The following is a 57,671-nucleotide window of genomic DNA, read 5'->3' on the forward strand; positions in this document are numbered from 1 at the left end:
CTGCCCAAGGGGCAAGCACCGGGCCTGCGGTGACCGGCAACGAACCAGCTGAAGAGGACCCTGAAGCAGCGGACCAACCATTGGCCGTCTCCTTCCAAGAGCACGTTCAGGAGCCAGCCCAACAGCCTGCTGAGCCATCAGCCGCGCCGCTCCAGCAGGGCGGTTTGATCGACTCGGTGCCATGGCGCAGCGGTTCTTCCAATGCGTCCTCCGTCTCGACGCCTCCTTCCTTTAGCTCGCCGTCCAATCCCGCGCCGTCCAATCCACCGTTCAATGCGCCGTTCAGTGGGCAGCCGAACATACCCGCGTCCAACAACCGGTCCGAGCAGCCGCTCCTGGTGGTAGCGCCCGTCCTGCCGCTGGTGGATGACAGCGACCATGACGGTCAGACCATCATGAAAAGTGATCTGGCCGGGATGGCAGCAGCCGGCCAGGCTTCCGTCCCCGGCAACGGTGACGCGAACGGTGACCGGACAGGGCCCAGGGTCCTCGCCCGTGTTTGCCCGCAAAACCACGCAAATCCTCCTACTCATTCCGAGTGCTCCACATGCCACCAGCCTCTTCCCGATGATGCAGTCCAGGTCCCGAGGCCTGCGCTGGGCCGGATGCGGGTGTCCACTGGCGAGCTGATAGATCTGGACCAGTCGATGATTGTGGGGCGGCAGCCTTCTGTTTCCCGTGTTCAGGGCGGTGTCATGCCCAGGCTCGTCCAGGTGGCCAGCCCGAGCGGAGACATTTCACGTTCCCACGTGGAGGTGAGGCTCGAGGGCTGGCACGTTATGTTATGCGATCTGAAGGCCACGAACGGCACAGTCCTGGTCCGCGAGGGGCAATCTCCACGGCGGTTGGCTCAAGGTGAGATGGCCATTCTCCTGGACGGGGACATCGCCCAACTCGCTGATGACATTTCCTTACGGTTTGAGGAGATCCGTTGAGTTCCAAACGTCCCCCCGCTCCACCGCCCCGCATTGCCGGCTTCACCTACGTCAGCCTCCTTGGCTCAGGCGGTTTTTCGGATGTGTACCTCTATGAACAGGACAGGCCCCGCCGCAAGGTGGCCGTCAAAGTTCTGCTCTCGGGCCTGAAAACTGATGGTGCCCGACGACGGTTCGAGTCTGAGGCCAACCTCATGGCTCAGCTGTCCTCGCACCCGTATATCGTCACCATCTTCGAAGCCGAAGTGACTGACGACGGGCATTCTTACCTGGCAATGGAGTACTGTTCCAGGCCAAGCCTGGACATCAGGTACCGTCGGCAGCGTTTCAGCGTGGACGAAGTCCTTGCTGTGGGCATCCAGGTGGCCTCCGCCGTCGAAACCGCCCACCGAGCCGGCATCGCCCACCGGGACATCAAGCCCGCCAACATCCTGGTCACCGACTACAACAGGCCTGCCCTGACTGACTTCGGGATTTCAGGGACCCTGGGAAGCGATGCCGATGAGGACGCCGGGATGTCCATTCCCTGGTCCCCGCCGGAGCAGTTCCGCGACGGTCCGGTGGATGGCATCATGGTGGACGTTTGGGCGCTGGGAGCCACGCTGTACACCCTCCTGGCCGGGCGCTCTCCCTTTGTCATGCCGGGTGCTGACAATTCCCAGCGTGAGCTGATTTCGCGTATCTCCAATATGCCGGTTCCACGGCTGGGCCGCGCCGACGTCCCTCAGTCCCTTGAGCTGGCGTTGTCGACGGCGATGGCCAAGTCCCCGACTTCCCGGTACTCCTCCGCCCACGCCTTTGCTCTTGCACTCCAGCGCATCCAGGCTGAACTGAACCTGTCTGTGACGCCCTTTGAGGTTTTGGAAGAGCCGCAGCACGACGACGGCCACCCGGATGACGGCTTCGAAGAGACCCGGGTTCGGAGCGTCGCTTCGATTGACCCCGAGCTGACCGGCAGCGCTCCCACGTTCCCCGGACGGACCCGCCCCCTCGCCGGTGAACCGACCCGCCAACCAGCCTGGCAACCAGCCGCTCAACCGGCCGGTCAACCGGCCGGGCCGAAGGCTCAGACGCCTACTCCCGTGGTGACTCCGCCACCCGCTTCCCAGGTACCGGGGCAGTTGTTCGCGCCCAAACCCGAGGATCGTACGGAGTCTGGACGGCAGGGTCCCGGCACGGCGTACGCAGCGGGGAACACCACCGGCTACGCTGCGGGGAACAACACCGAACAGGACGATTCGGTCCAGGCAACCATGCTGCGCGGACCAAGGGCGGTAGCTCCGGCCCGGCCAGCCGGCGGCCCTGGCCCACAGGCTGCCCTTGGACAGTACGCAGCAAATGAAGACGTCCGGGATAATGACCTGGCCGCCACGGTCAACCGTCCCCGGGGAATGGGTGAGGCAGATGCCAAGGAAGTTCCCGAGGACACCGGGAAACGGAACCTCTGGCTGGCAATCGCCGGTGGAACCATTCTGGTTGTGGCGATCATCCTCGGGATAACGCTGTCCCAGACGAGGCCTGAACCGCATGTAGTCGCCACTGAACAGTTCAGCCAGCCACCCGCTGATCCCTTGGACGATGGCGTTGTTCCTGACATCGAGAATTTGAAGGCAGTCGATGGAGCACCGGGCAAGGTGATTTTCACGTGGACCAACCCCAGTCCGAAACCGGGCGATGTCTATAAGTGGAATCTTGACGGAGGACCTGTCGAGTCAACCACCGAGCCAAGAGCTGAGATTGTTGCAAACCCGCCGGGGGAGTTCACCTGCATGACGGTGATCCTTGTCCGCAGCGATGGCACTGCTTCCGAGGGAAAGTCGCTGGACGCACGCGAATGCCATTGACTGTAATCGCACGTACCAGCTCATGGAACGCATCCGGTATTGCCCTACGAGGAGGCACGGAAATATGGGGGATCTAGCAATAGATTTCTGTGGCGAGTGGCACGAGCCGTCAGACGAGGACGTTTTCAGCATCGGCCGCGAGGGTGACCTTGAGGTGGACGACAACCCCTACCTGCACCGGAGATTCCTCCAGATCGCCCAATATGACGGGATCTGGTGGCTCAGCAACGTCGGCAGCATGCTCTCTGCCACCGTCGCGGACGGTTCGGGGGGAATGCAGGCCTGGCTTTCGCCGGGGGCGCGGATCCCGCTCGTCTTCAGGCACACCAACGTGATCTTTACGGCTGGTCCGACTACCTACGAGTTTGCCGTGCACCTGAAGACCCCGTCTTTCCGGCAGGAGATCCGGGACGACGAGAGCGGAGGGGATACAACCATCGGGCCCGTGGTCTTTACAGACTCCCAAAAGGCGCTGATCGTCGCGCTGGCTGAACCAATGCTCCGCCGTGAAGGAACAGGCTTCAGCGCCATTCCATCCTCGGCCGCGGCAGCAAAAAAACTTGGCTGGGCCCTGACCAGATTCAACCGAAAGCTGGACAACGTGTGCGACAAACTGGACCGGGTCGGTGTTGCCGGACTGCGCGGCGGAGGCGGGAAGCTGGCTACCAACAGGCGCGCCCGTCTCGTAGAACATGCCGTGACATCCCATTTGGTAACTGTCGATGACCTGTATTTGATCGAAAAGATGAGGGGAGTCGAAGAAGGGTGAGAATCCGACTGACGCTGCGCCGGGCCCCGGCCGAAGCTAAGGATCTGGCCGTTACCGTGGACGGCCTGGCCACGGTGGCGGACATCGCCGTCGAGCTCTGGACTGCAGATCCGGAACGGCGAGGCACGCCGGCACCCCCCAACCTCACCCTGAGCATCGATGAAGCCTTTGTGGCCGGCGGCATGACGGGCAACGTCCTCAACAGGACGGACAATCTTTTAGAGTCGGGGCTCCGGCCGGGTTCCGTTGTTTCGCTGACGCAGGTCAGTGAGCAGTTCGCCGTCCCGGGGGCCAACCGGGGTCCGGCCGCGGCAACGCTCCGGATCCTGACTGGTCCCGACGTCGGCCAGGAATTTTCATTGCCCACCGGAACCAGCTACATCGGCCGGGGCCGGGACGTGGACATCAGGCTGTCGGACCCCATGACGTCGAAGCGGCACGCCCGGATTACGGTGGGAGAGACGGTGGAGATCGTGGACACGAACTCCGCCAACGGGCTCATCATGGATGGATTACCCGTCACCCGGGCTACGCTGAACTCTTCAGACACCCTGATGCTTGGAGATACCACCGTGGCCGTGGTGTCCCTGTCACGCAACCAGGCGGCAGCACCGACGTCGCCCCTCGTCGATTTCAACCGTTCCCCCAGGGTGGTGCCGCGCTTCGAAACTCCCAAGCGCGTGCTGCCGGCCGGGCCGAAACGCCCGGATAACCACCCCTTTCCGTTCATCATGCTCATCGCCCCGTTGATGATGGGCACGGTTCTGTGGATCGTGACCCAGAACGCCATGTCGGCGATGTTTATGGCCATGATGCCGCTGTTCATCGTCGGGCACTATGTGGACCAAAGGATGCGCAGTAAGCGGGAGCGGAAGGAACAACTGAAGCAGTTCCGTGAATCGATGGCAGCGTTCCGGCGTGACATCACTGAACTCCAGCACGTTGAGCGCTCAGTACGCCTCCAGGAGGCCCCGTCGGTCAGCGACACAGTGGACTCCATCTACAAACTCGGCCCGCTCCTCTGGACCCACCGGCCCGAACACGCTGGCTTCCTGGGGATCCGTTTTGGCCTGGGTACTGTTCCGTCCAGAGTTCCCCTTGAAGAACCGGGCAGCAACGACACCGAGCCGGAGTTCATGCAGGAGCTCCAGGACTGCCTGAAGCAGTTCCAGATCATCGAAGGCGTGCCGGTGGTGTCCCAGCTCCGTTCAGCAGGCTCGTTCGGGCTGGCCGGAGCCCGGGGTCTCGTCGACGACGTCGCGCGGGGAATAGTCCTTCAGGCTGTGGGTTTGCATTCGCCCGCGGAGGTGGTGGTCACTGCCATCACCTCGGCTGAGTCAAAAGACCGGTGGGGCTGGCTGCAATGGCTGCCGCACGTCGGATCAGGGCATAGCCCGCTGAACGGGGACCACCTCGCGGCCGGCTCGGCGAGCGGATCCACCCTCCTGGCCCGCCTTGAAGACCTGATCGAGCAGCGCGAGGCGGCGGCCAAGACCCAGGGTTCCCAGTCGCGGCCGGCCATCGAGGCGGACAAAGAGGAACTTCCCGGCCCGGTGTTGCCCTCGGTCCTGGTCATTGTCGAGGATGACGCTCCAGTGGACCGTGGACGGCTCACCCGGCTCGTGGAGCGTGGACCGGATTCAGGCGTGCACGTGATGTGGGTTGCTTCGAGCGTTCAGTCCCTGCCGGCAGCCTGCCGGGACTTTATGGTGGTCGACGGCGATCACGGTACCACTACCGGCCAGGTCCGGCTCGGGCGCCACACCTACCCTGTCAGCTGCGAGAGCCTGGACGCCGAGCTCGCCCAGCAGCTTGCACGGATGCTCTCGCCCGTCGTCGACGTCGGTAAACCTGTCGACGACGAATCGGACCTTCCCCGGGCAGTGTCCTATGCGACGCTGATCGGGAAGGACTTCATGGACAACCCGCAGGCTGTGGCGGACCGCTGGAAGGAAAACAATTCCGTCCGGGCCACCGCCGTCCCCAACCGCAAGGACAACGGCACACTGCGCGCCCTGGTTGGCTCGAAGGGCGTAGAGCCGCTGTACCTGGACCTGAAAAACGAAGGTCCGCACGCTCTGGTGGGCGGAACCACAGGGGCCGGCAAATCGGAGTTCCTGCAGTCCTGGGTGATGGGCATGGCCGCCGCCTACAGTCCCGACCGGGTCAGTTTCCTGTTTGTCGACTATAAGGGCGGCGCGGCCTTCGCTGACTGCCTCCACCTCCCTCACACCGTTGGACTCGTGACCGACCTGTCACCGCACCTGGTGCGCCGTGCACTGACGTCCCTGCGGGCCGAGCTGCACTACCGGGAACACCTGCTGAACCGGAAGAAGGCCAAGGATCTGCTGGGTCTTCAACGGGAAGCTGACCCTGAAGCGCCGCCGTATCTGATCATCATCGTGGACGAGTTCGCGGCCCTCGCCACAGAGGTTCCGGAATTCGTGGACGGCGTAGTCGACGTCGCGGCCAGGGGCAGGTCCCTGGGACTCCACCTGATCCTCGCCACACAACGGCCGGCAGGCGTCATCAAGGAAAGCCTCCGCGCCAACACCAACCTCCGTGTGGCCCTGCGAATGGCGGATGAGGACGACGCCACAGACATCCTTGGCGTTCCCACTGCCGCCTACTTCGACCCATCCATTCCCGGGCGTGGTGCTGCCAAGACCGGTCCAGGCCGCATCCAGGGCTTCCAGACCGGGTATGCGGGTGGCTGGACCACGGAAAAGCCCCAGCGTCCCCAGATCGACATTGTGGAAATGGCCTTCGGGTCGGGGGCAAGCTGGGAGCCTCCTGCACCGGAAAACCCCGTCAAGGAAGAGCCGGCCGGGCCCAATGATATTGCCCGTATGACGGCGAATATCATCAAGGCCGCTGAAGTGCTTGCCATTGAATCCCCGCGAAAGCCGTGGCTGAACGAGCTCGCCACCACCTACGATTTTTCCAAGCTTCCCAATCCCCGGACCGATGAGCGGCTCCTGCTGGGGGTGGCCGACGATCCCGCGCACCAGGACCAACCGACAGTCTTCTATGAGCCGGACCGGGACGGCAACATGGCGATCTACGGAACCGGCGGTTCCGGGAAGTCGGCGGCCCTGAGGGGAATCGCCATCGCCGCGGCAGTGACACCCCGGGGTGGACCGGTTCATGTTTACGGCATTGACTGCGGTTCCTCGGGACTGAAAATGCTCGATGAACTCCCGCACGTCGGCGAGGTCATCAGCGGCGACGACGTCGAGCGCGTAGGGCGCCTGTTGCGCTGGTTGCGGGACATGGCCGATGACCGATCAGCTCGTTTCGCCGAAGTGCGGGCATCCACCATTGTGGAGTATCGCAAACTCTCAGGCAGGCCTGACGAAAAGCGGATCTTCGTGCTTGTGGACGGTATGTCGGCCTTCCGCGAGACGTATGAGTTCAGCAGGCTGTCTGCGCTCTGGGACATCTTCCTGCAGCTCGCCACTGACGGCCGGCCCCTCGGTATCCACCTTGTGGTGTCCGGAGACCGCCCCAACTCGGTACCGGCGTCGCTGTTGGCATCCATCCAACGGCGGCTTGTCCTGCGGTTGTCTTCTGAGGACGACTACATGTCCGTCGATGTGGCCAAGGACGTTCTGAGCAAAACGTCTCCGCCAGGGCGCGGGCTCCTGGGGAACAACGAAGTTCAGCTGGCCGTGCTCGGCGGGAACTCCAACCTGGCTCTCCAGGCCAGAGAGGTGCACAAGCTCGCCCAGGCGATGCTTCGGCAAGGAGTCGAGAAGGCACCGCAGATCGAACGTCTGCCGGACCAGGTGGACCTGGATATCCTTCCGGCGGGACGTCCGGACGCGCCTGTGATCGGCGTGGACGACGAAACGCTGCAACCCGCCGAAATTCTCGCGAAGGGACCGCTGCTGTTGGCAGGTCCCCCTGGTGCCGGCAGGACTGTGGCCCTGGTAACCATGGCCTATGCCCTCCGCCGCTCCAATCCCAACACGGAGCTCATCTATATCGGATCCCGCCGCTCAGCAGTGGCTTCTCTGCGCGTCTGGAACCGCTCGTTCGTGGGAGTGGACGATGTCCAGGAGGCCCTGGAGGATCTTACGGAATCCTCCACGGGCAATCCGGGGAGCCTCGCCATCTTTATCGAGGGCCTCACTGAATTCACGGACACCATAGCGGAATCCGGCATCGGGCGCCTGGTGACGGCGTCGATTAAGGCGGACCAATGGGTGGTGGGCGAATCCGAAACGTCCACCTGGTCCTCGGCCTGGTCCCTGGCGCAGCCGTTCAAGTCCGGGCGCCGGGGCCTGCTCATCAACCCGGGAGATATTGAGGGGGACAGCCTGCTCAATACATCATTGGGCCGGATCAGCACCGACTTCATTCCCGGACGAGGCTACATTGTGGGGAGGGGCAAGGTGCGCAAACTCCAGGTGGCGCTGCCCCCGGAGGACCGTGCCTACGGGGAGTCAGCCCTCAGCGGGGTGGGTGCGGCCGGCGTCTAACGCAGATCCGGCGGTCGGAGTCCGCTGACAGGAAGGCACGGGAAGTGCTCCGCAGGTTCAAGCGGCGGTCCGGGCCTTCCTGTTTACGGCCTCTAATTACTGCTTTCTGGCGGTCGGACATTGTCAGCCCATTAAGGCAAGATAGGTCTGTGAGCACAGCACCGGGAAATGAAGCACTGGCAGACGACGCAGCACCGGCAGAAAAGGCAGCACCGGTTCAAACTTCCGCCGGCGCGGTACCACCCGAGGACCTGCGGGAAGAGTATGAGGCCCTTGCCGATCAGGTCCGCAAACACCGCTTCGCCTACTACCAGCAGGACGCACCGCTTATTTCGGATGCGGAGTTCGACGAGCTTTACCGTCGGCTTGAAGCACTGGAGGCCCTGCATCCGGAACTTGTGTCCAACGATTCCCCCACACAGGAGGTCGGCGGAGAAGTTTCCGCTGCCTTTGCCGCCGTCGAGCATCTGCAGCGGATGTACAGCCTGGAGGACGTCTTTTCCCTCGAAGAGCTGAAGGCGTGGATCACCAAGGCAGAGGCCTCCGTGGCAAAGCTGGGTGGCAATAACAACGGACGGCCTAAATGGCTGACTGAGCTCAAAATCGACGGCCTCGCCGTCAACCTCCTTTACAGGGACGGGAAGCTCGTGCGGGCCGCCACGCGTGGAGACGGCACCACCGGTGAGGACATCACCCACAATGTCCTGACCATCAAGGAGATCCCCCAGGAGCTCAAGGGCAGCGGCTTTCCCGCAGAAATGGAAGTGCGGGGAGAAGTCTTCATTCCTTCCGACGCCTTCGCGGAGTTCAATGCAGCCCTGATCGAGGCTGGAAAAGCCCCGCTGGCGAATCCGCGAAACGCGGCCGCCGGCTCCCTGCGGCAAAAGGACCCCGCCGAAACCGCTAAACGGCCGCTCCGGATGTTCGTGCACGGAATCGGCGCCCGCGAAGGCCTGGACACCGGGAGCCAATCGGAAACATACCGCCAGCTCGAGAGCTGGGGGCTGCCGGTCAGCCCTTATTTCGAGGTGCTCGACGGGCTTGAGGACATTCTTGAGTTCATTGCCCGTTACGGCGAAAAGCGCCACAAGCTGATGCATGAAATCGACGGCATCGTGGTCAAAGTCGATAACTTCGGCACGCAGCGCGCCCTCGGCTACACCACGCGCGTGCCACGCTGGGCGGTCGCGTACAAGTACCCGCCGGAGGAAGTCCACACGAAGCTGCTGGACATCGCTGTCAACGTCGGCAGGACAGGCCGGGTGACTCCGTTCGGCGTGATGGAGCCAGTCAAAGTCGCCGGATCAACCGTGGAAATGGCAACGCTTCACAACCAGGATGTTGTCAGGGCCAAGGGCGTGAAAATAGGTGACATCGTGGTCCTCCGGAAGGCGGGCGACGTCATCCCGGAAATCGTGGGGCCGGTCCTGGCCTTGCGCGATCTCCAGGATCCTCCGGTCCGGGACTTCGTGATGCCCACCGAATGCCCGTCGTGCGGAACTCCGCTGGCGCCGGCCAAAGAGGGCGATGTGGACATCCGTTGTCCAAATGCGCGTTCGTGCCCCGCCCAGCTTCGTGAGCGTGTTTTCCACCTGGCGGGACGCGGTGCCTTTGACATCGAGGCGCTTGGTTGGGAGGCTGCGATCGCCCTTACCCAACCTGCCGAGCCGGAGACCCCGCCCCTCACCACGGAAGCCTCGCTTTTCGATCTCAAGCCCGAGGACCTGGCGAATGTGCGCATCCGGCGTGAGAAGCGCTCGAAGGGTGTGGGCACCGGAGAATATGAACTGGTGCCGTATTTCTTCTCTAAGCCCACGGCCAAGTCACCCTCGAAACCCACGGCCAATACGGAGAAGCTCTTCAAGGAACTCGAGAAAGCCAAGTCCCAACCGCTGTGGCGGGTTCTCGTGGCGCTGTCCATCCGCCATGTTGGCCCCCGTGCTTCGCGTGCGTTGGCCACTGAATTCGGCAGCATGGACGCCATCCGCCGGGCTTCCGAGGACCAGCTTGCCCATGTCGACGGAGTCGGACCAACCATCGCGGCAGCCGTGACGGAGTGGTTCGCTGAAGACTGGCACCGGGAAATCGTCGATGCCTGGGGTGCGGCCGGAGTGCGGATGGAGGACGAACGGGACGAATCAACGCCACGGACGCTGGAGGGGCTGACCATTGTTGTCACCGGAAGTCTTGAACATTTCAGCCGGGATGAAGCAAAAGAAGCCATCCTGATCCGTGGTGGGAAAGCGTCAGGTTCGGTCTCGAAGAACACGAGCTATCTGGTCGCCGGTGAAAGCGCCGGAACCAAGCTGGACAAGGCGGAGCAACTGGGCGTTCCCGTGTTGGATGAGGAGGGCTTCCGGGAATTGCTGGCGAACGGACCGGCAAAAGCGATGGGCGTGGAACCTGATTCCGCCGCACATGACGCTGGCGCAGCCCCTGCCGGCAGTCCCGGCGGGGACACTGAGCCCGCCGAGGACAACGACGAGATGCAACTCCACGAGGCGGGAGGCGCTCAATGAGTACCGACCATACGCAACTGCTGGAACTGGCCAAGGAAGCCGCTGCCGCTGGTGCCGCTGTCCTGGCCCGCCGGAATGCCGCCGAGCTGAAGGCGAGCAACAAAGGCGCTGCCGGCGACTGGGTGACGGCCTTCGACGTCGCTGCCGAAAACGCGGTCCGTGATGTCCTCGTTCAGGCCCGGCCCAACGACGCCATCACCGGAGAGGAATACGGCACGAACATGCCTGCGTCGCCCAGCGGTTACCGCTGGTCCATCGATCCCTTGGATGGAACCACCAACTTCATCCGCAACATCGTTTACTACGGAACATCCGTGGCGGTCGCGGATCCCGACGGCGTCTGGCTGGCCGGGGTGGTCAACGCCCCTGCCCTGGGCAAGTTGTTTTACGCGTCCAGGGGTCAGGGCGCCTGGCTGGAGGAGGGAGGCCGCGTCACCCGGCTGAACGGCCCCGATCCCGGTCGCCCCGGGCAGATCCTGGCTTCGGGATTCAGTTACGACCCCGAGGTGCGGGCCGAGCAGGCAAACGCCCTGGCCGGCTTTATGGAGGGCTTCGCGGACCTGAGGAGGCTCGGCTCGGCTGCCTTGGATCTTTGCCTTGTGGCTGACGGTACACATGACGCCTACGGCGAGCGGGGGCTCAACGAGCACGATTTCGCGGCGGGTGCGCTGATCGCCGAGGAGGCTGGTTGCTGGGTGCGCCGACCCCGTCTTACCAGCCCGCTCGATGGCGGTCCCTCCCTTGAGGAGCGCTTGTCCGCGTGGACATGTGCGGGCACGCTGGAAATGTCAGGCAAGTTCCCGCTTTGAGCCTTTGAGCCTTTGAGCCTTGTGCCGGCGCCGGGAGTGATAGTTCAGTCACGGAAATGATGTATTCGCAGTAGTAACGGGGAACGCACGATTACCATTGCCACGTGCCTTCGCAGATTCTCATACGCCCGGCTGTCCCCGCAGACTACGATTCCGTAGCCCGCATCACACGGGACTCCTATCTCGCTGCCGGCTACTTTGAAACCGCCGAGCACCCGTATATGCGGCAGATTCAACAAGTAGATGCCCGGGCGGCGGAAGCTACGGTGTGGGTGGCTGAGCGTGCGGGGAAAGTGATTGGCTCGGTGACGTTGGCCGTGGCCGGCGAGCCCTTCGCGGACATTGCCCTGGAGGACGAACTGGAGTTCCGCATGCTGGTGGTGGATCCGGCGGTACAGCGAAGCGGGGCGGGCAAAGCCATGGTGGAGGCCATTTTTGACTACGCAGGCTCCCTGGACGGGATCAAGGGAGTGTCGCTGACCACCGGCATGACCTGGGAAAGCGCCCATGGGCTGTATAAGAAGACCGGATTCCAGCGGGTGCCTGAACGTGACTGGCTGGTCCCGGGCACCGACATAAAGCTGCTCGTTTACCGGCGGGACCTCCCGGCGACCTAAAGTAGTGCCGACTCCATGACCCTGCTGCATCCGGAGACGGCAAACAGCCGTCTGCCGGGATGCAGCACTGCGAAAGGCACAGATGCGCAAGACGTTTGGCTCCGGCTCCGCCTGGGAAAAGATCCTTGGTTATTCACGTGCCGTACAGGTGGACAACACGCTCTACATCTCGGCTACCGCTGCCAGTGGCGAGGACGGGATTGTGGGCGAGGACTTCTACATTCAGACCAAATTCATCCTCGAGAAGCTGGGCGTGGTACTGGCCGATGCCGGGTTTGAATTCTCTGACGTGGTCCAGTCCAAGCTCTACCTGACGGACATCAGCCAATGGGAAGAGGCAGGCCGCGCCCACGGCGAAGTCTTCGGGGAAATCCGCCCCACCCTGTCACTGGTTCACGTGCTGCCGTTCCTTGACCCGAAAATGCTGGTGGAAATCGAGCTTGTGGCCCAGAAGGGCGCCAGCTAGCTTCGCGCAGGCGGCAGTCCGTACCGGTGTTCGGGCCGGCCGGTGGTGCCGTAGCGAAGCTGGATATCGACCGAGCCGTCATCCGCCAGGGAAGAAAGGTAGCGCTGTGCAGTAGCTCGTGAGACGCCCACCCGCGCTGCTACCTCCGCGGCCGAATACTGTTCCCCAGGGACCAGGGACTCCAGAACAGCTGCTTCCGTTGCCGACCGGGGCCGCGCAGACGGGCTGACCTCACCGGGAACCAGCGCGCGTTTGGCTCGCTCGACAGTCTCCTGATCGACGTTTCCTGGCTGGGCGAGGATACGGCGGTAACGGGCATAGGAGCGCAGCTGCTGGGACAGGGACTCCGAAGTGAAAGGCTTGAGCAGGTACGCGAGGGCCCCACGGCGGAAGGCAAGCCGCAGCGATCCGGTGTCCGAGGCGGCGCTCAACATCATGGTGTCGACGTCGAGCTGCCGGAGCAGATCGAGCCCCGATGCGTCCGGCAGGTACACGTCCAGCAGCACCAGATCCGGGCGCAGGCTGTGGATGGCCTTGAGTGCCTGGGAGGCAGAACCTACGGGAGCCAACGCCAGGAATCCCGGCACAGAATCCACATAGGCAGCATGGAGTTTGGCCACGTGGAAATCGTCATCCACAATCAGCACCCTGAAATCCTCAGACACCGTTGTCCCTTCCTGATGAAACCGTCATGCCGGTGTCCGTTGTACCCGGGAGGGTAGCCATGAACACCGCTCCCGGTCCTCCGGCTGTACCCTTCTCAAGAACCGTGACGTCCCCGCCCCGCCGCCGGGCCAGCTGGCGGGCGAGGGCGAGGCCCAGTCCCTGGCCCCCGGCCGGGCGAGCCGGCGTCGTCGAACTTCCTGCAGTGGTAAACCCCTCCGAAAACACATCGTCAACGTGTCCGGGGTCCAGTCCGTCCCCGGAATCGGCCACCACAATATGCAGGGTCCCCCCATCCTCGCCCGGGGCATCCAGAGCTTCCACCTCAACCCAGCGATCGGCAGCCGCACCGGCGACGGCCGCATTTACGGCATTGTCGATGAGGTTGCCAAGCACAGTAGTGACGTCCTGGGGATCTGTGACATGTCCGCGCACCAGTGTTTCCGGGCCGATGCGCAATGCCACGCCCCGCTCATGCGCTTCCACACCTTTGGCTCCCACAAAGGCCTGAAGATATGGATCCTGCAGCAACTCAGCCTGGTCCACCGGAAATTTCAAAGGGCCCGTCGCCACCAGTTGCCCCAGATACTCCTGTGCCTGCCGGAACTGTCCGATGCTCATGAATCCGGCAAGGGTGTGCATCTGATTCGCGAATTCGTGGCGTTGGGCCCTCAACGCCGTGGACATGGTCCCAACAGCATCGAGTTGGCGCGTCAGATGCTGCAACTCCGTGCGGTCCCGCAGCATGATGACCCAGCCGAGGTCCTCTTTCCGGTGCAGGGCTTTCCGTGCGCTTGCGACGACCACCCGGGCGCCGACAACAAGTTCGATTGCATCCCTCTCCTGTGCGTCGGGCTCCGTCAGTGCTTTCAGCTGGGCGGGAAGCGGGGCCTGGGTCCAAGGAGTCCCGGTCAGATCGTCAAGGTCAAGAAGCCGCTGGGCTGCTGCGTTGAAGACACTGATCCTGCCGTCGCCGGAGATGCCGATAACGCCCTCGTCCACACCCTGAAGGACAGCAACCTGGTCGTGGACAAGGGTGCTGATTTCTTCCGGTTCCAGCCCCAGCGTGAGCCGCTGCAGACGCCGTCGCAAAAGGAACGATGCCAACACGCCGGCCAGGAGGGCTCCGGCCGCGGTCACTCCAATGGGCACAATATCCCGGGCAAGGCTCCGGGAGATGCTCTCCGTGGAATATCCCACGCTCACTTCGCCGACTACAGCCGAGGAGTCAGGGGCAAAAACGGGCACCTTCGCCCCGGCGGAAGGACCTAGCGTGCCTGTGTTCCGAGTGGTCACTTCCTTGCCCGAAAGCGCATCGGAAGGATCTGTGCTTACCTTTTCCCCCAGGCGGTCGGCATCAGGGTGGGCCAGGCGGAGTCCAGTCTCGTCAGTGATCACCACAAAAAGTGCCCCGGTGCGGTTGCGGGCACCTTCCGCCGCAGCCATAAGCGGACCCTTAATCAGCACTGATGCCGGGGGAGTGCCCTCCTTCCGGCTTATGGACTGCACCTCGGCACGGACCGAAGGATCCGAAGCTACGGTTCGGGCCAAGGTGAGCGCCTGGTTTTCCGCCTCGCGGCCTAAACGGTCAAAGGTGAGCCAGGCGTGCATTGCAGCGCTGAGCAGGACTACGAGCAATACGACGCCAAGCTGCAGGAACAGGGTTTGTGTCGAAAACCGCAGGGGAAGACGGGAGGTGGAGCGCTTCATGATCCTCCTGTCGATCCCCTCAATCCAACTGGCCCTTGCCGAACCGGTGCTGAATGCGTCTGCCGCATGGCTGTGAGCTAAATGAGCAAAATGCTCCCAATAAGCAGTATGCCAATCAATTGAGCCAAAGGCACAGCCGTGATCGAGGCCACTATAACGTCTGTATCGCGCATCACACTGTTGTGTTGCTGTTCACAGGAAAAGGAGCCGGCCGTGCTGGTATTACTTGGATTCGCCATGATCGCAGTATTCATGGTGCTGATCATGACGAAGAAGTTGACGCCAGTCCTGGCGCTGATCATTGTTCCCACTGTATTCGGATTGTTTGCAGGCGCTGGCCTGGGCATCGGCGACATGGTCATGGACTCAATGAAGTCCATGACCTCCACCGCAGCGCTGCTGATGTTCGCCATCATCTACTTCGGCCTGATGATCGACGTCGGGCTGTTCGATCCGCTGGTCCGGTTCATCCTGCGCAAGCTCGGCAACGACCCTGCCAAGGTTGTCCTGGGCACGGCGATTCTGGCGGCGGCAGTATCCCTCGACGGCGACGGTTCCACCACATTCATCCTCACCACGGCTGCCATGCTGCCGATCTACCTCCGGCTGAAGATGAGCCCCGTGGTCCTGACCTGCGTGGCAGGCCTGGCCAACGGCACCATGAACATCCTTCCCTGGGGAGGCCCCACGGCACGTGCCGCCTCCGCGCTGAAGATCGACGTCAACGACGTCTTCGTTCCGATGATCCCGTCCCTGATCGCAGGCCTGGTTGTAGTCTTCGTCTTCGCCTGGCTGCTGGGCCTTCAGGAGCGCAACCGGCTTCGGGCAACGGCTCCCGGGATCTGGGGCGATCTTTTGGATCCGGCAGACGCGTTCGGCGGCGGCACCACCCCGGCCCTCGGCGGTTCGGGTTCGACGGGTACATCCGGTGGCGGCCGCAGCGGAGGCAAGGGTGACGCACCTGCCGGCGGAAGCCCCGCCGTCGAGGGCTCAGCAGTTGCTGTCCTGGACCATCCTGAATTGCTGGTTGATGACAGGGATTCAGCCATGGCGGACACCGCACTGGACCCCAACCGCAAGACCTTGCGCCCTAAGCTCCAGTGGTTCAACCTTGGCCTGACCGTGGCCGTCATGGGCATGCTCATCGCTGACCTCGTGCCCCTGCCGTACGTCTTTATGGTGGGCTCGGCCATCGCCCTGCTGGTGAACTTCCCCAGGGTCAAGGACCAGGCCACCCAGCTCATCGCCCACGCGCCGTCCATTGTTGCCGTGGTCAGCATGGTCATGGCCGCCGCTGTACTGACCGGTGTGCTCACCGGAACCGGCATGGTCGAGGCCATGTCTGCCTGGCTGGTGAACATCATCCCGTCCCAGATGGGTCCGTTCATGGCCGTGATCACCGGGATCCTGAGCATTCCGATGACGTTCTTCATGAGCAACGACGCCTTCTACTTCGGCGTGCTGCCCGTTCTGGCCGAGACGGCCAGCCACTACGGCATCAGCGCTGCGGACATGGCACGCGCCTCCATCACCGGCCAGCCCTTCCACCTGCAGAGCCCGTTGGTTCCCGCCATCCTGCTGCTCGTCTCCCTTGCCAAGGTCGACCTCGGCGACCACCACAAGAAGGTGCTATGGCGCACGGCCGTTATTTCCCTCGTGATGCTCGGTGTGGGAGTCCTTACAGGAGCCATCGGAATCGGCTAACCTGAGATTGCCGGCGGCTTGCCGTCTGGCCAGTTGTGCCCGTCTCACGCCCGCTGGGGGTCGTCAGGCGGGCACACTGTTGCCACGTAGACTATGGGGGAAACCAACTACCTTGCAGGGGAGATCCATGGCTGCGATCAACCGTGACGACGTCGCGCATCTTGCGCGGCTGGCGCACATCGAGATGAGTCCTGACGAGCTGGACAGAATGGCAGGCGAACTCGCCGTCATCGTTGACGCCGTGAAGTCGGTGAGTGAAGCCGCCGGCGACGACGTCCCGGCCACGTCCCACCCCATCCCGCTCACCAATATTTTTCGTGAGGACATCGTGGGGCACACGTTCACCGCAGAAGAGGCATTGTCCGGCGCGCCGGATGCCCATGAGAACCGGTTCAAGGTTCCGGCAATCCTGGACGAGGACTGAGACATGACTGAATACAACGCTACCGGTACAAGTGCCACCGAGCTCATCCGCAACTCCGCCGCGCAGCTGGCTGAGAAGCTGGCGGCCCGTGAGGTCTCCGCCGTCGAGGTCACCCAGGCGCACCTGGACCGCATCGCCGCAGTAGACGGCGGCGACAGGGGAGTCCACGCCTTCCTGCACGTCAACACCGAAGAAGCGCTGGCCGTTGCCGCCGAGGTGGACAACATCCGCGCCGCCGGCGGAGCCGCGGCCGAGGAGCTCCACGCCCTCGCCGGCGTGCCCATCGCCGTCAAGGACCTCATCGTCACCGTCGGCCAGCCCACCACGGCGGGCTCCAAAATCCTCGAAGGCTGGCACAGCCCGTACGACGCCACAGTCGTGAAGAAGCTGCGCGCTGCGATGATGCCCATCCTGGGCAAGACCAACCTCGACGAGTTCGCGATGGGTTCCTCCACAGAGCACTCCGCCTTCGGGCCCACCCGCAACCCTTGGGACCTGGACCGCATCCCCGGCGGTTCGGGCGGTGGCTCCGCGGCCGCCGTCGCGGCCTTCGAAGCCCCCCTTGCCCTCGGCACGGACACCGGTGGCTCCATCCGCCAGCCCGGCGCCGTGACCGGAACCGTCGGCGTCAAGCCCACGTACGGTGGCGTTTCCCGCTACGGCGCCATCGCCATGGCCTCTTCCCTGGACCAGATCGGCCCGGTGTCACGCACGGTACTGGACTCGGCCTTGCTGCACCAGGTGATCGGCGGGCACGATCCCTTCGACTCCACCTCGCTGCCGGATCCCCTCGCTGACCTTGTTGCCGCTGCACGCATCGGCAACATCGAGGGCATGAAAATCGGCATCATCAAGGAACTTCACGGCGAGGGCTACCAGGCCGGCGTCGAGAACCGATTCAACGAATCCCTTGAGTTGCTGAAGCAGGCCGGAGCCGAAATCGTTGAGGTCTCATGCCCCAACTTCAAGTACGCGCTGGGTGCCTACTACCTGATCATGCCCTCAGAGGCCTCCTCCAACCTGGCCAAGTTCGACGGCGTCCGGTACGGCCTGCGGGTCCTCCCCGAAGACGCGCCGATGACCATTGAACGCGTGATGGGAGCCACCCGCGCTGCCGGCTTCGGAAACGAAGTCAAGCGGCGCATCATCCTTGGCACGTACGCCCTGAGCGCCGGCTACTACGACGCCTACTATGGGTCTGCGCAGAAGGTCCGCACCCTGATCCAGCGTGACTTCGAGGCCGCCTTCACCAAAGCTGACGTCCTGGTTTCGCCCACTGCACCCACCACCGCTTTCAAGCTCGGTGAGAAGCTGGACGATCCCCTGGCCATGTACCTCAACGACGTCGCCACCATCCCAGCGAACATGGCGGGCGTACCAGGCCTGTCCCTCCCCGGCGGACTCGCCGACGAGGACGGGCTCCCGGTGGGCATCCAGCTCCTCGCCCCGGCCCGTGAAGACGCCCGGCTGTACCGCGTTGGTGCAGTCCTTGAATCATTGCTCGAGGCGAAGTGGGGCGGTCCCATCCTGGCAAGCGCGCCCTCGCTCACGGAGCTTGTCACGACACCCGGAGGTTCACGCTGATGTCCGACGCAATCCTGACCTTCGACGAGGCCATGGAGAAGTACGATCCCGTTCTGGGGTTCGAGGTCCACGTGGAGCTCAACACCAAGACCAAGATGTTCTCCTCAGCGCCCAACGTGTTCGGTGACGAGCCCAACACCAACGTGAACGAGGTGGACCTTGGCATGCCCGGCGTCCTGCCCGTGCTTAACAAGACGGCCGTGGAATCATCCATCAAGATCGGCCTCGCGCTCAACTGCAAGATCGCTGAGTACTGCCGTTTTGCCCGGAAGAACTATTTCTACCCGGACACTCCGAAGAACTTCCAGACTTCGCAGTATGACGAACCCATTGCGTATGACGGCTACCTGGACATCGAGCTCTCCGACGGAACGGTGTTCCGCGTCGAAATCGAACGGGCCCATATGGAGGAAGACGCCGGCAAGCTGACCCATATGGGCGGAGCCGCCGGCCGCATCCAGGGTGCCGATTACTCCCTGGTGGACTACAACCGTGCCGGTGTTCCACTGGTCGAGATTGTCACCAAGCCTATCCAGGGTGCCGGCTCGCGGGCTCCGGAACTGGCCAAGGCGTATGTGGCAGCGGTCCGTGAAATCGTGAAAAACCTCGGTGTTTCGGATGCCAGAATGGAACGCGGCAACGTCCGTTGCGACGCCAACGTTTCGCTCCGCCCGCACGGCCGCGAACGCTTCGGCATCCGGTCCGAGACCAAGAACGTAAACTCGTTGCGCGCCGTCGAACACGCCGTCCGCTACGAGATCCAGCGGCACGCCGCGGTTCTGGACTCGGGCGAGCCTGTGGTTCAGGAAACCCGCCACTGGCACGAGGACACCCGCACCACCACCTCCGGCCGTGCAAAGTCTGACGCCGACGACTACCGCTACTTCCCGGAGCCTGACCTGGTTCCTGTCGTGGCTTCCCGCGAATGGGTTGAAGAACTGCGGGCGACTCTGCCCGAGCCCCCTGCCGAGCGGCGGAGGCGGCTGCAGGCCGACTGGGGCTATTCAGACCTGGAGTTCCGCGACGTCGTCAACGCCGGTGTGATGGACGAAATCGAGGAAACCATTGCCGCTGGCGCCACTGCATCGGTGGCCCGTAAGTGGTGGATGGGCGAGATCGTCGGGCGCGCCAAGAACGCCGACGTCGACCCCGGCCAGCTGGGTGTTGCGCCTGCCACCATCGTTGAGCTGAACAAAATGGTTGAAGACGGCAAGATCAACAACAAGATGGCCACGGAAGTACTCGACGGCGTGCTCGCCGGCGAAGGTACTCCGGCGGAGATCGTGGAGAAGCGCGGCCTCGCCGTGGTGTCCGACGACGGACCCCTCCTTGAAGCAATAGACGCAGCCCTCGCCGCGCAGCCCGACGTCGCTAACAAGATCCGCGGCGGCAAGGTCCAGGCCATCGGAGCAATCGTTGGCGGAGTCATGAAGGCAACGCGCGGACAAGCCGATGCGGGCCGGGTGCGCGAACTGATCCTGGAAAAACTGGGAGTAGAAGGCTAGTCGAAGCTGGAGTCGAAGCCTAACGTTCTTTCCTTCCCAACTGGGTCGCAGTTAACGTTGTTTTGAGCCGTCAAAACAGCAACAACTGCGACCCAGTTGGCTTTGGGACCGGGGAAGTTTGTAGCAGATTGCCGGCTCTGAACTTGCGGCAATCTTGTGTATTCGCCGCTGCTTCCGGTCGTAAACTGCTCACAAGGCGCCGGTGTCCATCCGGCGCGGCGGGAGGAAGTGCCATGGCTACCCAGGAGCCCAGGAACATACGTAAAGCTGCCCTCGTGGGCACCATTGCAGTCGCGCTCACTGGAACGGGAGCTGCTGTCGCATGGTCGGCGGGTGATCCGCCCAACAATGGCCAGTCCCAGTCAGCCTCCCCGCCGGGCCAATCCCAGGACAAGGGACAGAAGAACAGGCCGGACAAAGCCCAGCGAGGCCAGGCCCTGCATAGCGAGACCGTGGTCAAGAACAGCGACGGTTCCTTCCAGACCGAGGTTTCCCAGCGTGGAACGGTGGAATCAGTCAGCGAGAACTCCGTCACCGTCAAGAGCGAGGACGGGTTCAGCCAGACCTACGTCATTCGCGCTGAAACACGGATAGTCAAACTTCCGCCACTGGCAGAGGACGGCTCACCACCCACTGACGAGTCCGGGAAGCGGCTCAAGCCCACCGATGTCACCGCAGCGGACCTTAAGGCCGGCGACACGGTCCGCGCCAAGGGCATCAGGGACGGCGACTCGGTTGCAGCGGAAAAGATCGTTGCAGGGGTAGCCCCGGACGGACCCGGGAACGGTATGGGCTTCGGCAGGGATCATCGGCCCGGCAAGGATCATGCCAAAGGAAACGGCAAGGCCCTGGGCAAAAATCAGGCACCGGGCAATGCACCATAGGTGGAGCGCCTGAGCCACCAGAGCCGCTCGGGACGCGCAAACGGTCGGAGGACACCCAAATTTAGGTGTCCTCCGACCGTTTCGGCGTCCTGATGCCCTTTGCGTGTCCTAAACCGGAGACCCGTCCGCGTCAACGAGTCCGTCCATGATCTTTTGGAGCGCATGGCACACCATCATGACCGACGTCCGTTTCAGGTTTTCGGGGCGTGCCAGGATGTCGATCCTCCTTCTGGTGCTGATGCCCTCCAACGGGCGCAGCACGATACCCGGATTCAGTGCCGGCCTGGCTGTGTAGCGCGGTAGCAGGCCAATGACACTGCCGGCGGCCACCAGTGCCGCGACAGTGGAGTAATCGTTGATGCGGTGCACGATGTTGAGCTCGCGGCTTGATGAGGCGGCGACGGCGGTCAGGACGTCCGCGGGGGAGTAGCCGGCGCGGCTGGTCACCCAGGGTTCGCCGGCGACGTCGTCCGTTGTCAGTGAGCGCAACCGGGCCAGCGGATGATTGGCCGGCAGGGCGACGTCGAGAGGTTCCCGCGCGAGCGGAATCACGGCCACCCTCTCCTCAGGCCATCGCGGGCTGTGGTCCATCCGGTGCGCCAGCACCAGGTCGTACCGCGCGGTCAGCGCCGGAAAATCCTGCTGGGCCACGTCCTCGTCGGAGAGCAGCACCTTCGGAGTATCAGGAGCGTCCAGGAGCCGGGCCAGGGGAGCAAACAGAACCTGGCCGGCACTGTGGAAACCGCTCACCGTCACCGGCGAGACCGGAGATGCGTGGTAGGCGCCTATCGCGCGCCGGGCTTCGGCCATGGCGCTGACGACGGCGGCTCCCGCATCGGCCAGTACCTGCCCGGCGTCGGTGAGGACCAGGTTCCGCCCTTCCTTCCGGGTAAGCGGCACATCCAGGCTCTTCTGCAGAGACGCCAATTGTTGGGACACGGCGGAAGGTGTTACCAGGAGCGTTTCTGCCACGGCTTTGACACTGCCAAGGGCACCGAGTTCGCGCAGCATCTCCAGCTGGTGAATTTCCATAAGCATGATTGTATTCCTAAGCAAAAGCTAAATCGTCGATTGAGAAATTCCCGGTTGTGCTAATGCGTTTTTGAGGCTCTAATGAAGGAAGTTCATGGCCTCCGAGACAGGGGCCAGCAAGAGTGGAGGAAGCCAATGAAGGCTCTGTATAAGTCCGGTGCCCATTCCGGGTTCGAACTGGCAGACCGGCCAGAGCCCGAAGCCGGGCCTGGCGATGTCAAGATCCGGGTAATGACCACGGGCATCTGTGGCACCGACCTCCACATCCAGTCCTGGGATGCCTGGGCGCAAAGCATCATCGAAGCCCCGCTCATCCCAGGCCATGAGTTCTACGGCGAAGTGGTGGAAACAGGGGAGGGCGTCAGGGACGTCAAGGTGGGCGACAGGGTTTCCGGGGAGGGACACGTAGTCTGCGGGATCTGCCGTAACTGCCGTGCCGGCCGCAAGCAGATGTGCATCCACACCGTCAGCGTCGGTGTCCAGCGCGACGGCGCTTTCGCTGAGTACGTGGTCATCCCCGAAACGAACGTCTGGGTCCATCAGGATCCCTCCGTGACCCCGGAGCTGGGCGCCATCTTCGATCCCTTCGGCAATGCTGTCCACACCGCCCTCAGCTTCCCGCTCGTCGGTGAAGATGTCCTTATCACCGGGGCCGGTCCCATCGGCTTGATGGCCATCGCCGTGGCCCGGCATGCGGGGGCGCGGAAGATCGCCATTACGGACGTCTCGGCTCCACGGCTTGAACTGGCCCGGAAGCTGGGCGTTGACCTGGCCATTGACGTTTCCAAAATGAGGATCAAGGACGCGCAGCAGGAGCTTGGTATGCGCGAGGGCTTTGACATCGGCATGGAAATGTCCGGCCACCCCACCGCGCTGCCCGAAATGATAGACAACATGAACCACGGCGGCCGCATCGCCATGCTTGGCCTTCCCAGCCAATCCATTGATATCGACTGGGGCAAGGTGGTTACCCATATGCTGACCCTCAAAGGCATCTACGGCCGTGAGATGTTCGAGACCTGGTATGCCATGAGCGCCATGCTGTCCTCCAACCCTGCTTTGCACGCCGGCATTTCGGCCGTAGTCACCGACACCCTCCCGGCCGCCGACTGGGAAAAAGGCTTTGAAATCGCCCGCGCAGGCATCGGCGGCAAAGTCGTCCTCAACTGGACTGAAATCTAAGGAGCACCATGTATTCAGGCATCAAGGACCAGCTGCAGGGCGAGCTGGACGAGATCCGCACCGCAGGGCTTTTCAAGACCGAACGGCACATTGATTCCCCGCAGGGCAACCACATCCGGGCAGGCCAAATCGGTGAGGCAGGAGCAGACGTCCTTAACTTCTGCGCCAACAACTACCTCGGCCTCGCTGATCATCCGGAGATCATTGCAGCGGCGAAGTCCGCCCTGGACGAGCGGGGCTTCGGCATGGCCAGCGTCCGTTTCATCTGCGGCACCCAGGATGTTCACCTGGCCTTGGAGGAGCGGGTTTCCAGATTCCTGGGCACCGAGGCCACCATCCTGTTCTCCAGTTGCTTCGATGCCAACGGCGGCGTTTTCGAATCACTTTTCGGCGCCGAGGATGCCATCATCTCCGATGCCCTCAACCACGCGTCCATCATCGACGGCATCCGCCTGTGCAAAGCACAGCGTTTCCGCTATGCCAACAGGGACATGGCAGACCTCGAGGCGAAACTGATTGAGGCGACGCAGGGTGAGAAACCGGCACGAAGGACCATCATCGTCACGGACGGTGTGTTCTCGATGGACGGTTACCTTGCCCCGCTGGAGGCCATCTGCGATCTTGCCGAGCAGTATGACGCCCTGGTTATGGTGGACGACTCCCACGCCGTGGGCTTTATGGGAGGCACAGGGGCGGGCACCCCTGAGCACGCCGGAGTATCCTCCCGCGTGGACATCTACACGGGAACGTTCGGCAAAGCCCTGGGAGGCGCATCCGGCGGCTACGTCTCGGGACGCAGCGAAATTGTGGCGATGCTCCGCCAAAAGGCGCGCCCCTACCTGTTTTCCAATTCGCTGGCCCCTTCCATCGTTGCAGCCACCCTCAAGGCCCTTGACCTGGTGGAGAATTCCGCTGAGCTGCGGAGCAAGCTCTTCGCCAATGCCCAATTGTTCCGGAACAGAATGACTGAAGAAGGTTTTGAACTTCTAGAGGGCGAACACGCGATCGTTCCGGTGATGTTCGGTGACGCAGTGGCGGCTGCCAAGGTGGCAGTCCGGATGCTGCAGCACGGAGTCTTCGTGACGGCCTTCAGCTACCCCGTGGTACCCAAGGGTGCAGCACGGATCCGGGTACAACTTTCGGCTGCGCACAGCACTGACGACGTCGAAGCTTGCGTGAGGGCGTTCGTGGAAAGCCGCGAGGCTCTCGCCGCCTGAGCCCGGCCCCGGCGGAATGCCGCCTGAGCCCCGCCCCGGCGGAATCGCCGCCTGAGCTGATACTGCACTGCGCCAACCGCCACCGTCTGCAAGGATGGAGCAATGTCAGCAAATTATGATGTGGTGATTGTAGGCGGCGGCATCGCCGGGCTCTCACTGGCCTCGGCCCTTGCGGGAAAATGTACGGTCGCCCTGGTCGAAGCCGAGCAGACTCTTGCCTATCACACCTCATCGCGCTCGGCCCGGCAGCTGATTCCGAGCTACGGCCCGGCCGTGGTGCAGCAGCTGACTGTCCGTACCCTTGAGCTGATCGCTGCAGAGGATGAGGCCAGGCCCGTCAAAGTCCTCACACCACGCAGCTTCATGCTGATCGGGGATGAGGATACCGTCCGGGCAGAAGCCAGCGGCTCCATGCGCCGGATCAGTCACACGGAGGCCCTGGCGCTTTGCCCGGTTCTTGAACCGGACTCGTTCAGCGCCGCAGGCCTGGATACAGAAGCCTTCGGCTGCAATGCCCCGGTGCTTTTGGAGCATCACCGGCAGGTGGCGGGGAGCGCGGGCGTCGATATCATCACGGGAGCGGGGGTTCATTCGGCCCAGCATCTCGGCTCGGGCTGGCAGATCGGGGCCGGACAGGAGGCGCTGCAGGCCGGTGTCCTGGTCAACGCCGCAGGCGCGTGGGCCGATGAGCTTGCTGTCATCAGCGGGGTGGAAAAGCTTGGCCTGCAGCCGTACCGGCGGACGGCGGCGATTGTCGCCGTCGAACATTCACTTCCGGAGAATTGCCCCATGGTGGCGGCAGCCGACGAATCCTTCTACTTCCGCCGGGAGGGGGCCGACGTCCTGGTTTCCCCTTCGGAAGCGGTGCCCAGCGGTCCAGAAGACGCGAAGCCGCACCCCGGAGACGTGGAGACGCTGATCGCGCGGCTGAACTCGGTGACCACTCTGGGGATCAGCGGCGTCAGGACCGCTTGGACGGGTTTGCGGACCCAAGCGGCCGACGGCCTTCCCGTCGTGGGGTTCGACGCCGAGGCGCCCGGATTCTTTTGGCTCGCCGGACAGGGCGGTTACGGCTTCCAGACCTCCTCGGCGATTGCTGAACTGGCAGCGGAGCAGATCCTCGCCGGGCAGGAACAAGCCGGGCACCAATTAACCGGGGAAGGCAAGCGTCCGGTATCCCGTACAGCTGAAGCCCTGGCCGCCACCCGCTGGTCCATCCGGCGCTGAAGAATTGATCCATGAGCACCCTCGTTACCAATATCGCCGAACTGATGACCCAGGACCTGGAGCACCGCGTCCTCAAGAATGCCGCTGTGGTGATCGAAGGGGAACGTATTTCATGGATCGGCATGGCGGCAGAGGCCCCTGCGGCCGACGATGTGGTGGACGCCGGCGGCCGTGCCGTGCTGCCAGGCTGGGTGGACTCCCACACCCACCTGATCTTCGCCGGGGACAGGACTGCCGAGTTTGAGGCCCGCATGGCTGGCGAAAGCTACAGCGCGGGGGGCATAGCGGTGACCACCGGCGCTACCCGGAACACCAGCGACTACGACCTGACCAGGCTGGCGCTTGGCCGGGTGGCGGAGGCCGTCTCCCAGGGGACCACGTACCTGGAAACCAAAACGGGCTACGGACTGGATGTGGAAAACGAGGCCCGGAGTGCCCGCATCGCCGCCACCGCCGTCGACGAAGTGACCTTTCTCGGAGCGCACCTGGTGCCGGACGGAATGGACGCGGAGGAATACACGGACCTCGTTTGCGGCCCGATGCTGACGGCAGTCCGGCCCTACGTCCGCTGGGCAGACGTCTTCTGTGAGCGCGGCGCCTTCACCGAAGAGCAGTCAAGGCGGGTGCTGAAGGCCTGCAAGGATGCAGGACTGGGCCTGCGCGTCCACGGCAACCAGCTTGGCGAGGGCCCGGGGGTTCAGCTGGCGGTGGAGTTTGACGCAGCCAGTGTTGACCACGTCAACTACCTGTCACGGGCAGACGTGGACGCTCTCGCCGCCAGCTGGTCCGGGAACACTGGAAACGGACAGCGGGGAACGGTGGCCACTTGCCTTCCCGCTTGCGACTTGTCCACCAGACAGCCCCTTGCGCCCGGCCGCGAGCTCCTGGACGCCGGAGTCCCGATTGCCCTGGCCTCCAACTGCAATCCGGGAACTTCCTACACGAGTTCCATGGCCTACTGCGTGACCACTGCCGTGCTGCAGATGCGCCTCAGTGTCCACGAAGCTGTCCGCGCGGCGAGCTACGGCGGTGCCCTGGCGCTGGGCCGGGAGTCGGGGAACGACGTCGACGGGGAACGGGCGGTGGGTTCCCTCGCCGTCGGCCACCGGGCAGACCTTCACATGCTCAATGCGCCCTCGGCGACTCACCTCGCCTACCGCCCGGGAATCCCGCTGACGCACGCTGTCTGGCGTGCCGGCGCACGGGCTAAGTAAAGCCAGGCCGTGGGGTAGGCCTCTGGACCGGCTAGAAGAGCATCGGGGGAGCGTCGAGCACCGTCTCGTCCACCCGGCGCTCCACCCACTGGCTGAAGGGCTTGTCCAACTCGTATTTGCCGAGCTCGGTGCGGATCAGGGTCCGGACTTCGGCGTTCTCGGGATTGTTGAGGGACTCGAAGTACTCCACCGACCAATGGAACCAACGCATGCAGAACAGCCTCATGGTCAGCCCGTGGGTTACCAGCAGGGCGTTCGGCGCGTAGGAGGGCTTGGACCAATGCCGGTACAGGGTTTCCATGAAGGAGGAGATGCGGTCGTAGACGTCGGAACCTGACTCGCCCTCACGGAACCTGTAGAAGAAGTGTCCGTAGGCGTTGCGGAGCTCCTTCTGGTCCTCGATCTCCCCGGAGATCTGGAAGTTGGCCCAGTCCTGCTCCCTTAGCCGGGGCTCCTCAATGACGCGCTCAACGAGGTTGCCCAGGTTCAGCGCCTCGAGGGTCTGATAGGCCCGGAGGTAAGGGGAGACATAGACGCACACCTGCTGACCGTCCAGCTGACGGCGCACATCGTCCCCGGCCTTCCTGGCCTGCTCCAGTCCTGCAAGCGTGAGGGGGATGCGGTAATCGGGCACACGGTTGTAGATCGAGGTATCGGCGTTGGCAGCTGACTGGCCATGCCGGATCATGATGATTTTCCCGGGCGCGCTCATAAGCCTCAAGCATAGGGGCAGGTCCGGCTTGTACCGGGTGGGTACAGGAAAGAACCAGCAAATGCATGCAAGATAGGAACATGCTGGTGCCATCCCGCCGTCGTCTGCGGATTGAAGTGTTGATTGTCCTGGGCCTCTCCCTGGGCCAGTCCGCCGTTTACTCAGGTGTGCAGCTGCTGGACAAGATGAGCCAGGCGCCGCTGGCCCAGGGCACGTCCACCCTCAACCGTTCCCAAAGTACGCGGGAATACTTCGACCTGACCTACCAATTGCTGGACATTGCCTTTGCCCTGGTGCCGGTGCTCCTGGTCTTCTACTTCCTCACGGAACAACGGCCCGCAGGCCTTCGGGGACAGTCCGCGTTCGGCAAGCTGGGCTTCGACCTGGCCCGGCCGGGGAAGGACCTGCTGCAAGGGGTGGGACTCGCCGCCTTGATCGGCATCCCCTCGCTTGCGCTCTATGCCGTTGGCAGGCAGCTGGGCATCACCACCGCCATCATCCCGAGCGCCCTTGACGACTACTGGTGGACCGTCCCGGTTCTGATTCTCTCTGCCATCCGGCACGGGATCGTCGAGGAAGTCATCGTGGTGGGGTATCTGCTCAACCGGCTCGGGAAGTTCGGCTGGAGCGTGCCGCTGGCCATCTTCACCAGCGCAGTGCTCCGTGGAAGCTACCACCTGTACCAGGGCTTTGGCCCCTTCATCGGCAACGCGGTGATGGGAGCTGTGTTCGCATGGCTTTACACCCGGACGCGCAGGGTAATGCCCCTCGTGATTGCCCACGCCCTGCTGGACATAGTGGCCTTCGTGGGCTTCAGTCTCTTTGGCAAGGCAATCGGGCTGGGGTAAGGGCGTAAAGGAATTCGGCCACCATCAGCAAGTGACGTCATTGGCACCCGCTGTTGGCGGCCGAAGTATTGTGGGCAGACTTTGCCCGTGGATATGGGGGAGCTCTCTCCAAAGAACGAGGTAGCCTCCCAACAGTGGCTGGATCAGATGGTGACTGCTCCGATGGGGGTTTCGAACGTGACGGACAGAATCCCCGGCGTTCCGTGCGGTGCGAGCCAGTTTACGGCGACGTCTTCAAGAGGCCTCTCCACGGGCTCACCCAGCCATTCGGTGACCCGCTCGGCTGATCCGGCAATGGTGAGGCTGGACATCTTGACGCTGCTTGGGTACGCGTTGGACGGGTGCAATGACGGGTCACCTTCCCACTTGAGCATGTAGGGAACCTGGGGATCGGCGATGAGTCCCAGGATGCCTATTTGCTTCCAAACGAGTTCGCGTCCGTCCGGGAATTTACGGTTTCCATTGACGGCCGCACGGCCAAGCCGCTCCTCGAACGGCGCCAGGTCGTCTACTTCGACGCACCAGCCCATCCAGCCCCCGCCAGCCGCCGAGCGGGCCCGGACGGCCTGTCCGAAGGGTGCTTTATCTGATGCCGGGTGGTCAAGGACCTCCACGACTTCAAGGTATTTGTGCCCGGCGAGCGGGATGATCATGTTCCGGGTTCCAAAGCGGGGATGTACCCCGCCTTTCACAGCTTCGACGCCCAAGGCGGACGAAATTCGTTCGGTAGTGGCCGCGAGGCCATCGTTTTCACAGGCGTAAGAGACGTGATCCATGCGCATAGCCTTCATCTTGGCACTTTGTGATGGGCCTCTCAGCTTAGGGTCACCTAACTGCGCTACTATCGCGCGTCGTCGTCGCCCTTTGTCCTCCTGAGTCATATTGCTGTCACAATCTTCGCTATTACGGCACCGTTCTCCGTAGACTTTGAAAAGGTCATGAGTGCCAGCGACAGCCCCGGCTTGCTGGCCGGCAACCCTCCTTCCGCGGTGGGGTGCCCCGGGTGAAGACCTGGCCTGTCAGTCAGCTGATGGCAGGCAAGCGCGTAGAAAAGGTCCTCTTATGACGATTGCCGTCAACCGCACCGGCGTACCTGGAATCCAACTGCCCGGAACCGAACTGCCTGCAACGGAACCCGTTGCGCATCCGAAGAGCGTTCCGGACGGGACTGTCCGGTTCCTCACCATCGGCGGCCTCAAACTCGAAGCCGGGGGCCACCTTCCCGACGTCACGTTGGCCTACGAAACTTGGGGAACCCTCAACAGTGATGGCTCCAACGCTGTCCTGATCCAGCATGCCCTTACCGGGAGCACGCATGTTACCCGCGGTGAGAGCGAGGAGGAAGGCTGGTGGGAACAGCTGGCGGGTCCGGGAGCCCCCGTTGACACCGACAAGTTCTTCGTCGTCTCCATCAACATCCTCGGTGGCTGTTACGGGTCCACGGGACCCTCGACGGCGGCACCCGATGGGCGTCCATGGGGCTCACGCTTCCCGCTGGTGACGCTGCGGGATACGACGGCGGCGGAAGCGCGCCTTGCTGACGCCTTGGGCATCGGCAGCTGGTATGCCGTGCTGGGCGGCTCCCTCGGCGGTGCCCGTGCCCTTGAGTGGGCTGTCAGCCATCCGGGACGGGTGCAGCGCTGTGGAGTGATCTCCATCGGCGCGCGCAGCACCGCAGAGCAGATCGCTTTTGCCCAGGCTCAGACTCTTGCCATCCGACAGGACGTCAATTTCAACGGCGGGGACTACTACGGTGGGCCCGAGCCCGAAGCAGGGCTCGCCCTTGCCCGACGCATCGCCCACATCACCTACCGTTCAGCTGCTGAACTGGACACGAGATTCAGCCGGGATGCCCAGCGTGGCGAAAGCCCGCTGCAGGCAATGTCGTTGGGGGAGCGTGGCCGGTACCAGGTGGAAAGTTATCTGGACCACCAGGGCAGCAAGCTGGTAAAGCGTTTTGACGCCAACAGCTACATTGCCATCACCGAGGCGCTCATGAGCCACGACGTCTGCCGGGGGCGCGGCCCACTCAAGGACGCGTTGTCTGCCGCGACCGCCGAGTTCTTTGTGGCGGCGGTGGACACGGACCGGCTGTACTTTCCTGCACAGTCCCGCGAGCTTGCCCAGGCGCTGCCGGGCGACGTTCCCGTCCACGTCATTGAGGCACCGATTGGCCATGACGGTTTCCTCACGGAGATCGGGCAGCTCAGCGAAGAGCTGCGCAGGAGCTTCTTTCCCTAGGCAGGCCTCGAGCGCGCAGTTTCTGCATTTTTGCAGAGCATGTCTGCACTTTTCGCCGTTGAGCCTGCACTGATGTGAGGCCATACTCGATGAATCCGGCGGTTCGTGGTGCAGGTCACCAGCGTCCGCCTTCGAATGGTTCCACGTGGCGTCGATGTAGACGCTGAAGGAGTTCGCATCATGAGTACGGAAAACTCCGCCGCAAGGCGTTTAGAAGAAACTGATATCAAAGCTTCAGGGCTCAAAAAAGTTGTCACCGCCTCCATGGCCGGGACTGTGGTGGAGTGGTATGAGTTCTTCCTCTACGCCTCAGCCGCCACCCTCGTCTTCGGCAAGATGTTCTTCCCGAACTCGGGCACGGAACTGGACGGCATCATCGCAGCCTTCGTCACCTACGCTGTCGGCTTCGTTGCACGCCCCATCGGCGGAATTGTGTTTGGCCACTTCGGCGACAAGTTCGGCCGGAAGCAGCTCCTGCAGCTGAGCATCATCCTGGTGGGCGTATCCACCTTCCTGATGGGCTGCCTCCCCACTTTCGGCGAGATCGGCTACTGGGCGCCGGCGCTGCTCGTCTTCCTTCGCTTCGTCCAAGGTTTCGCTGTAGGCGGGGAATGGGGAGGGGCCGTGCTTCTCGTCGCAGAGCACAGCCCCAGCGCGTCCCGTGGCTTCTGGTCCAGCTGGCCCCAAGCTGCCGTGCCGGTGGGCAACCTGCTCGCCACCGGTGTGCTTTTCACGCTCTCGGCAGTGCTGTCGTCCGTTGACTTCCTGGGCTGGGGATGGCGCGTAGCGTTCTGGTTGTCCGCGGTGATCGTCGTCGTCGGCTACTACATCCGAACCAAAGTCAGCGACGCTCCCATCTTCCTCGAGGCCCGTAAAGAAGTAGCTGTCGAGAAAAAGGGCTACGGAGTGGCCGAGGTGTTCCGCCGCTATCCCCGTGGTGTCTTTACCGCCATGGGCCTGCGCTTTGCGGAGAACATCCTGTACTACCTCGTGGTGACGTTCTCCATCACGTACCTGAAGGTGGTTGTCCAGACAGACACGTCACGGATCCTGCTCCTGCTCCTGGTTGCCCACTTCGTACACTTCTGCGCCGTGCCGCTCGTCGGGAAGCTGTCGGACGCCTTCGGCCGCCGTCCCGTCTACCTTGCCGGAGCCATCCTGGGCGGCACCTGGGGATTCTTTGCCTTCCCGATGATGGATACGGCCAACGACCTCATCATCCTTTCCGCGATCACCATCGGCCTGCTCTTCCACGCCCTGATGTACGCCGGACAACCTGCCATCATGGCGGAGATGTTCCCCACGCGGATGCGCTACTCCGGAGTGTCCCTTGGCTACCAGGTAACCTCGATTGTGGCCGGCTCGCTCGCCCCGATTGTCGCCACGTCCCTGCTGAACGCCTTCGGCTCCTCCACCCCGGTAGCCCTGTACCTCATGGGTGCATGCCTGGTGACGGCCGTTGCCGTACTCGTCCTGAAAGAGACCCGCGGGATCTCCCTGCTGGATGTTGATGCCGCCGATGCCAGGGGAACAGCGGATCTGCTGGCAGCCGGACGAAAGTAGGACCTGATGCGCGCGGCCGTCCTCCATGCAACAGTTCCGCCCGGCACCGCTCACACCGAGGCAAACACCCTGAGAATTGAGGAGCTGGACCAACCGGAACCCCGGGCCGGTGAGATCGGTGTGGCCATTACGTGCTCGAGCCTTTGCCACTCTGACCTTTCAGTGGTGGACGGGTCGCGCGTCAGGCCTTTACCTATGGCTCTCGGCCATGAGGCGGTAGGGCGGGTGGTGGCCCTCGGGCCGGGTATAGCAGATGTCAGTGTCGGGGACCACGTGGTGCTCGTATTCGTTCCCAGTTGCGGTTCCTGCCGCGCCTGCCTGGCAGGCCGGCCGGCACTGTGTCACCGCGCGGCGGAAGTCAATAGCTCCGGGGACCTCCTCCACGGCGGTGCCTTGCTGAGGACCGCCTCCGGAGAACGGATCAACCATCACCTCGGGGTTTCGGCCTTCGCCGATTATGCGGTGGTTGCACGGGAGTCCGCGGTGGTCATCCCCGACGACGTTCCGGACACCGTTGCAGCCATGTTCGGATGCGCTGTACTGACGGGAATGGGGGCGGTGCTCAACACAGCGGAAGCGACGCCGGGACAGTCGGTCGCCGTCGTTGGGCTTGGTGCAGTTGGCCTGTCAGCCGTAATGGCTGCCCGGCTGGCCGACGCCGCGCACATCATCGCCATAGACCCGAACCAGGGAAAGCACCGGATCGCCAGGGACTGCGGGGCGACGGCGGCCGGCACCCCTGAAGAGGCGGCACGGCTCGTCGAGGAGGCCACGGGGGATGGAGTGGACGTGGCCGTTGAGGCCGTCGGTTCGGCAGCGGTGATGGGTGCGTGCCTTGACCTGCTGACCAGGGGAGGGGCAGTCGTGTCGGTTGGATTGCCGCATCCGTCGGCAGAGCTGGCTGTCCCGGCGTTGCAGTTTGCGGGGGCAGGGAAACGACTGCTCGGCTCCTATATGGGAGATTCCGTCCCGGAACGTGACATCCCCCGCTACCTCGGTTTCTGGCGGGAAGGGAAGCTCCCGCTCGAGCTGCTCCACACAGACACCAAACCGCTCGAGGAGATCAACGAGGGACTGGACGCCCTCTCTGCAGGCACCGTAATCAGGAGGCTGTTCCGGGCTTAGGTGCGCTGCAGACGCGTTGCAGAGAAGCGCTGCCGGACCGTCTTCAGAGCATGACAACGAGGCCTCTACACCGGGATTGTTGCTTGTCCTAAAGTGTTTTTATGGACAAGGACGACGAGACTCTGGGCAGCCCGGTTCCGGAACCCGGAGCAGGAATGGACCGCGATCCAGAGGACTGGGTCATGGGTGATGAACCAATGACAGCGGCTCAGCGCAGCTATCTGGACACCTTGGCGAGGGAGGCCGGCGAAGAGATCCCGGCCAATATCAGCAAGGCAGAGGCCTCGAAGCACATCGACAGGCTGCAGAAGAAGAGCGGCCGGGTTTCGGGTGGCGACGTTGCCGGGGGCAAGCGGCCAAACTAGCTTAGCCCTTCATGATCTCTGCCCGGCGGGCCATGTACTCCTCCATGGCGATCTCACCATTGCTGTACTGCTGATCCAGTTCAGCCAGTTTTCGTGCCCGGTATCCCTGCGGGGCCGACGGCGGCGGCGGGGTTTCCGGGGCGGAAGGCTGCTGGGGCTGTTGGCGGGCCAGCCACTCCCGATACTCCGGGCTGTCCTCGAAAGGCACCTGGCCGGGCTGCGAGGGCTGACCGGGCTGGCCGGGAGCCTGGTAGCCGCCGGGAGCCTGATAGCCGGGAGCCTGGTAGCCGCCGGGAGCCTGGTAGCCATTCGGATCCTGATAGCCGTTTGGTCCTTGGAACGGCGGGACCTGAGGCGGTCCATATTGACCCTGGTTGCCGGGCTGGTTGCCTGGTTGGTCGAAGGCGCCGAAAGCTCCGTAATAGTCCCGCTGGGTGTAACCGTCCCTGTACTGGTTGTTCTGGTTGTTCAGCGGGCCAGGGTACTGACCGTTAATGCCCTGATTCTGGTTCCGGCCGCCGGACCTGCGGAACAGGCGGATTGCCACGGGAACCAGAACCCCCAGGATGATAAGCAGGAAAAATGCGTCCACGACGTCACGCCTCTCAGATGTATTCCTTCCAGCTTAACGGCCGGGGAAAGCTACGAGTGCCGTGAGTCCTCGGTTGCAAGGGGGCCTTCACCCGAGCCCAGTGGCATGCCGGGTCCGAACACCGGGCCGGGAGTGGGCCGTTTGGCAGTGATTCCATCACCGGATGAGCGGTTACGTAATCGCCGCACCACCCAGGGGACAAAGTACTCCCTGGCCCAGACAAGATCGCCGGTCCGTGCCTCGCGCCAGCTGCGTGGAGGCAATGGTTTCGGCGCGAGCGGTTCCAGCGTGTGCTTGACGTTGAGCGAATCAAGGACCATCGCCGCAATGGTGTGGTGACCGAGCGGCGAGAAGTGCAGCCGGTCGGCGTCCCACATCTGCGGGTCATGCAGCTGCCGCAGTGACCACATGTCGGCGATGATGGCATCGTGCCTCGCAGCCACCGTGCGGAGATTCTCGTTGTAGATGGCCACCTTGCTGCGGATCCGGCCCAACACCGACGATCCTGTGTCCGGGCCGTTGAAGAGCACCACCGTGGCGCCGTCCATGCTGAGGATCTGGACCACTGAGTCCAGCTTCTCCGCCAGGGCATCCGGATCGCCCCCGGGGCGGATGAGATCATTTCCACCGGCCGAGAGCGTCACCAGGTCCGGCTTCAGGGCCAGGCACGGGGCAAGCTGCTGATCCACGATCTGTTGGAGGAGGCGCCCCCTGACGGCCAGATTGGCGTAAGCGAAGTCCTCGTGTCCGCGGCTGAGCTCCTCCGCCATGCGGTCCGCCCAACCTCGATGCCCACCGGGATTGCCGGGTTCGGGATCGCCGATGCCTTCGGTGAAAGAGTCGCCCATGGCTACATAACGGCTCCAGGGATGCGGCTGGATGGGCTCTGGCTGGCTGGAGGCGACTTCGATTTGGCTCACCTTCATATCCTGCCCTCCAAGTCCAAAGCTACGCCACCGTAGGTTGTTACTAATGGGTAACTGTAAGAATGGACCCATGACTTCAGCCGATAGCTTCCCTGCCCCTGTTGTTCTCTGGTCCAAGCCCGAAGAGGCCCGGGCCGGCAAGCCGCTCCTTGTCCTGTTGCACGGTTACGGTGCCAACGAGCAGGACCTGTTGAGCCTGGCGGACATGCTGCCGGAGGAATTTGTTGTTGCATCCGTCAGGGCTCCGATAGCCATGGGACCGGGTTTCACGTGGTTCCCCTTGACCGGATCCGTCGAATACTCGGTCGACGCCGTCAAGATCGCCTCCTCCTACGTCCTGGACTGGCTCGACGGCATCAAAGGCAACCACCCGTCCGTGACCCTGCTGGGGTTCTCAATGGGCATGGCCATGGCCACCACGATGCTCAGGCAGCGCCCCACGGACTATGCCGCCGTCGTCGGGCTTTCAGGTTTTGTGGTGGATTCCGGCGACGATCCGGACTTCTTTGATCACGAGCTCGACGGCGGTGTGCCGATGTTCTGGGGCCGGGACCAGCAGGATCCGGTCATCACGCCGGACAAGATCGAGTTCACCATGGGCTGGGTGCGCAAGCACGTAAAACTCACCAAGGTGCTTTACACAGGAATGTGGCACGGGATCAACCAGCAAGAGATCGGCCACGTGTCCGAGTTCCTCACCCACGAGGTCCTGAACAAGTAGCCCCCAACTAGCTCTCGGGGTCGTATCCGAACTCGCGGAGCTCCTGTGAGCAACGGCAGGCCACTGCGATCTTCCTCGCCCACTTGACAGCGTCCTCGCGCGTGGGCAGCTCCAGCACGGTGTACCCACCCTTGAGCTCGGAGCCCGGATAGACATCGGTGCCCACAGACCCGTCGGGGGAGACCAGCAAAGGATCGACTTCCTCATTGATCCCGCCGCCGAATACGTAGACGCCGGCGGCCTTCGCCTCCGCGATCACAGCGTGGGATTCGGCGAAGACAATCGGAAACTCCTCGTCGGTGAGCACCATGGCTTCGCTCGGGAAGGAGATGAGGTATTTGGTCATGACTCGATGGTGCCCCCTGGTTAGCGCATTGTCACCAACGTCCGATGCAAATGCACTAGCGAACGCAGCTAAATGTCGGAAGGCGCGATGATCTGGACAGTGTGCCCGTTGACGGTGACAGTGTCGCCGTCGTGGAGCTGGCGGCCCCGCCGGTCGTCGATTTCCCCGTTGACCTGCACGAGGCCGTTCTTGATCAGCTCCGTAGCCTGCACACCGTCCTCCACCAGGTTGGCGAGCTTCAGCAGCTGGCCAAGGCGGATCATCTGGTCACGGATGGGAATCTCTTCAATCTCCGGGTTGCTCATACAAGCAATAATGCCTGACGTAGGGTGGATCCGGTGACTTCCGTTCCCCGCCTTCCCCTTGCTGCAGGACTGCCGTTGGCTGTTGCCGCCGGACTGGCCATTCCCCTCCAGGGCCGGATCAACGGAGCCCTGGGCACGAAGCTGGACGACGGCATCGCAGCAGCGACGGTGAGTTTCACTACAGGACTGATTCTGATGCTGGTCATTTGCCTGATCCTGCCCAAGGGACGGGCCGGCCTCGCACAGATCCTTCCGGCCGTGAAGGAACGCCGCTTTCCGCCCGTCTATGTCATGGCCGGAAGTATTGGTGCCCTGTTTGTTTTCGCCCAGTCATTGACCATTGGGCTGCTTGGCGTTGCCCTGTTTACCGTGGCGACCGTAACGGGGCAGACCCTCAGCGGGCTCCTTGTGGACAGGCTGGGGATCGGGCCGGCAGGAAAGCGGTCCGTCACCGGTATCCGGATCCTGGGCTCGCTGCTCACGATTGCCGCCGTGGCCTGGGCGGTATCGCCACGGTTCGGGGCGCCGGCGGCTACGGCCACAGGCCCGGCAGGGCCGGGTGCAGACGCGGGATTGAGTGAACCAAGCCAGCTGCTCCTTCCCCTGCTGCTCCCTGTACTGGCAGGCTTCTTCATAAGTTTCCAGCAGGCTATGAACGGCACCGCCACCGCCCACTACGGCACACCCCTGGCCGCCACGCTAGTCAATTTCGTTTCCGGCACCGTGGTGCTGTGGCTGGCGTGGCTGGTGAAGCTTGCGGTCCTGGGTGCAGGCAATGCGTTGCCCGCCGAATGGTGGTACTACCTTGGCGGTCCGATGGGGTGCGTCTTCATCGGGCTTGGGGCCCTGTTGGTCCGCAGCCTCGGAGTGCTGGTGACGGGGCTGGGTATGATCGCGGGCCAACTCCTGGGATCCATTGGCCTGGACGTGGTCTTCCCCACCCCTGGAACAGTGATAGCCCTCCCTACGGTGCTGGGTACTCTGCTGACCCTCGGCGCAATCGTCCTTGCCACCTTGCCCTGGCCGCGGGGGATCCTCAGAAGGTAGCGTCGCCGGATGGCCACCCGGCAAGCCAACGCGCCGGGAGGCCGGTAGTCTAGGAACCGCAGCTTTTCTGCACAGCTTTCCCGCACGCCCAAGTAAGTAGCATGTCGTTTTGAGGGCTCAGAACCGCATCTACTGCTGGTTGGGGGACTGCGAACCTTGCATCGCCCCGCCCGGCAACCAGCCGGGGATCCGGGGCCAGACCACGCGGACCGCACCCAGCGGCCTGTAGAAATTGGAGTTACCATGGCAGCAAAATCCGTCCTCGACCAGATCATTTCCCTCGCCAAGCGCCGGGGATTCGTTTTCCAGGCCGGTGAAATCTATGGTGGCTCCCGTTCAGCGTGGGACTACGGGCCCTTGGGTGCCGAGTTGAAGGAAAACATCAAGCGCCAGTGGTGGCAATCAGTGGTCCGCGGCCGTGAGGACGTCGTCGGCCTTGATTCCTCAGTGATCCTGCCCCGCCAGGTATGGGAAGCGTCCGGCCACGTCGACGTATTTTCCGATCCCCTTGTGGAGTGCCTCTCCTGCCACAAGCGCTACCGCGCGGACCACCTCGAAGAAGAGTATGAGGAAAAGAAGGGCCGCCCGGCCGAGAACGGCTTGAAGGACATCGCCTGCGCCAACTGCGGAACACGCGGCCAGTGGACCGAGCCGCAGGAGTTCTCCGGCCTCCTCAAGACCTACCTGGGTCCCGTGGCAAACGAGGAAGGCCTTCACTACCTCCGTCCGGAAACCGCCCAGGGCATCTTTGTGAACTTCAGCAACGTGCTCACTACTTCCCGGAAGAAGCCGCCGTTCGGTATTGGCCAGATCGGCAAGTCCTTCCGCAACGAGATCACGCCCGGAAACTTCATCTTCCGTACCCGCGAGTTCGAGCAGATGGAGATGGAATTCTTCGTCGAGCCCGGCACAGATGAGGAATGGCACCAGTACTGGATGAAGGAGCGCATGGCCTGGTACACCGGCCTTGGCATCCGCGAGGAAAACCTCCGCTTCTTTGAGCACCCGCTGGACAAGCTCAGCCACTACTCCAAGGGAACCACAGACATCGAATACCGCTTCGGGTTCCAGGGCTCGGAGTGGGGCGAGCTGGAGGGCATCGCCAACCGCACCGACTTCGATCTCTCCACTCATGCGAAGGCGTCCGGCCAGGACCTGAGCTACTTCAACCAGGCTACGAATGAGCGCTACACCCCATACGTGATCGAGCCGGCCGCAGGCCTGACCCGCTCCTTCATGGCCTTCATGGTGGATGCCTACACCGAGGATGAGGCCCCCAACGCCAAGGGCGGTGTCGATGTCCGTACAGTGCTCAGGCTCGATCCCCGCCTCGCTCCGGTCAAGGCTGCCGTTCTTCCGCTGAGCCGCAACGAGGACCTGTCCCCGAAGGCCAAGGACCTTGCCGCCCAGCTGCGCCGGAACTGGAACATCGAGTTCGACGACGCCGGTGCCATCGGCCGCCGCTACCGCCGCCAGGACGAGATCGGTACGCCGTTCTGCATCACCGTGGACTTCGATACTCTCGAGGACCAGGCGGTCACCATCCGTGAGCGCGACACCATGAGCCAGGACCGTGTTTCGCTCGACAAGGTGGAGGCCTACCTCGCCGCCCGGCTGGTGGGTGCCTGAGTATGGCCATTGAGTACAGGGAATGGCGCGACGGCGATGACCTCGCGCTGCTGGAAATCTGGGGAGACCCCGAAACTGTCCAGGCGGGGCAGTTCCGAGGAACGCTCGCACCTTCAGGAAATGCTCCCTGGCGCCGGTGCATCGTGGCCGAAGACGTTGTTGACGGCGTCGCGATTCCGGTGGCTGCAGGCGTGGTTCACGAAGCGTCCCTCCACCCTGAAAGGCTCTGGGCCTACATTGAGGTTGCCCGCGACCACCGGCGGGAGGGCGTAGGCTCCACGCTGCTGACCATGCTGCGGCACGAAGCGAAGGCGGCGCCGTCGGGCGTTTCCAAACTGCGATGCAAGGTGGAGCCGGGTACACCGGCTGCCGCTTTTGCCGCGCAGGCAGGGCTCACTCCCATCCAGCGCTCGCAGCTGATAGTGGTGGAGCCGGCAGCCCTGAAGCTCCCGGTCTTTGGGGACGGTTCAGAGGAAGCAGCGTCCGAGCGGGTGGAGGACCTGGCCACCGGTTCCGTGGAGCTCAGCGACGCGGTTGGGCGGTATTACACGGCCGTCCACGACTGGGACAGCCCGGGGGACCTCGCTGTTTCCACAGTTCAGCGGCTTTTTCTCGATGATCTCAGCGGAGCGCACGGTGCCATCGTGCTGAGGGCTCCCAAAGCGAGCGCCTTCGGGGCCGGCGTGCCTGCCAGCAGAAAAGGCAAACTGCAGGCCTTCGCCATCAGTTATGCGCAGGGCACCTCAGAACCGGGGCAGCCTGTCCAGCCGTCGGACGTCTTTCTGGGCCATGATCCGAAGCTTGCTCCGGATGAGGCGCAGGCGGCCGTACGTGACTTGTTGGCCCTCATCGCCTACCAGTACCCGGTGCTGCTGGAACTGGATGACTCGATGACTGCCTTGCGCGCCGTCGTCGAACCCCTGCTGGAATCGGGCAAGGCCCGCCGGCAGGGCGCCGAGACTTTCGTCGTCTCGGACTAACCGCTTCCGGGGGGCCACTGCACCACGCGTAGAGTTGAAGATATGAGGTCGAACTGCTGATGGGATCCGGACACTCGCACGGCCACACTGAGCATTCGGAGCCAACGCCGGAAGCCATCGCCTCCAGGAGACGGGCCAACTGGCTCCTCGCGGCAGTCCTGGTTCCGCTGACCCTGCTCACTTTGGCGGCCATGGTCATGATGTGGCCCTCCGGCAGCAAGGAAGGGCTTACCCTCGCCAGCCCCTACACGGCCGCGCCAGGAGTCACGTTTGATACCGGCAAAATCCAGCGGGTGGTGGTGGAATCCTGCACCCAGGCCCCCGCCAGCAGCGGACAAGAGAACAGCGGGCAGCAGAACGCAGGAGAACCGCCTGGCGGACAGCAGGACACAGGGGAGCAGAGCGGCGCTCAGCCGTCCCAACAGGGTTCGGACTGCACCTTTGCCTACACCGAGCCGGATAAGGGCGGGAACCCTGTCAAGGTGGTCATCAATCCCGATGTCGTGAAGTCCCACGGCGTCAAAGTGGGTGACAACATCCGTTACCTCAACCTTTCAAACGCCCAGGGTGCCTCCTCAGCCCAGGGAACGCCTGCCTACATCTTCGTTGACTTCGTCCGGACTCTGCCCATCATCCTGCTTGCTGTCCTTTATGCGGTAGTAGTTGTGGCGGTGGCACGCTGGCGGGGGCTCCGGGCACTGGTCGGACTCATTGGCGCCTATGCCGTTCTTGTCGCCTTTATGCTCCCTGGCCTGGTCGAGGGCAAGCCGCCTCTTCTTTTGGCGCTGGTAGGTTCCACGGTGATCATGATCGGGGTGCTGTACTTTGCCCATGGTTTCTCTGCCAGGACTTCAACGGCATTGCTGGGGACCATCTTCGGCCTGGTGATCACCGCGCTGTTGGCAGCGTGGGCCACTGATGCAGCCAACCTTGCCGGAGTGGGCAGTCACGACGCCGCCACCCTGAGCAATGTTTCGGCCAACATCTCCATCTCCGGGATCATCCTTTGCGGGCTCATTATTTCCGGGCTGGGCGTCCTTAACGACGTCACCATCACCCAGTCATCGGCTGTCTGGGAGCTCTACGAACTGGCGCCCGAGACCAGTGCCCGCAAACTCTTCTCCTCGGCGATGCGGATCGGCCGGGACCACATCGCCTCCACCGTGTACACCATCGCCTTCGCCTATGCGGGCGCGGCCCTGCCAACCCTCATCATCGTGATGCTCTACAACAGGCCTCTGGGCGAAGCGCTCACCAGCGCCGAACTCTCCGAGGAAGTCATCAGGACCCTCGTTGGCTCCGTCGGCCTGGTGCTGGCCATCCCTGTCACGACGCTTATCGCCGTCCTCGTTGTCAAAGCCACCGGGATAAGGGCAGCGGGCGTCAGGGACGCAAGCAGCCTGCCAGCCTCACGGGCGGGGTCGCCTGCCATAGAACCCGACGACGTCGAGGACACCGGCGCGCTGGCAGCGGCCGCAGCGGTGGCCCGCGGCGATGCGACGCGAGACTCTGGAGAGACTTCAGCACCTGGCAGTGCATCACCTGGCAGAACACGGGACGCCGGAGCAACAGAAGGAACCCGGAGGGGAAGGCGGGCGGCCGAACGGCCCTGACCGGGCAGCAGTCCGCTCCCCAAAGTTTTCATCTGCCAGGTGCACACGCTGCAGCCCGATTTGCCCCGCTTTGAGACAATGGACGGGTGACTGTTGTAGCAACGCCTCCCGCCCCCAAGCTGGAACTCCCTCCGCTGAAACTGGGCCCCATCACGGTGGACACCCCCGTGGTGCTGGCCCCCATGGCCGGAATCACCAACACCGCGTTCCGCCGGCTCTGCCGTGAATACGGCGGCGGGCTGTACGTAGCGGAGATGGTCACTTCCCGGGCACTGGTGGAGCGCACCCCGGAATCGCTGCGGATCATCTCCCACGACGACGACGAGAAAGTCCGCTCCGTTCAGCTCTACGGTGTGGACCCCGTAACCGTGGGGCAGGCAGTGCGGATGCTCGTTGAAGAAGACCGCGCTGATCACATCGACCTGAACTTCGGCTGCCCTGTGCCCAAGGTAACCCGCCGCGGCGGGGGAGCAGCCCTGCCCTGGAAAATCGACCTGTTCACCTCGATCGTCCAGACCGCTGTGCGCGAAGCCTCCAGGGGCAATGTTCCATTGACCATTAAGATGCGCAAAGGCATAGACGAGGACCACCTGACCTACCTCGACGCCGGCCGGATTGCCCGCGATTCAGGTGTTGCCGCCGTCGCTCTTCACGGCCGCACCGCGGCCCAGTTCTATTCGGGTCAGGCCGACTGGTCGGCAATTGCCCGCCTGCGCGAGGCGCTGCCGGACATTCCTGTCCTGGGTAACGGCGATATCTGGTCAGCCGAAGATGCGGTGCGCATGGTCCGCGAGACCGGAGTGGACGGTGTGGTGATCGGCCGGGGCTGCCAGGGCCGGCCGTGGCTCTTCGGGGACCTCATGTCTGCTTTCGAGGGCAGCGACGAACGGCACAAGCCAGGCCTGCGTCAGGTGGCCGAAGGCGTCTACCGGCACGCGGAACTGATGATCGAGACGTTCGACGACGAATACAAGGCGCTCCGGGAAATCCGCAAGCACATGGCCTGGTACTTCAAGGGCTACGTCGTGGGCAGCGAACTCCGCACCAAGCTGGCAACCGTGCCCACCCTTGAGGTGTTGCGCGGGATACTGGACCAGCTGGACCTCGATTCCCCGTACCCCGGCGTCGACGCTGAGGGCCCCCGCGGCCGTGCAGGCTCACCCAAACAGCCCGCCCTGCCCAAGGACTGGCTGCAGGACCGCTGCATGGACGCCGACCAGTCGCGGGACATCACCGCTGCGGAACTGGACGTCTCTGGTGGCTGAAACCAGGACCACAGCTCCTGTCCTTCCCGGCTATGAAGCCCACGACTTTGCCCGCTGGGTAGAGGAACCGCCCAAAAACACCTACCGCTCGGATTTCGAACGCGACCGGGCACGCGTCCTGCACTCCTCGGCGTTGCGCAGGCTCGGCGCCAAGACCCAGGTGGTTGCCCCGGACACCGACGACTTCGTCCGGACCCGGCTCACCCATTCCTTGGAGGTGGCACAGGTGGGACGCGAGCTTGGCCGCGCCCTTGGCTGCGATCCCGACGTCGTGGACACCGCCTGCCTCAGCCACGATCTGGGCCATCCCCCGTTCGGCCACAATGGCGAATCCGCGCTCAACGAGATGGCGCATTCCATCGGCGGATTTGAAGGAAACGCGCAGACCCTGCGGCTCCTGACCCGCCTGGAGCCCAAAGTGCTGGATGCGGAGGGAAGCCCCGCGGGCCTGAACCTGACGCGCGCCAGCCTTGATGCCGCCGCCAAATACCCCTGGTCCGCCCTTGAGGCACCGGTGATCCATGGGCAGCGCACCAGCAAGTTCGGCGCGTACGAGGACGACCTCCCCATCTTCAACTGGATCCGTGACGAGGCCCCGGAACGGCGCTCGTGCCTTGAAGCGCAGGTCATGGATCTGGCCGACGACATCTCCTACTCCGTCCATGACGTCGAGGACGCCATCGTCGCCGGTCACTTCCAGCTGGGCTGGATGGACAACCCCGACCACCGGGCCCGCGTGGTGGGTTACGCCAAGCAGTGGTACCTGCCCCACAACGATCCCGAAGCCATCGACGCCGCCCTGGCCCGGCTTGAGGCAACGTCAGTGTGGGTCCGGGAGGCAGACGGCAGCCGCAAGGCCATGGCCGCGCTGAAGGACATGACCAGCCAGCTGATCGGGCGCTTCTGCCAGAGTGCACTGGAGACCACCCGTGCCGTCTACGGTCCCGAGGACCTGACCCGGTACAACGCCGAGCTGATCGTGCCGGATGAGACCGTGATGGAAATCGCTGTGATGAAGGGACTGGCCACCACCTTTGTGATGACCACTGAGCACCGCCAGCCCATCTATGAGCGCCAGCGCGAAGTGCTCCATGCCCTCGTCACGGAACTGAACGCCAGCGGTGACCGGCACCTCGAGCCCATGTTCGCTGCCGATTGGCGGGCCGCGGACGACGACGGCGCCCGGCTACGCGTGGTCATCGACCAGGTGGCTTCCCTGACGGACGGCTCCGCGCTCGCGATGTATGAACGGCTCGTGGGCAGCCTGCCCTCGCTTTGGTGACCCGCCCGCTAAAGGCTGTTCGGGCGTCGAACGCCTTTTCCGGCAAGTGGCTGTCGGACCGTCGTACTAGGATGACTCTGTGGCCGGCCTGATCAAACGCGAAGACATTGACGAGGTCCGGCAGCGCACGGACATCAAGGAAGTCGTGGACGGCTACGTGACCCTCAAGGGCGCTGGCATGGGCACCTTCAAAGGCCTCTGCCCTTTCCACGATGAGCGTTCGCCGTCCTTCACGGTGCGGCCGCAGGTGGGCAGGTACCACTGCTTCGGCTGCGGTGAAGACGGGGACGTTATTGCTTTTGTGCAGAAGCTGGACCATTCGACGTTCCACGAGGCCGTGGAAAAGCTGGCAGCGCGTATCGGCTTCGAACTCCGGTATGAGGACGGCGGAACGGGGCCGAACCGCGAAGAGGTGGGCAAACGGCAACGGCTCCTGGACGCCCACAAGATAGCGGACGAATTCTTTCGGGGGCAGCTCCTGACCACGGGCGCGGCCGAGGGGCGCAAGTTCCTCCAGACCCGGGGGTTCGACCGTGCGGCTGCTGAGCACTTCGGTGTCGGCTATGCCCCGCAGGGCTGGGATGCCCTGCTGAAGCATTTGCGCGGGCGGGGCTTCACCGAGCCCGAGCTCAGGCTTACGGGTATGTTTTCCGAGGGCAACAGGGGAATCTACGACCGCTTCCGGGGACGCCTCATCTGGCCCATCAGGGACATCGCCGGCGACACCATCGGCTTTGGCGCCCGCAAGCTGTACGAGGACGACCAAGGCCCCAAGTACCTCAATACACCTGAGACCACCCTCTACAAGAAGTCCCAGGTTCTTTACGGGATCGACCTCGCCAAGCGCAATATCGCCAAAGAGCGCCGGCTTGTGGTGGTGGAGGGCTACACGGATGTGATGGCCTGCCACCTCGCGGGCATCGTGACCGCCGTGGCCACCTGCGGAACGGCTTTCGGCACTGACCACATCAAGATTGCCCGCAGGCTGCTTTCCGACGACGGCAGCGGCGGGGAAGTAATTTTCACGTTCGACGGCGACGCCGCGGGGCAGAAGGCGGCGCTGCGCGCCTTCGAGGAGGACCAGCGGTTCGTTGCCCAGACCTTCGTGGCTGTGGAGCCAACGGGCGCGGACCCTTGTGACCTCCGCCAGACAAAGGGTGATGCCGCAGTCCACGCACTGGTTCAGTCGCGGCGACCCCTGTTCGAATTCGCCATCCGAAGCACCCTTAAGCAATTTGACCTGGACACCGTGGAGGGGCGGGTGCAGGGACTCCGGGCCTCGGCCCCGGTGGTGGCGGCCATCCGGGATGCCTCAACGCGCACGGGTTACTGCCAGGCTCTCACAGGCTGGCTGGGAATGCCCGACCCCAATGAAGTTCTCCGGGTGGTCAATGCAGCCGCCAAACAAGGACTGCAGCCGTCGCAGGGGCCAGGCGTGGCTCCGGCCACCCCGGCCGGAGTCCTGCCCTCCTTCAACCGTCCTGATCCCAGGGATCCCGTCGCGTCCATGGAACGGCAGGCCCTGGAGGTCGCCGTCCAGGAACCCGGGATGCTCGAGGGCGAAACATGGCAGCGTTTCAGCGATGCCCGGTTCTCAACCCCCGCCTACCTCGCTGTTCACGAAGCAATCCGTGCCACCGGACTGGGGTTCGCGGCTGACCCCGTCCGGTGGGTGGAGCAGCTGCGCCAGGAGGTTCCCGAGCCGCTGCGCCCGCTGGTGTCCGAGCTCGCCGTCGTCCCTCTGCCTGCCAGCACGGCAGATGGCGTGCAGAAGTACTGCAAGGACATCCTGGCGCGCCTCTTCGAGCTGCAGATCACCAAGGTCAAGGCCCAGAAGATGGGCCAGTTGCAACGGCTGGACCCTTCGGCTGACCCGGAAGAGTTCCAGCGGCTGAACCGGGAACTCATGCAGCTGGAGATGGAGCGCCGGGCGCTGCGGGCTGAGGCCTGAAACTGTTCCAATTTCGTTTCCACGGCCAGTGTTTGCTAGGCTTATAGCCGCTTCATTCCTCCTTAGCTCAATTGGCAGAGCATTCGACTGTTAATCGAAGGGTTGCTGGTTCAAGTCCAGCAGGAGGAGCGCACAGCCTCCGTCCGGACTCTTCGGACGGAGGCTTTTTCGTACCCCGGCGGGGTATTTATCCCTCCAGGGCTCTCGATTTCCCATAGGGGCAAAAGCTTTGCTAATGTCGTACCTGCTTCATTCCTCCTTAGCTCAATTGGCAGAGCATTCGACTGTTAATCGAAGGGTTGCTGGTTCAAGTCCAGCAGGAGGAGCACACAGGTCCCGCAGCAGGTGAAAACCCGCTGCGGGACCTTTTTTGTGAGCTTCTGTCAGACAGTTTCGCGGAGATTGCGGGGATTGGCGGCCGCCATCGAGGCCATTCAGACAAAATCCATCTCTACCTGCAAAAACCGTTCAGCCTCCGCGACAGCCGACTGGAAGGCTTCGTCTTCGGTAGGGGATTCCCGGGGTTTCCGCGGGTGCCATTCATGAGGCGCTGAGTGGACGCGGGTGAAGCCGGCGTTGGGCGGAGCATAGAAGATCCCGAAGCGCTGCACGGGCCACTCCGGGGACGTTTCAGGTGCCACCAGGAGCGCGGCGTTGAAGGCTGGATTGAACCATTGGGCGATGGGACGGCGACGGTCCTCTGTGAAAAGGCCCGCCGCATAGAGGGCGGCTGATTGGGGGCTGGTTTGGCTGCACAGCCGTTCCCACCACAGAGGCAGGATCCCGGTGTCGCACCGCTGCCACGTGGCCGGAAGAGAAGGACGATCCCGCCAGTTGGGCATATACAACTTTATCGCGCATCCGGGCGCAGGGACTACTGGTGGAGCGGACTACTCGCGGTTCCAGGGGCCGGGATTCACCCGGTAGAGCAAGGCCGCTCCCACCAATGCGCCCAGGATGATTCCGAGGGCGATGTTCCCCATAATCCGCCCCGCAAAGAAGCCGGCGACGCCGCCCAGCAGCGCTCCGAGAAAGAGCCCGCGCCCGTTGCGGTGGAGTTTTTGAGCCATGATTTCAGCCTACCCGTGGATGGAAGGGACAGTCCGGGGCCGTACCACCAGCCAGAGGGCAGCAGCGGCAAGCAGGATGCAGCCAGCCTGGACTGCTCCCATGGGCGTGGCCGAATCAACGCCGAGGGCACCCACTACGGGAGAGATGATGCCGGCCAGCATGAAGGTGGCGGCACCGAGCAAAGAGGCGGCCGTCCCTGCCTGCGCGCCATGATTGGCCAAGGCAAGGACTTGAACGGACGGAAACGTGAAGCCGGTGCCCAGGATGTAGAACCACAGTGGTACCAGGACGCCCCACAGGCCGAATCCCAACTGGTCGAAGAGAACAATCAGCAGGGCCATAAAGAACATCCAGGCTGTGGAACAGGCGAGGATCCACTGCGGCGGGATGTTTTTTATGAGGCGTGAGCTTGTCTGCACTCCTGCCACAATTGCCAGCGAGTTGATGCCGAAGAGCAGGCCATACTCCTGGGGACTGAAGCCGTACACGTCCTGGAAGAGGAAGGGTGAACCGGAAAGGTAGGCGAAGAGTCCGGCGAAGTTCAGGCCTCCCACCATCAGCAGCCCGACGAAGATCCTGTCGGAGAACAACAGCTTGTATCGCTGTCCTGCCGTCAACCCGGATCGTCCGCGGGCCTCGGAGGGCAAGGTCTCGCGCACCAGGAAGATCGCAGCCACAACCACCACCTGCCGTAGCCTGCCAGGAAGACAAAGATGCCGGGCCACGGCATCACCAGCAGCAGCTGCGAACCGATAACCGGAGCCAGGATCGGTGCCAGACCATTGACCAGGGCCATCCGTGAAAACATCCGCACCATGGCATACCCGCTGAAGAGGTCCCGGACCATGGCCATCGCCACTACTCCGCCTCCGGCCGCACCTACTCCCATGAGGACACGGAAGATCCCCAGGCTGGTGATGTCCGTAGAGAGCGCAGCGCCCACCGATGCGGCAATGTGCAGTGTCGTGGCAATGATCAGCGGAAGCCTGCGGCCGAACTTGTCGCTGAAGGGACCAACCACCAGCTGGCCGAGGGCAAACCCCACAGTCGTGCCCGTAAGCGTCAGCTGAACAGCCGCCTCGGAAACTCCCAGGCTGGCCTCCAAAGCAGGGAAAGCCGGGAGGTACAGGTCCACGGTGAAGGGACCCAGGGCTGTGAGGGCACCGAGCAGAAGAATGTACAGGATCTTCCGGCGGCGGCTCAGGAAATCGCCGGGAGTGGGGGGAATAGTCACGGAAGTCAATCCTAGGGCCCTGAGAAAACTTCTACAGCGTTGGAGGACGCGCGGCGCGCTGTCGCCCCAGGCCCGTCAACACCCTGAATGATAGTTTTGACAACGGGGGATGCGGATAGTGGCGTCGGCCCGGCACCCAGCGATAGCGGAACGAAGATGGAACCAGTTAGGCGGTACCGATGAGCGGACGTCACAGCGGCCGGACAAGCAACGGACTGCGCCTCACCGCGCTGCCCAAAACCGTGAGGCTTGTTATCAGGCTCTTGCCACGCCAGATCAACGACGAGATCGCCCTCGCCAAGGTGGAGATCAAGCGTAAAGGCATTCAACTTGGCACGGCGGCTGCTTTCTTCGCCGTGGCATTGGTTTTCGCCGCGTTCCTGCTGACAGGACTTATTGTTGCCGCCATTATGGGCCTGGCCACCATCATGCCCGCCTGGCTCGCAGCCCTGATCGTCTGCGCGGTCTTCCTCCTGATCACCCTCATAGGAGCCCTGGTGGGCCTGCGCAAGTTCAAGAAGGCCATGCCCTTGCTGCCGGAAGACACCATTCGTGGATTCAAGCACGATCTCGGAGTGGTCAAGGAGGGCTCAGACTTTGATGCCAGCATCCTGGATCCTTCACCGGAACAGGTCAAGGCCGCCAAAGCCGAAAAGGACGCGAAGGCCGCCATGGCCAAGGCGGAGAAGGAAGCAAAGGCTGCTGCCGAACCCGATCTTGCTCCCGCCCCCACCGAAGCCGAGCTGCGCCGCCGCCTGACGCAGCGCCGTCACCATCTCACCGGCGTCCGAGACGATCTCGGCGAAGAACTCGACGTCAGGGTGCAGGGCCAGGCACTGCTTACCGGAGCCCAAGCGATGCTGAAGGACGGGCAGGCAACAGTTGGAGGCCGGATCGCAGCCCTCACAGAAGCGGCGTCCGCCTCTATCCCCAAGGGGAGTTCAGGCAAGCCGGAGCTGCGATGGAAGCCTCTCGCCGCCTTTGCCGCCTCCGCCGCCGTTTTTCTGGTTCTGCTGCGGAAACTGTTCAAGAGTTAGGACCTGAGCTGAGCTCAGCCATAACGCCGTTGCCGGCATCGAAAGGGTGAACGGATGAAGTTTATCGGCGCTGGTGCCCGGCCGGGACAGCCGCAGGTCGATCACGACCTGATCTTCACCGTCCCCAATATCCTTACCGTCCTGCGCTTTATGGGTGTGCCTCTCTTTGTCTGGCTCGTGCTTGCCCGAAAGGAATACGGCTTTGCCGTGCTTGTCCTGGCGATCATGGGCAGCACCGACTGGATCGACGGGTATATCGCCCGTCGCTTCAACCAGACGTCCAGGCTCGGGCGAATCCTGGATCCGATGGCCGACCGTCTGGCCCTGATCTCAGTTGCCGTCACCCTGGTCATAGCCGGAGTGGTGGAGTGGTGGTACCTCACCGCGTTGCTGGTCCCGGACGCCGTCCTGCTGTCAGCTTCCCTGTTCTATTTCCGGAACCACCCCGATCTTCCCGTCAGCCGCATCGGCAAGATCCGTACAGCCCTGTTGTTGGTGGGCACGCCTTTGCTGGTACTGTCCAAACTGCCCATCCCCCTGACTGAGGTGTATTTCGTCATTGCCTGGGTATTTTTGGGATTTGGACTTCTAGGGCATTGGGTGGCCGCCTTCAACTACTTCCGGGCCATCGTCAGGAAAGGCAAAATGCAAAGCGCCGACGACGGCGGACGTCGCTGATGGTATGGCTGGCGGTTTTCCTTGCGGTATTGGGTGCCTTTTTCCTGGCTTTCGGTGCGCAGCGGCAGGGGAGCGCGGTCAAAGCCGACACGGGCGGGCTCGCCTTGAGCTCGAACGGGTTCCTGCGACTGCTCCGTAACCCCCGCTGGGTATTCGGGCTGCTCCTGCTGGTGGCCGGAATGGCGATGAACTCCATTGCCCTCGTCACTGCACCGCTCACCGTGGTCCAGCCCATCGGGGCAATCGCCCTCGTGATCACCACGGTGGTCAACGCCCGAGACCAGGGCATCAGCATCAACCGGGCCACGGTGGTGGCCATTTCGGCGTGTGTGACGGGGTCCGCACTGTTCGTCCTGCTGGCCGTCAACGTGACCCAGGAAAACCATCATGTGAGTTCCGACGACGAACTTACCATCGTGCTCCTCCTCGCTCTCGCTGTGGGCCTCTTCGGGTCACTGGCAGTTATGTTCAGGCACCGGATGAGCGCTTTTGTGTACATCATCGGAGCAGGCGTCCTGTTCGGCTTCGTGGCCGTTCTGACGCGCATCATCGGCAAGCACCTTCTCGATCCGAACGGGCTGGGACTGCTCAACGTGCCGTGGTACTCGGTTGTGGCAATCGCCGCCGCCGGAGGGCTGGGCTCCTGGTTCGTCCAGAGCGCCTATTCCGGCGGGCCACCGGACCTGGTGATTGCCGGACTCACTGTGGTGGACCCGATTGTCGGGATCGCGATCGGCATTGCCATCCTCGGCGAACTGAGACCTGATGTCCACGCCGTGATGGCCATTTCGATGGGTACGGCGGCAACCCTTGCTATCGTGGGAGTGATAGCCCTTTCCAGGCACCATCCCGAGGTCACAAAGCGCAAGAAGGACGCGCGGAAGGCCGCGGGGCGGGTCCAGTAGGGCACTCAGCCGACAAGACTCAGCCGGCAACCGGTGCCCCAGGCACCGGCACCCTGCACGGAACAGCGGCTGCCGCTGTCCTCAACGTGAACACCAGGAGCTTTCCACGTGACAATGCCCGATAGCCAAGAAGAGCCCGACAGCCAGGAACCGTTCACCATCCTGATCGCCGCGGATACTTATCCGCCCCACATCAATGGAGCAGCACAGTTCGGCTACCGCCTGGCCAAAGGCATGACCGGACGCGGGCATAACGTGCATGTGCTGGCCTGCCGGCAGGACAAGGGCTCGAGCTACACCGAGTTTCGGGACGAGGCGACGGTCCATCGGCTGCGCTCCCATAAGGTGCCCACCCACGAATACTTCCGGATCTGCTTTCCATGGGAGATCAAGAAGGAAATCAGCCTCCTGTTCGACAAAGTGCAGCCGGACGTTGTCCACATCCAGAGCCACTACATGATCGGCGAGCACGTACTCTACGAAGCCGTGAAGAGGGGCATCAGGGTGGTGGCCACCAATCACTTCATGCCGGAGAACCTCAACCCGTTCATGCCTTTCCCGCAGTGGTTCAAGGACATTATCGGGCGCATCTCCTGGAAGGACATGGGCAAGGTCATGGGTAAGGCGGACGTGGTTACCACCCCTACACCGCTCGCGGCCAAGGCCATGCACCAGCATGCCTTCCTGGGGAAGGTCCTTCCCCTCTCCAACGGCATAGATTCGGCAGCCTACGAGCTCCAGCCGGGGGAAGCCCTGGAGCCAAACTCAGCGCCCACCGTGTTGTTCGCCGGGCGGCTGGCGGAAGAGAAGCATGTGGATGTGCTGATCGATGCTGTGGCAAAGACTCCGGCAGAGCTGAACGTGCATCTCCAGATTGTGGGCGGGGGCGAGGTCAGGCCGGCGCTTGAGGCGCAGGTGGAGCGCCTTGGGCTGAAGGACAGGGTGACCTTCCTGGGCCTGGCGAGTGACGCAGAGCTCAGGGAGGCCTACATCAAGGCAGACCTCTTCTGCATGCCCGGTACAGCCGAACTTCAGTCCCTGGTCACTCTCGAGGCGATGTCGGCTTCCACTCCCGTTGTGCTGGCAGATGCAATGGCCTTGCCACACCTGGTCAACGACGGCGAGAACGGCTACCTCTTCCGGCCCAACGACATCAATGACCTCGCGGCGAAGATATCCCAGGTGCTCAGCCTCCCGGCCGAAGACCGGGCCATGATGGGCAAGGCGAGCCGCGCCATGGTGGAACCGCACAGCATCGATGGCGTCCTGCAGAAATTTGAAGATTTGTACAGGGGCGCAAGCTACGACGACATCCAGGTCTGACGACACCGCGGGTTCAGCGTGGCGTGGGCACCACGCATGCTCGACTACTATTGTTAGAGTGTTTTTGCCCCGGGGCGCGGTCCTGCCTGGACGGTGCCGCCGGGCGCACGGGGCTATAGCTCAGCTGGTTAGAGCGCGGGACTCATAATCCTAAGGTCCTCGGTTCAAGTCCGAGTAGCCCTACTGTTTGAACAGGATGTGAAAAACACACGGGAGCCGTGGCTGATGGCGAGACCATCAGCCGCGGCTCCTTTGTTTTCGGCTCAGCATACGGTATGTTACTGATCAGTATGTTACTCACGGGTAACTTACCGATCGCGGACTCCTGGCCCCCTCCGGCCGTTGCTGACCACATGTGAAGGAACACCATGTCCAAGGCTGCTAATGACATTGACAACCTCCCCTACGCTGACGGTGACTTCTTTGGATTCGAGCAGATGCTCACCACCAAAGAGCAGGACCGCCTTGCCGAAATCCGCGGGTTCCTCGCGCGGGAAGTAAAGCCGATTGCTGTGGACTGCTGGAACCGGGGAGAGTTCCCCATGGACCTGATCCCCAAGCTTGCAGAGATTGACCTCGTCAGCCCGGTGAGGCGCCAAGGTCACTCAAACCTCTTCGCCGGCATCATCCACGCCGAAGTCACACGCGCTGATACATCCATCTCCACTTTTATGGGAGTCCACGACGGGCTGTTCACCGGCTCCATTGAGGCCCTCGCCTCCCAGGAACAGCAGGAGGCCTGGCTGCCCGATATCTACTCCATGAAGAAGATCGGAGCGTTCGGCCTCACCGAACCCCTGGGTGGTTCCGACGTAGCGGGCGGTACCCGCACCACGGCGCGATATGACGGGGGTCAGTGGATCCTTAACGGTGCCAAGCGCTGGATCGGAAACGCCACTTTCTCAGACTGGGTGGTGATTTACGCCAGGGACGAGGCCGATAACCAGGTCAAGGGCTTCATGGTGGACACCCGGTCCGCCGGTTACACCGCCACCAAGATCGAGAACAAGATCTCCCTTCGCACCGTACAGAACGCGGACATTGTGCTCGACAACGTGGTGGTTCCAGAGTTCTTCAAACTCGCGAACGCCAACAGCTTCAGGGATACCAACAAGGTCCTCAAGGTCACCCGCCTGGGCGTCGCCTGGCAGGCGGTCGGTCAGCAGCTTGCCGCCTTCGATGTCGCCCGCCGCTACGCAGTTGAGCGGACCCAGTTCGGACGGCCGCTCGCCTCCTTCCAGCTGGTCCAGAACCAGCTGGTTCAGATCCTTGGGAACGCCGTGAGCTCAATGGGCATGATGGTCCGGCTCTCCCAGTTGGAGGATGCAGGCGTAGCCAAGGACGAACAATCGGCGCTTGCCAAGGCCTTCACTACCGCCCGCATGCGGGAGAGTGTTGCCCTGGGCCGCAGCATCCTGGGCGGCAACGGGATCGTCACGGACTACGAAATGGCTAAAGTCTTCGCTGACGCCGAGGCCATTTACTCGTACGAGGGCACTCACGAAATCAACACCCTGGTGACAGGGCGAGCCATCACCGGAATCTCGGCAATCGTCTAAGCCGGCAATAATCTAAGGCCCTCGGGCTGTCAGCGGGAGCAGGATGGAGGGACGCATGTCCCTGACGAACGACAACGGGTTGAGGTACTCCTCGCCGCGGCGGACTCCCCAGTGGAGGCACGGCGCGTCCCCGCAATGACCCGCAAGCACCGTGCCGATCACATCGCCCTTGGACACCACTGTTCCGACCGTCAGGGTGCTTTCCACCGGTTCGAAGCTGCTCCTGATTCCGCCATGGTCGATGGTGATGACCGGCCTGTCCACCACAACGCCTACAAAGGTGACAGCGCCTGACTCAGGGGACGTGACCTGCGCCGGATCTGCGGCTTTCAGGTCCACTCCTCGATGCCCGCTCAACCATGGCTTGTCCGGCGGGTCGAATCCCCGCAGCACCGCGGGCTCGGGAGACAGCGGCCAACTCCAGCTGCCCCGGGGTTCCTCGATGGCCGCTGGAGCGGCGCCTTGACTTGCCAGGGGCGCGGTGAGCAGTATGAGCGCTGCGAGGATTAGTGCTTTCATGACTCCAGCCTGTCCGCCCTCGGGTGGCGTTGTAAGGCGCCGATCCTGCTATGTGGAGAACGTCCTGATGACCCCGGAGTTGGTCTCTGGCAACGAACGCACTGTAGTACACTTGACGGAGCAGTTTGCTGTGCCCTCAACGGTGCCTGCCTTCAGTCCACGCCACGTCCGCGTCCGTGTTCTGCAGGCTGTCATTCGTCGGCACGTCTCATTCAGAGGTGTGGGGGAGCAGTAGCTGACTACGCGCATCCAGCCCTCCGTTTTCTGAAGTCCGGGTTAGTCCGGACTTTCGGCTGTGGAGGATTGCGCCTCTTGCGGTCAGTGCCGGCAACGGTCCTGATGAGAGGAACAAGGGATGCCAGGAGCAAAAGCCCGCCTGGGCAAAGCTAAATCAACCGTCAACTATTGGCAGGGTAAGAGAGCCATGGGCTCTCTCATGAATGACCTGCCGGAAGGAGCGTCGGCATGCCCGTCGTAACTATGCGCCAGCTGCTTGACAGCGGCGTCCACTTTGGACACCAGACCCGTCGTTGGAACCCGAAGATGAAGCGCTTCATCTTCACGGAGCGCAACGGCATCTACATCATCGACCTTCAGCAGTCGCTCTCCTACATCGACCGCGCCTACGAGTTCGTGAAGGCCACCGTTGCACACGGCGGCACCGTTCTCTTCGTCGGTACCAAGAAGCAGGCCCAGGAAGCCATTGCCGAGCAGGCAATGCGCGTAGGCCAGCCCTACGTCAACCAGCGTTGGCTCGGCGGTATGCTGACCAACTTCCAGACGGTTGCCAAGCGTATCCAGCGCATGAAGGAACTCGAAGAGATCGACTTCGACGACGTCGCCGGTTCCACGTACACCAAGAAGGAGCTGCTGCTCCTCAAGCGCGAACTCACCAAGCTTGAAACCAACCTTGGCGGTATCCGCAACCTGACCAAGGCGCCCTCGGTGCTTTGGATCGTGGACACCAAGAAGGAACACCTTGCTGTTGACGAAGCCAAGAAGCTGAACATCCCGGTTGTTGCCATCCTGGACACCAACTGCGATCCAGATGAGGTCGACTTCCCGATCCCGGGTAACGACGACGCCATCCGCTCCGTGAACCTGCTCACCCGCGTAGTCGCCGACGCCGTTGCTGAGGGCCTGATCGCCCGCAACCAGCGCGCAACCGGCACAGCCGAGACCCCCGAAGAGCCGCTGGCTGAGTGGGAGCGCGAGCTTCTTGAGGGCAGCAAGGCTGAAGAAGCACCTGCCGCTGAGGCCGCCCCCGCCGAAGCTGCTCCGGCTGCTGCCGAGGAAGCCCCGGCTGCCGACGAAGCACCCGAAGCTGACGCTGCCAAGTAAGCAGGCATTCAAAGCTTGACCATCCCTGGGCTGCCCGCAGCTCCGGGATTACCGACCGGATGGCTGCTCACTCGCTGAGCAGCCATCTTGTCGGTGACCACAAACACATAATTTTCTAGACAGAGGGGTTCACATGGCCAACTACACTGCCGCTGATATCAAGGCTCTGCGCGAGCGCACCGGCGCCGGCATGATGGATGTCAAGAAGGCTCTTGACGAAGCCAACGGTGACGCCGAGAAGGCCATCGAGATCATTCGCATCAAGGGCCTGAAGGGCGCTACCAAGCGTGAAGGCCGCTCCACTGCTGAAGGCCTGGTTGCCGCCAAGGTCGAGGGCAACGTCGGCGTTATGGTCGAGGTCAACTGCGAGACCGACTTCGTGGCCAAGGCCGACAAGTTCATCCAGCTTGCCGACAAGGTTCTGGCTGTTGCTGTTGAGTCCGGTGCTGCCGATCTCGATACCCTCCTGGCCACCGACGTTGACGGCAAGCCGCTGTCCGAGGTCGTAGTCGAAGAAGGCGCTGTCCTCGGCGAGAAGGTTGTTGTCCGCCGCATCTCCCGCGTGGAGGGTGGAACGGTTGACGCCTACCTGCACAAGACCTCCAAGGACCTTCCGGCCCAGGTTGGCGTGCTCTTTGCCGTTGAAGGCGAAGGCGAAGCTGCCGCTACGGCAGCCCACGACGTCGCCGTCCACATCGCTGCCATGGCACCGAACTACCTGTCGCGCGCCGACGTTCCGGCCGAACTGGTTGAGTCCGAGCGCCGCATCGCCGAAGAGACTGCCAAGGCTGAAGGCAAGCCTGAGGCGGCCATGACCAAGATTGTGGAAGGCCGCGTGACGGGCTTCTACAAGGGTGAGGTCCTGGTTGACCAGGCATTCGCCAAGGACGCCAAGAAGTCCGTGGCACAGGTTCTCGAAGAGGCCGGCGTCAAGCCCGTCGCCTTCACGCGTTTCCGCGTAGGTTCCTAGTCATACATGCCAAGGGGTGGTCACTGCGGTGACCGCCCCTTTTGCATGCACGGATGGCAGCGGCCATTGCCTGGCCAAAGGCGCCGGCAATGACACTTTTGCCGCGCCGCACGATAACCTAGCTCAGAGTTCACCAACGGGAAGGCACCATGGAAACCGTAAACACTTCGCCCCAATCGGAGAAGAACCGACGGCGCGTCCTCCTCAAGCTATCAGGTGAGGTCTTCGGCGGCGGCAAGCTCGGCGTCGACCCCGACACCGTACGCGGTGTAGCCAAGCAGATCGCGGCCGCGGTACCGGATGTTGAGGTGGCTATCGTCGTCGGCGGCGGCAATTTCTTCCGCGGCGCAGAACTTTCCCAGAGCGGGATGGACCGCTCCCGAGCCGACTACATGGGCATGCTGGGCACGGTAATGAACTGCCTCGCCCTGCAGGACTTCCTGGAGCAGGCCGGCGTCGAAACCCGCGTCCAGAGCGCCATCACCATGGGCCAGGTCGCCGAGGCATATATACCGCGCCGCGCCATCCGCCACATGGAAAAGAACCGGGTTGTCATCTTTGGCGCCGGGGCAGGATTGCCGTACTTTTCCACGGACACCGTCGCTGCCCAGCGGGCACTTGAGGTCCATGCCGACGTCGTGCTGATGGCCAAGAGCGGAGTGGACGGCGTCTACACGGCTGACCCCAAAAAGGATCCCAAAGCCCAAAAGCTGGACCGGCTCAGCTACGACGAC

Annotated in this window: 50 protein-coding genes, 3 tRNA genes, 1 pseudogene and 1 riboswitch (2 of these 55 only partly in view); of the genes and pseudogenes, 41 read left to right on the plus strand and 13 right to left on the minus strand. The window is 63.1% G+C overall.

Going from position 1 to position 57,671, the window contains the following annotated elements; translation table 11 throughout:
* The 8 genes from M1D88_RS06475 to M1D88_RS06510 all read left to right on the plus strand — a co-directional run.
* Nucleotides 1–935, plus strand: partial view of a hypothetical protein gene (locus M1D88_RS06475; protein WP_458113736.1) — the 3' portion only. The gene continues 919 nt to the left of window position 1, outside the view; 935 of the gene's 1,854 nt are visible here — the last part of the coding sequence; the start codon falls outside the window, past its left edge; the stop codon is at nt 933–935.
* The gene (locus M1D88_RS06480; protein WP_458113737.1) at nt 932–2,779 is read left to right on the plus strand and encodes a protein kinase domain-containing protein; all 1,848 of its coding nucleotides are present in this window, start codon (nt 932–934) and stop codon (nt 2,777–2,779) included. The genes M1D88_RS06475 and M1D88_RS06480 overlap by 4 nt, the downstream gene beginning before the upstream one ends.
* 64 nt (nt 2,780–2,843) lie before the next feature.
* Nucleotides 2,844–3,548 carry a hypothetical protein gene (locus M1D88_RS06485; RefSeq protein ID WP_458113738.1) on the plus strand — a complete coding sequence of 235 codons (705 nt, stop codon included), beginning with the start codon at nt 2,844–2,846 and terminating at the stop codon, nt 3,546–3,548.
* Nucleotides 3,545–8,032, plus strand: a complete 4,488-nt coding sequence (locus M1D88_RS06490) for an FtsK/SpoIIIE domain-containing protein (RefSeq protein WP_458113739.1) — start codon at nt 3,545–3,547, stop codon at nt 8,030–8,032. The genes M1D88_RS06485 and M1D88_RS06490 overlap by 4 nt, the downstream gene beginning before the upstream one ends.
* Before the next feature lie 176 nt (nt 8,033–8,208).
* A complete protein-coding gene (gene ligA / locus M1D88_RS06495; RefSeq protein WP_458114450.1) occupies nt 8,209–10,551 on the plus strand; it encodes an NAD-dependent DNA ligase LigA in 2,343 nt (780 codons plus the stop codon).
* Nucleotides 10,548–11,360, plus strand: coding sequence for an inositol monophosphatase family protein (locus M1D88_RS06500; protein WP_458113740.1), 813 nt, complete (start codon nt 10,548–10,550; stop codon nt 11,358–11,360). The genes ligA and M1D88_RS06500 overlap by 4 nt, the downstream gene beginning before the upstream one ends.
* 104 nt (nt 11,361–11,464) lie before the next feature.
* On the plus strand, nt 11,465–11,977 hold the full coding sequence (locus M1D88_RS06505) for a GNAT family N-acetyltransferase (RefSeq protein WP_458113741.1): 513 nt from the start codon (nt 11,465–11,467) through the stop codon (nt 11,975–11,977).
* A gap of 82 nt (nt 11,978–12,059) precedes the next feature.
* The gene (locus tag M1D88_RS06510) at nt 12,060–12,443 is read left to right on the plus strand and encodes a RidA family protein (RefSeq protein ID WP_458113742.1); all 384 of its coding nucleotides are present in this window, start codon (nt 12,060–12,062) and stop codon (nt 12,441–12,443) included.
* Here the strand turns inward: M1D88_RS06510 and M1D88_RS06515 are convergent.
* The gene (locus M1D88_RS06515; RefSeq protein WP_458113743.1) at nt 12,440–13,108 is read right to left on the minus strand and encodes a response regulator; all 669 of its coding nucleotides are present in this window, start codon (nt 13,106–13,108) and stop codon (nt 12,440–12,442) included. The two genes, M1D88_RS06510 and M1D88_RS06515, sit on opposite strands and share 4 nt — an antisense overlap.
* Nucleotides 13,101–14,816 carry an ATP-binding protein gene (locus M1D88_RS06520; protein WP_458113744.1) on the minus strand — a complete coding sequence of 572 codons (1,716 nt, stop codon included), beginning with the start codon at nt 14,814–14,816 and terminating at the stop codon, nt 13,101–13,103. The genes M1D88_RS06515 and M1D88_RS06520 overlap by 8 nt, the downstream gene beginning before the upstream one ends.
* A gap of 213 nt (nt 14,817–15,029) precedes the next feature.
* On the opposite strand from M1D88_RS06520, the gene M1D88_RS06525 reads away from it, so the two are divergent.
* The 5 genes from M1D88_RS06525 (at nt 15,030) to M1D88_RS06545 (ending at nt 20,917) form a co-directional block, all read left to right on the plus strand.
* Complete coding sequence (locus M1D88_RS06525) at nt 15,030–16,520, plus strand: CitMHS family transporter (protein WP_458113745.1); 1,491 nt, start codon at nt 15,030–15,032, stop codon at nt 16,518–16,520.
* A 127-nt stretch (nt 16,521–16,647) separates the two neighbouring features.
* A complete protein-coding gene (gene gatC / locus M1D88_RS06530) occupies nt 16,648–16,944 on the plus strand; it encodes an Asp-tRNA(Asn)/Glu-tRNA(Gln) amidotransferase subunit GatC (RefSeq protein WP_458113746.1) in 297 nt (98 codons plus the stop codon).
* 3 nt (nt 16,945–16,947) lie between these two features.
* Nucleotides 16,948–18,528: an Asp-tRNA(Asn)/Glu-tRNA(Gln) amidotransferase subunit GatA gene (gatA, locus tag M1D88_RS06535; protein ID WP_458113747.1), complete on the plus strand. Its 1,581-nt coding sequence runs from the start codon at nt 16,948–16,950 to the stop codon at nt 18,526–18,528.
* The gene (gene gatB, locus M1D88_RS06540) at nt 18,525–20,033 is read left to right on the plus strand and encodes an Asp-tRNA(Asn)/Glu-tRNA(Gln) amidotransferase subunit GatB (protein WP_458114451.1); all 1,509 of its coding nucleotides are present in this window, start codon (nt 18,525–18,527) and stop codon (nt 20,031–20,033) included. Before gatA ends, gatB begins: the two co-directional genes overlap by 4 nt.
* 233 nt (nt 20,034–20,266) lie before the next feature.
* Nucleotides 20,267–20,917, plus strand: coding sequence for a hypothetical protein (locus M1D88_RS06545; RefSeq protein ID WP_458113748.1), 651 nt, complete (start codon nt 20,267–20,269; stop codon nt 20,915–20,917).
* Nucleotides 20,918–21,025: 108 nt separating this feature from the next.
* On the opposite strand, the gene M1D88_RS06550 is transcribed toward M1D88_RS06545, so the two are convergent.
* Nucleotides 21,026–21,949 carry a LysR family transcriptional regulator gene (locus M1D88_RS06550; RefSeq protein WP_458114452.1) on the minus strand — a complete coding sequence of 308 codons (924 nt, stop codon included), beginning with the start codon at nt 21,947–21,949 and terminating at the stop codon, nt 21,026–21,028.
* A gap of 135 nt (nt 21,950–22,084) precedes the next feature.
* Between M1D88_RS06550 and tdh the strand changes: the two genes are divergently transcribed.
* The 4 genes from tdh (at nt 22,085) to hutI (ending at nt 26,789) form a co-directional block, all read left to right on the plus strand.
* The gene (gene tdh / locus M1D88_RS06555) at nt 22,085–23,131 is read left to right on the plus strand and encodes an L-threonine 3-dehydrogenase (protein ID WP_458113749.1); all 1,047 of its coding nucleotides are present in this window, start codon (nt 22,085–22,087) and stop codon (nt 23,129–23,131) included.
* An 8-nt stretch (nt 23,132–23,139) separates the two neighbouring features.
* Nucleotides 23,140–24,348, plus strand: a complete 1,209-nt coding sequence (locus M1D88_RS06560) for a glycine C-acetyltransferase (RefSeq protein WP_458113750.1) — start codon at nt 23,140–23,142, stop codon at nt 24,346–24,348.
* A 102-nt stretch (nt 24,349–24,450) separates the two neighbouring features.
* Nucleotides 24,451–25,575 carry an NAD(P)/FAD-dependent oxidoreductase gene (locus M1D88_RS06565; RefSeq protein ID WP_458113751.1) on the plus strand — a complete coding sequence of 375 codons (1,125 nt, stop codon included), beginning with the start codon at nt 24,451–24,453 and terminating at the stop codon, nt 25,573–25,575.
* Nucleotides 25,576–25,586: 11 nt separating this feature from the next.
* A complete protein-coding gene (gene hutI, locus M1D88_RS06570) occupies nt 25,587–26,789 on the plus strand; it encodes an imidazolonepropionase (RefSeq protein WP_458113752.1) in 1,203 nt (400 codons plus the stop codon).
* Between the two features lie 31 nt (nt 26,790–26,820).
* Here the strand turns inward: hutI and M1D88_RS06575 are convergent, their stop codons facing one another.
* Nucleotides 26,821–27,501 (minus strand): histidine phosphatase family protein, encoded by a 681-nt coding sequence (locus M1D88_RS06575; protein ID WP_309106976.1) that lies wholly within the window; start codon nt 27,499–27,501, stop codon nt 26,821–26,823.
* Between the two features lie 80 nt (nt 27,502–27,581).
* On the opposite strand from M1D88_RS06575, the gene M1D88_RS06580 reads away from it, so the two are divergent.
* Entirely contained in the window at nt 27,582–28,349 is a 768-nt protein-coding gene (locus M1D88_RS06580) for a CPBP family intramembrane glutamic endopeptidase (protein WP_458113753.1), read from the plus strand.
* 143 nt (nt 28,350–28,492) lie between these two features.
* Here M1D88_RS06580 and M1D88_RS06585 read toward each other — a convergent pair whose 3' ends face one another.
* On the minus strand, nt 28,493–29,131 hold the full coding sequence (locus M1D88_RS06585; RefSeq protein ID WP_458113754.1) for a VOC family protein: 639 nt from the start codon (nt 29,129–29,131) through the stop codon (nt 28,493–28,495).
* Nucleotides 29,132–29,283: 152 nt separating this feature from the next.
* Nucleotides 29,284–29,399, plus strand: a riboswitch (SAM riboswitch).
* A 12-nt stretch (nt 29,400–29,411) separates the two neighbouring features.
* Here M1D88_RS06585 and metX point away from each other — a divergent pair.
* The 4 genes from metX (at nt 29,412) to M1D88_RS06605 (ending at nt 33,643) form a co-directional block, all read left to right on the plus strand.
* Nucleotides 29,412–30,590, plus strand: a complete 1,179-nt coding sequence (metX, locus tag M1D88_RS06590) for a homoserine O-acetyltransferase MetX (protein ID WP_458113755.1) — start codon at nt 29,412–29,414, stop codon at nt 30,588–30,590.
* 180 nt (nt 30,591–30,770) lie between these two features.
* Nucleotides 30,771–32,153 (plus strand): MFS transporter, encoded by a 1,383-nt coding sequence (locus tag M1D88_RS06595; protein ID WP_458113756.1) that lies wholly within the window; start codon nt 30,771–30,773, stop codon nt 32,151–32,153.
* Between the two features lie 6 nt (nt 32,154–32,159).
* Nucleotides 32,160–33,278, plus strand: coding sequence for a zinc-dependent alcohol dehydrogenase family protein (locus M1D88_RS06600; RefSeq protein ID WP_458113757.1), 1,119 nt, complete (start codon nt 32,160–32,162; stop codon nt 33,276–33,278).
* A gap of 101 nt (nt 33,279–33,379) precedes the next feature.
* The gene (locus M1D88_RS06605; protein WP_458113758.1) at nt 33,380–33,643 is read left to right on the plus strand and encodes a DUF3072 domain-containing protein; all 264 of its coding nucleotides are present in this window, start codon (nt 33,380–33,382) and stop codon (nt 33,641–33,643) included.
* Nucleotide 33,644: 1 nt separating this feature from the next.
* Here M1D88_RS06605 and M1D88_RS06610 read toward each other — a convergent pair whose 3' ends face one another.
* Entirely contained in the window at nt 33,645–34,235 is a 591-nt protein-coding gene (locus tag M1D88_RS06610; RefSeq protein ID WP_458113759.1) for a hypothetical protein, read from the minus strand.
* Between the two features lie 50 nt (nt 34,236–34,285).
* On the minus strand, nt 34,286–35,161 hold the full coding sequence (locus tag M1D88_RS06615; protein WP_458113760.1) for an SGNH/GDSL hydrolase family protein: 876 nt from the start codon (nt 35,159–35,161) through the stop codon (nt 34,286–34,288).
* Between the two features lie 70 nt (nt 35,162–35,231).
* On the opposite strand from M1D88_RS06615, the gene M1D88_RS06620 reads away from it, so the two are divergent.
* Entirely contained in the window at nt 35,232–35,882 is a 651-nt protein-coding gene (locus M1D88_RS06620) for an alpha/beta hydrolase (protein ID WP_458113761.1), read from the plus strand.
* 7 nt (nt 35,883–35,889) lie between these two features.
* On the opposite strand, the gene M1D88_RS06625 is transcribed toward M1D88_RS06620, so the two are convergent.
* Together M1D88_RS06625 and M1D88_RS06630 are read right to left on the minus strand one after the other, a co-directional pair.
* Nucleotides 35,890–36,228, minus strand: coding sequence for a YciI family protein (locus tag M1D88_RS06625; protein WP_458113762.1), 339 nt, complete (start codon nt 36,226–36,228; stop codon nt 35,890–35,892).
* Nucleotides 36,229–36,296: 68 nt separating this feature from the next.
* The gene (locus M1D88_RS06630) at nt 36,297–36,533 is read right to left on the minus strand and encodes an RNA-binding S4 domain-containing protein (protein ID WP_247044191.1); all 237 of its coding nucleotides are present in this window, start codon (nt 36,531–36,533) and stop codon (nt 36,297–36,299) included.
* 33 nt (nt 36,534–36,566) lie between these two features.
* Here M1D88_RS06630 and M1D88_RS06635 point away from each other — a divergent pair, with 33 nt between their 5' ends.
* From M1D88_RS06635 to M1D88_RS06675, 9 genes are all read left to right on the plus strand, one after another.
* Entirely contained in the window at nt 36,567–37,580 is a 1,014-nt protein-coding gene (locus tag M1D88_RS06635) for a DMT family transporter (RefSeq protein ID WP_458113763.1), read from the plus strand.
* Nucleotides 37,581–37,823: 243 nt separating this feature from the next.
* Entirely contained in the window at nt 37,824–39,209 is a 1,386-nt protein-coding gene (locus tag M1D88_RS06640; RefSeq protein WP_458113764.1) for a glycine--tRNA ligase, read from the plus strand.
* 2 nt (nt 39,210–39,211) lie between these two features.
* Entirely contained in the window at nt 39,212–40,189 is a 978-nt protein-coding gene (locus tag M1D88_RS06645) for a GNAT family N-acetyltransferase (RefSeq protein WP_458113765.1), read from the plus strand.
* A gap of 59 nt (nt 40,190–40,248) precedes the next feature.
* Complete coding sequence (locus M1D88_RS06650; RefSeq protein ID WP_458113766.1) at nt 40,249–41,802, plus strand: YibE/F family protein; 1,554 nt, start codon at nt 40,249–40,251, stop codon at nt 41,800–41,802.
* Between the two features lie 86 nt (nt 41,803–41,888).
* The gene (gene dusB / locus M1D88_RS06655; RefSeq protein WP_458113767.1) at nt 41,889–43,067 is read left to right on the plus strand and encodes a tRNA dihydrouridine synthase DusB; all 1,179 of its coding nucleotides are present in this window, start codon (nt 41,889–41,891) and stop codon (nt 43,065–43,067) included.
* Nucleotides 43,060–44,349 carry a deoxyguanosinetriphosphate triphosphohydrolase gene (locus tag M1D88_RS06660; protein WP_458113768.1) on the plus strand — a complete coding sequence of 430 codons (1,290 nt, stop codon included), beginning with the start codon at nt 43,060–43,062 and terminating at the stop codon, nt 44,347–44,349. The genes dusB and M1D88_RS06660 overlap by 8 nt, the downstream gene beginning before the upstream one ends.
* A 79-nt stretch (nt 44,350–44,428) precedes the next feature.
* Entirely contained in the window at nt 44,429–46,300 is a 1,872-nt protein-coding gene (gene dnaG, locus M1D88_RS06665; RefSeq protein ID WP_458113769.1) for a DNA primase, read from the plus strand.
* Nucleotides 46,301–46,356: 56 nt separating this feature from the next.
* Nucleotides 46,357–46,429, plus strand: a tRNA-Asn gene (locus tag M1D88_RS06670).
* A gap of 124 nt (nt 46,430–46,553) precedes the next feature.
* Nucleotides 46,554–46,626, plus strand: a tRNA-Asn gene (locus tag M1D88_RS06675).
* 108 nt (nt 46,627–46,734) lie between these two features.
* On the opposite strand, the gene M1D88_RS06680 is transcribed toward M1D88_RS06675, so the two are convergent.
* From M1D88_RS06680 to M1D88_RS06690, 3 genes and pseudogenes are all read right to left on the minus strand, one after another.
* A complete protein-coding gene (locus tag M1D88_RS06680; protein ID WP_458113770.1) occupies nt 46,735–47,142 on the minus strand; it encodes a hypothetical protein in 408 nt (135 codons plus the stop codon).
* A gap of 48 nt (nt 47,143–47,190) precedes the next feature.
* On the minus strand, nt 47,191–47,370 hold the full coding sequence (locus M1D88_RS06685) for a hypothetical protein (protein WP_458113771.1): 180 nt from the start codon (nt 47,368–47,370) through the stop codon (nt 47,191–47,193).
* Between the two features lie 9 nt (nt 47,371–47,379).
* Nucleotides 47,380–48,605, minus strand: a pseudogene (locus tag M1D88_RS06690) (multidrug effflux MFS transporter).
* 179 nt (nt 48,606–48,784) lie between these two features.
* Here M1D88_RS06690 and M1D88_RS06695 point away from each other — a divergent pair.
* The 6 genes from M1D88_RS06695 to M1D88_RS06720 all read left to right on the plus strand — a co-directional run bounded on the left by M1D88_RS06695 (nt 48,785) and on the right by M1D88_RS06720 (nt 54,107).
* Nucleotides 48,785–49,642, plus strand: a complete 858-nt coding sequence (locus M1D88_RS06695; RefSeq protein ID WP_458113772.1) for a phage holin family protein — start codon at nt 48,785–48,787, stop codon at nt 49,640–49,642.
* Nucleotides 49,643–49,696: 54 nt separating this feature from the next.
* The gene (locus tag M1D88_RS06700) at nt 49,697–50,320 is read left to right on the plus strand and encodes a CDP-alcohol phosphatidyltransferase family protein (protein ID WP_458113773.1); all 624 of its coding nucleotides are present in this window, start codon (nt 49,697–49,699) and stop codon (nt 50,318–50,320) included.
* The gene (locus M1D88_RS06705) at nt 50,320–51,225 is read left to right on the plus strand and encodes a DMT family transporter (RefSeq protein WP_458113774.1); all 906 of its coding nucleotides are present in this window, start codon (nt 50,320–50,322) and stop codon (nt 51,223–51,225) included. The genes M1D88_RS06700 and M1D88_RS06705 overlap by 1 nt, the downstream gene beginning before the upstream one ends.
* Nucleotides 51,226–51,339: 114 nt before the next feature.
* Nucleotides 51,340–52,548, plus strand: a complete 1,209-nt coding sequence (locus tag M1D88_RS06710; RefSeq protein WP_458114453.1) for a glycosyltransferase — start codon at nt 51,340–51,342, stop codon at nt 52,546–52,548.
* Between the two features lie 109 nt (nt 52,549–52,657).
* A tRNA-Ile gene (locus tag M1D88_RS06715) sits at nt 52,658–52,731 on the plus strand.
* A gap of 185 nt (nt 52,732–52,916) precedes the next feature.
* Nucleotides 52,917–54,107, plus strand: coding sequence for an acyl-CoA dehydrogenase family protein (locus M1D88_RS06720; protein ID WP_458113775.1), 1,191 nt, complete (start codon nt 52,917–52,919; stop codon nt 54,105–54,107).
* A 12-nt stretch (nt 54,108–54,119) separates the two neighbouring features.
* On the opposite strand, the gene M1D88_RS06725 is transcribed toward M1D88_RS06720, so the two are convergent.
* A complete protein-coding gene (locus M1D88_RS06725; RefSeq protein ID WP_458113776.1) occupies nt 54,120–54,626 on the minus strand; it encodes a murein hydrolase activator EnvC family protein in 507 nt (168 codons plus the stop codon).
* A gap of 465 nt (nt 54,627–55,091) precedes the next feature.
* Here M1D88_RS06725 and rpsB point away from each other — a divergent pair, with 465 nt between their 5' ends.
* The 3 genes from rpsB to pyrH all read left to right on the plus strand — a co-directional run.
* Nucleotides 55,092–55,967 (plus strand): 30S ribosomal protein S2, encoded by an 876-nt coding sequence (gene rpsB / locus M1D88_RS06730; protein ID WP_458113777.1) that lies wholly within the window; start codon nt 55,092–55,094, stop codon nt 55,965–55,967.
* A gap of 133 nt (nt 55,968–56,100) precedes the next feature.
* Complete coding sequence (gene tsf, locus M1D88_RS06735; RefSeq protein WP_458113778.1) at nt 56,101–56,937, plus strand: translation elongation factor Ts; 837 nt, start codon at nt 56,101–56,103, stop codon at nt 56,935–56,937.
* Nucleotides 56,938–57,086: 149 nt separating this feature from the next.
* Nucleotides 57,087–57,671, plus strand: the 5' portion of a protein-coding gene (gene pyrH, locus M1D88_RS06740) for a UMP kinase (RefSeq protein WP_458113779.1). 153 nt of this gene lie beyond the right edge of the window; the window shows 585 of its 738 coding nt (coding positions 1–585); its start codon is at nt 57,087–57,089; its stop codon lies off the right edge, out of view.

It is taken from the genome of Arthrobacter sp. R1-13 (genome assembly GCF_054161475.1).

Excerpts from the sequence above, each read along its gene's own strand:
- M1D88_RS06645 (WP_458113765.1), top strand. The coding sequence starts at position 39,212 with ATGGCCATTGAGTACAGGGAATGGCGCGACGGCGATGACCTCGCGCTG.
- M1D88_RS06720 (WP_458113775.1), top strand. The coding sequence starts at position 52,917 with ATGTCCAAGGCTGCTAATGACATTGACAACCTCCCCTACGCTGACGGT.
- M1D88_RS06575 (WP_309106976.1), bottom strand. The coding sequence starts at position 27,501 with ATGAGCGCGCCCGGGAAAATCATCATGATCCGGCATGGCCAGTCAGCT.
- gatC (WP_458113746.1), top strand. The coding sequence starts at position 16,648 with ATGGCTGCGATCAACCGTGACGACGTCGCGCATCTTGCGCGGCTGGCG.
- tdh (WP_458113749.1), top strand. The coding sequence starts at position 22,085 with ATGAAGGCTCTGTATAAGTCCGGTGCCCATTCCGGGTTCGAACTGGCA.
- metX (WP_458113755.1), top strand. The coding sequence starts at position 29,412 with ATGACGATTGCCGTCAACCGCACCGGCGTACCTGGAATCCAACTGCCC.
- M1D88_RS06545 (WP_458113748.1), top strand. The coding sequence starts at position 20,267 with ATGGCTACCCAGGAGCCCAGGAACATACGTAAAGCTGCCCTCGTGGGC.
- M1D88_RS06600 (WP_458113757.1), top strand. The coding sequence starts at position 32,160 with ATGCGCGCGGCCGTCCTCCATGCAACAGTTCCGCCCGGCACCGCTCAC.
- M1D88_RS06605 (WP_458113758.1), top strand. The coding sequence starts at position 33,380 with ATGGACAAGGACGACGAGACTCTGGGCAGCCCGGTTCCGGAACCCGGA.
- M1D88_RS06725 (WP_458113776.1), bottom strand. The coding sequence starts at position 54,626 with ATGAAAGCACTAATCCTCGCAGCGCTCATACTGCTCACCGCGCCCCTG.
- M1D88_RS06710 (WP_458114453.1), top strand. The coding sequence starts at position 51,340 with ATGCCCGATAGCCAAGAAGAGCCCGACAGCCAGGAACCGTTCACCATC.
- tsf (WP_458113778.1), top strand. The coding sequence starts at position 56,101 with ATGGCCAACTACACTGCCGCTGATATCAAGGCTCTGCGCGAGCGCACC.
- M1D88_RS06585 (WP_458113754.1), bottom strand. The coding sequence starts at position 29,131 with ATGCGCATGGATCACGTCTCTTACGCCTGTGAAAACGATGGCCTCGCG.
- M1D88_RS06510 (WP_458113742.1), top strand. The coding sequence starts at position 12,060 with ATGCGCAAGACGTTTGGCTCCGGCTCCGCCTGGGAAAAGATCCTTGGT.
- M1D88_RS06520 (WP_458113744.1), bottom strand. The coding sequence starts at position 14,816 with ATGAAGCGCTCCACCTCCCGTCTTCCCCTGCGGTTTTCGACACAAACC.
- M1D88_RS06625 (WP_458113762.1), bottom strand. The coding sequence starts at position 36,228 with ATGACCAAATACCTCATCTCCTTCCCGAGCGAAGCCATGGTGCTCACC.
- M1D88_RS06500 (WP_458113740.1), top strand. The coding sequence starts at position 10,548 with ATGAGTACCGACCATACGCAACTGCTGGAACTGGCCAAGGAAGCCGCT.
- M1D88_RS06695 (WP_458113772.1), top strand. The coding sequence starts at position 48,785 with ATGAGCGGACGTCACAGCGGCCGGACAAGCAACGGACTGCGCCTCACC.
- M1D88_RS06705 (WP_458113774.1), top strand. The coding sequence starts at position 50,320 with ATGGTATGGCTGGCGGTTTTCCTTGCGGTATTGGGTGCCTTTTTCCTG.
- M1D88_RS06630 (WP_247044191.1), bottom strand. The coding sequence starts at position 36,533 with ATGAGCAACCCGGAGATTGAAGAGATTCCCATCCGTGACCAGATGATC.
- M1D88_RS06560 (WP_458113750.1), top strand. The coding sequence starts at position 23,140 with ATGTATTCAGGCATCAAGGACCAGCTGCAGGGCGAGCTGGACGAGATC.
- M1D88_RS06580 (WP_458113753.1), top strand. The coding sequence starts at position 27,582 with ATGCTGGTGCCATCCCGCCGTCGTCTGCGGATTGAAGTGTTGATTGTC.
- M1D88_RS06485 (WP_458113738.1), top strand. The coding sequence starts at position 2,844 with ATGGGGGATCTAGCAATAGATTTCTGTGGCGAGTGGCACGAGCCGTCA.
- M1D88_RS06650 (WP_458113766.1), top strand. The coding sequence starts at position 40,249 with ATGGGATCCGGACACTCGCACGGCCACACTGAGCATTCGGAGCCAACG.
- M1D88_RS06685 (WP_458113771.1), bottom strand. The coding sequence starts at position 47,370 with ATGGCTCAAAAACTCCACCGCAACGGGCGCGGGCTCTTTCTCGGAGCG.
- M1D88_RS06550 (WP_458114452.1), bottom strand. The coding sequence starts at position 21,949 with ATGGAAATTCACCAGCTGGAGATGCTGCGCGAACTCGGTGCCCTTGGC.
- M1D88_RS06595 (WP_458113756.1), top strand. The coding sequence starts at position 30,771 with ATGAGTACGGAAAACTCCGCCGCAAGGCGTTTAGAAGAAACTGATATC.
- hutI (WP_458113752.1), top strand. The coding sequence starts at position 25,587 with ATGAGCACCCTCGTTACCAATATCGCCGAACTGATGACCCAGGACCTG.
- M1D88_RS06565 (WP_458113751.1), top strand. The coding sequence starts at position 24,451 with ATGTCAGCAAATTATGATGTGGTGATTGTAGGCGGCGGCATCGCCGGG.
- rpsB (WP_458113777.1), top strand. The coding sequence starts at position 55,092 with ATGCCCGTCGTAACTATGCGCCAGCTGCTTGACAGCGGCGTCCACTTT.
- M1D88_RS06615 (WP_458113760.1), bottom strand. The coding sequence starts at position 35,161 with ATGAAGGTGAGCCAAATCGAAGTCGCCTCCAGCCAGCCAGAGCCCATC.
- M1D88_RS06640 (WP_458113764.1), top strand. The coding sequence starts at position 37,824 with ATGGCAGCAAAATCCGTCCTCGACCAGATCATTTCCCTCGCCAAGCGC.
- M1D88_RS06680 (WP_458113770.1), bottom strand. The coding sequence starts at position 47,142 with ATGCCCAACTGGCGGGATCGTCCTTCTCTTCCGGCCACGTGGCAGCGG.
- M1D88_RS06700 (WP_458113773.1), top strand. The coding sequence starts at position 49,697 with ATGAAGTTTATCGGCGCTGGTGCCCGGCCGGGACAGCCGCAGGTCGAT.
- M1D88_RS06620 (WP_458113761.1), top strand. The coding sequence starts at position 35,232 with ATGACTTCAGCCGATAGCTTCCCTGCCCCTGTTGTTCTCTGGTCCAAG.
- gatA (WP_458113747.1), top strand. The coding sequence starts at position 16,948 with ATGACTGAATACAACGCTACCGGTACAAGTGCCACCGAGCTCATCCGC.